The sequence below is a fragment of the Aeromicrobium sp. 10G20-16 genome (genome assembly GCF_055809665.1).
In genome coordinates, this window is record NZ_CM147919.1 from 1,632,781 (window position 1) to 1,688,873 (window position 56,093).

A 56,093-nucleotide genomic window follows, 5' to 3' on the forward strand; every position below is an offset into this window, starting at 1 on the left:
GGCGACGACCACGACCTGATGGACCGCGGCACCCAGCTGAGCCTGTTCGAGGACCGCGAGGAGCACGTCATCGAGACGGCAGCGCGCCGGCTGCGCCGTGCGGCCGGCAAGGACGACCAGGCCGCGTTCGAGATCTTCAACGCCGCGCAGGACCACGTCATCCGGTGCGGTCGCGTGCACATCCAGCGCGTCGTGCTCGAGGCCTTCACCGCCGGCATCGCGCGGTGCGAGGACCCCGAGGCGCAGGACCTGCTGCGCGACGTCTGCTCGCTGTACGCGCTCACCGAGATCGAGAGCGACCTCGCCTGGTTCATGGGCCACAACCGCATCTCGGATGCCCGCGCGAAGACCGTCACCACACTCGTGAACGAGCTGCTGGACAAGCTGCGCCCCCACACCCTGACGTTGATCGAGGGCTTCGGGGTGCCCGAGGAGACCCTCGGTGCGGAGATGCTGCTGACCGAGGGGCAGTAGCCGGCCGCTGACCGGTCGCTATCGTCGGGCGGGTGATCGCACTACCGACGTTCGACCAGGTGTCCGAGATTCCAGCCGTCCGCGAGGGCGAGGTCGAGACCTCGTTCATCGACGAGAACGGGCACATGAACATCGGCGACTACTTCCGCCTGACGTCGCACTCGCTGTGGGAGGACACCCGGGCGGCCGGCGTGGGCGACGACTACATCGGCGAGCGCGGCCTGAGCCTGTTCACCGTCGAGCAGCACATCCGGTACCTCGGCGAGATGCGCCTCGGCGAGCCCTTCACCGTGCACAACCGCTTCCTCGCCCGGTCCTCCAAGGTGGTGCACGCCATGGCGTTCCTGCTCGACCAGGACAAGCGTCGCCTCGCGTGCACGATGGAGGTCAGCTGGATCCACGTCGACATGGCATCGCGTCGGTCGGCCCCCATCCCCGACGACGTCGCCGCGGGCATCGACGAGCTGATCGCGCGCAGCGAGGCCTACGGCTGGCCGGCCCCGGTCACCGGCGTCATGGGCATGCGCGACTGACCGAGCAGCCCGTTCGCCAGGGAGCGCAGCGACCGTGAGGGCGCAGCCCGAGGCGAACCACACGTCCGCGCTCGCGAACAGGGGCTGTTCGCCAGGGAGCGCAGCGACCGTGAGGGCGCAGCCCGAGGCGAACCACACGTCCCGGCTCGAGCGAGCCCGCAACCTCACCACGCCTCGGTCGCTTCGCTCCCTCACGCTCCTCGCAGAGCTCGTCACTGGCGAGCAGGGGCTGTTCGCCAGGGAGCGCAGCGGCCGTGAGGGCGAAGCCCGAGGCGGACCACACGCCCGAGCTCGAGCGAGCCCGCAACCTCACCACGCCTCGGTCGCTCGTTCCTCGCTCCCTCACGTTCCTCGCAGAGCTCGTCACTGGCGAGCAGGGGCTGTTCGCCAGGGAGCGCAGCGACCGTGAGGGCGCAGCCCGAGGCGAACCACACGCCCGAGCTCGAGCGAGCCCGCAACCTCACCACGCCTCGCCGGCGGGCCGCTTCGCCGCGGCGAGCTCACGCTTCGCCGGCGCGCCTGAACGCTCGCGCGCGGGCGCGCTCGGTTCAGGCGAAGTCGCCGGCGGTGCGGCGCATCTGGCGCAGCATCTCGTAGGTGGTGGCCTGCTGGTCGTCGGTCAACCCGTCGATCGCAAAATCGATGCCCATGAGCGCGTCGGTGGCCGCCTTGACCACTGCGGCTCCGGTGTCGGTGAGCTCGGCGAAGGTGCGGCGACGGTCGTCCGGATCGGCGACTCGGCGCACCAGTCCCTGATCCTCCAGGCGATCGATGGCGTTCGTCACCGAGGTCGGGTGGACCATGAGTCGCTCCCCGATCCGCGACAGCGGCAAGCGGCCCTCCCGGCTGAACGAGATCAGCTGCAGCACCTCGTAGCGAGCGAACGTGATGCCGTGTGGTTTCAGAGCTGCGTCGAGGCGTCCGATGACCAGCTGCTGCACCCGCATGATCGAGGTCGCCAGCCGCATCGGACCAGCCGGTCCGATCTTCGACTCCCAGATCTCACCGGCCAGCTCGATGGGGTCCATCGCGAGCCGGACAGGGTCGATCGCGTCGGCGGACATGGTCCGAGGATATCGCTCTTGGCATTTAGTAGGAAGCCCGACTATTGTGTGTCCTATGAACGATCTGCACGTGCCCACCCACCCCATCCGCCTCGTCACCGCCTCGGCGCTCTTCGACGGCCACGACGCATCGATCAACATCATGCGGCGGATCTTCCAGAGCCAGGGCGCCGAGGTCATCCACCTCGGGCACAACCGGTCGGTCCAGGAAGTGGTTGATGCCGCACTCGACGAGGACGTGCAGGGCATCGCCGTCTCCTCGTACCAGGGCGGGCACGTGGAGTACTTCGAGTACCTCGTGGAGTCGTTGCGCGCCCAGGGCGCCGGGCACATCCAGGTCGTCGGAGGCGGTGGCGGCGTCATCGTCCCGGACGAGATCGCCCGACTGCGCGACTCCGGCGTCACCATCTTCTCACCCGAGGACGGCCAACGACTCGGACTCGTCGGCATGATCAACTCCGTCGTCGCCGACTGCGACATCGACCTCACCGCCGTCCGGGGGCTCGACCTCGACGGCGTCCTGGCGGGCGACCGTTCCGCCGTCGCACGCGCCATCACCGTCGCCGAGGCTGGATCCCTCGGTGATGCTGATCGCGAGCGCCTCCAGGCGGCGGCCGACGACCACGCCGCACCTGTCCTCGGCATCACCGGCACGGGCGGGTCGGGCAAGTCCTCGCTGACCGACGAGCTGGTGCGCCGGTTCCGCGTCGACCAGCAGGACAAGCTGCGCATCGCGGTGATCGCGGTCGACCCCACCCGTCGCAAGGGCGGCGGCGCCCTCCTGGGCGACCGCATCCGCATGAACTCGCTCGCCACCGACTTCGGCGGCGGCCACCAGACCTACTTCCGGTCGCTGGCCACGCGAGGCGCCCACGAGCTGCCGGACGCGCTCGGCGACGTGATCCGCGTCGTCAAGGCGGCCGGCTTCGACCTGGTGATCGTCGAGACCCCGGGCATCGGGCAGGGCGACGCCGCGATCGTCCCGTTCGTCGACACCTCCATGTACGTGATGACGCCCGAGTTCGGCGCCGCGTCGCAGCTGGAGAAGATCGACATGCTCGACTTCGCCGACACCGTCGCCATCAACAAGTTCGAGCGCCGCGGCGCCAAGGACGCGATGCGCGACGTCGGGCGGCAGATGGTGCGCAACCGCGAGGCGTTCGGCAAGCAGCCCGAGGACATGCCCATCTTCGGCACGTCGGCCGCCACCTTCAACGACGACGGCGTCACCGCGCTGTACCAGCACCTGCGCGGCTCGCTGGCCGGGCTCGGGCTCGCCGTGGCCGAGGGCGTGCTGCCCCCCGTGGACGTCCGGCACTCCAGCGGCACCGCGAAGGTGCTGCCCACCGACCGCGTCCGCTACCTGACCGAGATCTCCGAGACCGTCCGTGGCTTCCACGCCGAGACCGAGCAGCTGGCCGAGGCCGCCGACCGCGCCCAGCGTCTCGAGCTGGTCGCCGCCGAGCTTCCCTGCGGACGGGCGCTCCGACGTCGACGAGCTCCTCACCGAGGCCCGCAAGGCCCTGCCGCACGAGGTCAGCGACCAGATCGAGGCATGGCCGTCAGTCGTGGAGTCGTACTCCGGCGACGAGCAGGTGGTGACGGTGCGCGATCGCGAGATCCACACGACGCTGACCCGCGAGTCGCTGTCCGGCAACAAGATTCCCCGCGTCTCCCTGCCGCGCTACACCCACCACGGCGACCTCGTCCGGTTCTGGCGCCGCGAGAACCTGCCCGGCCACTTCCCGTACACGGCCGGCGTGTTCTCGTTCAAGCGCGACGGCGAGGACCCGGCACGCATGTTCGCCGGCGAGGGCGACCCGTTCCGCACCAACCGCCGGTTCAAGCTGCTCAGCGAGGACGGCGACGCCACCCGGCTGTCCACGGCCTTCGACTCCGTGACGCTGTACGGACGCGACCCCGACCTGCGGCCCGACGTCTACGGCAAGGTCGGCACCTCCGGCGTCTCGGTCGCCACCCTCGACGACATGAAGGTGCTGTACGACGGGTTCGACCTGGTCTCCCCCGGCACGTCGGTCTCGATGACCATCAACGGGCCGGCGCCGACCGTGCTCGCGTTCTTCCTCAACACCGCCATCGACCAGCAGGTCGACCGGTTCCGGGAGACCGAGGGACGCGAGCCCACCGCCGACGAGCACGCTGACCTGCGGTCCTACGCCCTGAAGAACGTCCGCGGCACGGTCCAGGCTGACATCCTCAAGGAGGACCAGGGCCAGAACACCTGCCTGTTCTCGACCGAGTTCAGCCTCAAGATGATGGGCGACATCCAGCAGTACTTCATCGACGAGGGCGTCCGGAACTTCTACTCGGTGTCGATCTCGGGCTATCACATCGCCGAGGCCGGGGCGAACCCCATCAGCCAGCTGGCCTTCACGTTGGCCAACGGGTTCACCTACGTCGAGTCCTACCTCGCACGTGGCATGGACATCGACGACTTCGCACCCAACTTGTCGTTCTTCTTCTCCAACGGCATGGACCCCGAGTACTCCGTCCTCGGGCGGGTCGCCCGGCGCATCTGGGCCATCGCGATGAAGGAGAAGTACGGCGCCAACGACCGCTCGCAGAAGCTGAAGTACCACGTGCAGACGTCCGGGCGGTCGCTGCACGCGCAGGAGATGGACTTCAACGACATCCGCACCACGCTGCAGGCGCTGATCGCCATCTACGACAACGCCAACAGCCTGCACACCAACGCCTACGACGAGGCCGTCACGACGCCGTCGACCGAGTCGGTGCGGCGGGCGCTTGCCATCCAGCTGATCATCAACCGCGAGTGGGGCCTCGCGATGAACGAGAACCCGTTGCAGGGATCGTTCATCATCGACGAGCTGACGGACCTGGTCGAGAAGGCCGTGCTGGCCGAGTTCGACGCCATCAACGAGCGCGGCGGGGTCCTCGGCGCCATGGAGACCGGCTACCAGCGCGGCCGCATCCAGGACGAGTCGATGCTGTACGAGCACCGCAAGCACGACGGCTCGCTGCCGATCATCGGCGTCAACACGTTCCGGCGCCCCGAGGTCGAGGGCGAGCAGGAGCACAGCGTCGAGCTGGCCCGCGCCACCGAGGAGGAGAAGAAGTCTCAGCTCGACCGCGTGCACCAGTTCCAGCAGACCCATCGCAGCGAGGCCGAGGAGGCTCTGGCACGGCTGAAGGAGGCCGCGATCGGCGGCGAGAACGTCTTCGCCGTGCTGATGGACGCCGCACGCGTCTGCTCCCTGCAGCAGGTCACCGAGGCCTTCTTCGAGGTCGGCGGGCAGTACCGCCGCAACGTGTGAGGCAATTCAGCACCGCCGCAACGTGTGAGGCAATCCAGCACCGCCGCAACGTGTGAGGCAGTTCCCGCTGAGGGCGATAGCGTCGTGAGTGTGCTGCGTGACGACCTGGGAACCGCCGTGCCCGTGCCACGGCCTGCGCGGCGCGTGGTGTCGCTCGTCCCCTCGCTGACCGAGGCGATCGCGGCGACCCGGCCCGAGGCGCTGGTGGGCGCGACCGACTGGTGCACGCACCCCGGCGACCTCGCCGTGACCCGCGTCCGCGGCACCAAGAACCCCGATCGCGCAGCCATCGCGGCGCTCGAGCCCGACCTGGTCATCTGCAACCAGGAGGAGAACCGCGAGCTGGACGTCGATCGTCTGCGCGCCGCCGGGGTGCCGGTGTGGGTCACGGTGATCGAGACCCTGGACCAGGCGTTCGCCGCCATGCGGCGGGTGTTCGACGAGGCGCTCGGCTGGGGCGTGCCGGACTGGCTGGAACAGGCCGAAGCCGCGTGGGCCGAACCTCTGCCCGCCCGGGGATCGGTCGCGGTGCCGATCTGGCGAGATCCGTGGATGGTCGTCGGCCCCGACACCTTCACCACGGACCTGCTGGCCCGACTCGGCTGGTCCAACCACTTCGACCACGGCGAAGCCCGCTACCCGCACGTCGAGATCGGCGAGATCGACACGACCGAGGTGGACCTGGTGCTCCTGCCCGACGAGCCCTACGTGTTCACTGCCGCCGACGGACCCGAGGCCTTCACGACCGCCCGCACCGAGCTGGTCTCCGGCCGCCTGCTCACTTGGTACGGACCGTCGCTGCTCGAGGCGCGCACCACCCTCGCCGAGATCCGCTGACGAGTCACGCAGGTCCCGTGACGAGTCACTCGCTCCCGGTGACGAGTCACTCTCGACCGGTGAGGAGTCACCCACGTGACTCCTCGGTGCCCCTACGTGACTCGTCAGCGGTTCTGGGTGACTCGTCAGGGGTCAGGGGGTGAGGACGAGCTTGCCGCGGACGGTGCCGTCGGCCATCGCCGCGAAGGCGTCGCGGGCGTCGGCGAGAGCGAACGTGCGGTCGACCACCGGACGCACCCCGGTGGTCTCGCAGAAGGCGATCAGGTCGGCGAAGTCCTCGCGTGAACCCATCGTGGAACCCTGGATGCGCAGGTAGTTCATGAACACGCGCGGCACCTCGGTCGGCGCGGAGTAGCCGGACGTGCCGCCCGAGACGACCATGACACCGTGCTTGCGCAGGCTCTTGAGCGAGTGCGCCCACGTGGCCTCGCCGACGGTCTCCATCACGGCGTCGACCTTGTCCGGAAGTCGCGCACCGGGCTCGAACGCCTGGTCGGCACCGAGGTCGACGGCCCACGCCCGCTTCTCCTCGCTGCGGCTGGTGACCCACACCCGCACGCCGGCGGCGCGGCCGAGCAGGATCGCGGCCGTGGCCACTCCCCCGGCTGCGCCCTGCACCAGCACGGTCTGGCCGGGCGTCACGCCTCCTGCGCGGAACATCATCCGGAAGGCCGTGAGCCACGCCGTGGGCAGGCACGCCGCCTGCACGTGGTCGAACCCGGCCGGCAGCGGCAACAGGTTCTGCGGCGGGACCCACACGTGCTCGGCCATGGTGCCCGGGTGCAGCTCGGAGAACAACGACATGCGCGGATCGTGCAGCTCGGGCCCGCGCCAGTCGGGATGGTTGACGACGGCATGGACGACGACGTCGTTGCCGTGCTCGTCGACCCCTGCGGCGTCGCACCCCAGGATCATCGGGAGCCGGTCACCGGGCATCGCCACGCCCTCGAGGGTGAAAAGGTCGTGGCGGTTCAGGGACGACGCACGCACGTCGACCCGCACCCAGCCCTCGGGCGCCGCCGCGGGCTCGACGTCCTCGACGCACAGCGCCGAGACCGGGTCATCGGGCGAGAACTCCCGGACGAACGCGGCCAGCATCAGCGGCTCAGGACTGCTTGATGCCGTCGTGGCCCTGAGTGGCCGCGGCGACGGCCGACTTGCGGGCGGCGGCCTTCTTGGCGGCCTTGCGCGGCGTGGTCGACGCCACCATCTTGGGGTCGTTGGCGGCGATGGGAGGCGTCTCGCCCACGATCGCGTTGTGGCTGCCCCACACCAGGTACTTGGCGGTGAGGTTGATCAAGGTGGCGAAGCGGTTGCGGTTGCCGAGCAGGGTCGCAATGTGCAGACCGACCCAGATGATCCACGCCGGGAAGCCCTTCAGGCGCGGCATGAACTTGATCTCCGCGATCGCCGACGACCGACCGATCGTGGCCATCGTGCCCTTGTCGCTGTACTTGAAGGGCTTGACCTTGTCGCGCTTGCCCTTGAGCTCGGCGGCGATGACCTTGGCGACGTGCTTGCCGCCCTGGATGGCCGGCTGCGCCAGCTGGGGCAGCGGGTTGTCGGGGTTGACCGACACGTCGCCGATGGCGAAGACGTTGGTCAGCCCGCGCACCTGCCAGTGCTCGTCGGTCTCGATGCGGCCGCCACGCCCCTGCGGGACGTTCCAGTCGGCCACGACCGGGTGGGCGGTGATGCCCGAGGCCCACACCACGATGCCGGCGGGCAGGAACTCCTGCTCTCCGTCGACCTCGACCAGCACCCCGTCCTCGCGGACCTCCTTGACCGCGGTGCCGAGCCGCAGGTCGACGTCGCGCTTCTCCAACGACTTCTTGGCGTAGTCACGCAGCTTGGGATGGAACGGCCCGAGCACGTGCGGCATCATCTCGACGAGCGTGATGTGCACGCGGTTGCGGTCCAGCTCCGGGTAGGTGATGGGCATGTCGTTGTTGCGCAGCTCGGCGAACGCGCCTGCGGTCTCGACGCCGGTGGCGCCGCCGCCGACCACGATGATGCGCAGGTCGCGGTCCTGCCCGTTGACCGCGGCGTTCTCGAGGTTGGCGAACATCTTGTCGCGCACCGCGAGCGCCTGCGAGCGGCGGTACAGCGGCATCGAGAACTCGGGCGCACCCGGGATGCCGAAGAAGTTGGCGGTGACGCCCACGCCGATGACGAGGTGGTCGTACTTGACCGAGTTGCCGCCGTCGAGGTGGATGACCTGGGCGTCGTGGTCCATCGAGGTGACGGTGCCCTTGAGGAAGCGCACGTTGTCCTGCTTGGCGCGGATGGCGCGCAAGAACCAGGTGATGTCGCCGGGGTTCAGGCTGGCGGTCGCGACCTGGTAGAGCAGGGGGTTGAACGTGTTGTACGTGTGGCGGTCGATCAGGGTGATGTCGACGTCGGCGCGCTTGAGCTTGCGGACGGCGGCGATACCGCCGAAGCCGCCGCCCACGACGACGACGTGCGGACGGATCAGACCGGTGGCTGCGCTGGTGGACATGCCTCTCAGCGTAGTCGCGTGACGGCCCCCACACCGAACTGCCTCATCCCCGAGTGGGAGTCACCCATGCCCTCGACTCTGCCCGGCGCAGCAGCACGAACACCCATCCGGCGGCGCCGGCCCACGGCAGACCCACGAGCGTGAACACGCCCATCAGGACGGTGACGCCCGACAGCACGGTGAGCACGAAGTGGCCCGCGCCGTGGCGCTTCCACAGCAGCCAGGTGGCACCGAGAGCGACGACGCTCAGGGCCAGGGTGGTCGCGCACAGTGCAGCCGCCAGACGGGCCGAGTCGACGATCTCGGCCTCGGAGCTTCCTGACATCGACCGCAGCGGCGAGTCGAGCTGGGCCTGGATGAGCGCGTCGCGCGCCAGCAGGTACACCGCGAGGTAGATCAGGCTGCCTGCTGCCGCCAGACCGCTGGCGATCGACGCGACGAGAGTGATCGTGCGCACCGTCGACGGCGGGCCCGGCCGGCTCGTGGCAGGTGGGCCGGACGGCGCGGCCGACACCGCTGCGGGAGGCGGACCGCTGGCGAAGGGATCGGGCGCGGTCTGCGGCTGGACGTCCGCCGGCGCCGCCGGGGCGACGGGTGGGGCCAGGCCGTTGGCCGCGGCGAACCACGCACGGGCCTCGCGATTCCACAGCTGCATGACCGCGACCACGGCGAACGCCGCAGGCAACAGCCCGATCAAGCCACCCGTGGCGATGAACACGAGCGCCACCACGCCGGCGACGACGGTCAGCATCACGCGCGACTGCAGGTGCCCCCGAGCCGCGTACACGGCGAACACCACACCCCCGATCAGCGGGACGACCAGCACCATCAACGCGATGCGCAGCGCGTCGATGACGCCCTGGACGGTCAGGCCGGCCGCCTCGACATCGGCACGCGGGATCGCGTCGGTGAGCCCCTGCTGGATGTCCTGGCTGCTCCACGAGGTGAGCCAGCCGATCACGTAGAACAGCAGCAGGGCACTGCTGGCCCCGACGAACAAGCAGGCCGACAGCACCTTCGGTGGACGAGGGGGCGCGGTGGTCACAGGACCATCTCATCATGGTGGCTCATCACGCTGGCTCACAGCGCCGCGCCCTCACGACCATCGGTCGTGCTGCGGTCAGACCGGCTCGACGGTGAGCTCCTCGAGATCGTCGGCACGATCGACCCGCACGGTCTGGCCGTCGCGGATCTCGCCGGCCAGCAGCGCCTTGGCGAGACGGTCGCCGATGGCCTGCTGCACCAGCCGGCGCAGCGGGCGGGCACCGTACAACGGGTCCCAGCCGGTCAGGGCGAGCCATTCCTTGGCGGCGTCGGTGACCTCGAGGGTGATGCGCCGGGCGGACAGACGCCGCTCGAGCGAGGTCAGCTGCAGATCGACGATGTGGGTGAGTGCATCGGTGTCGAGCGCGTCGAAGGTGACGATCTCGTCGAGTCGGTTCAGGAACTCGGGCTTGAACGACGCACGGACCACCTCCATCACCGCGGCGCGGCGCGCGGCGTCGTCCAGCGTCGTGTCGTTCAACGCCGCAGAGCCGAGGTTCGACGTGAGGATGATGATCGTGTTGCGGAAGTCGACCGTGCGTCCCTGTCCGTCGGTCAGGCGACCGTCGTCGAGCACCTGCAGCAGCACGTCGAACACCTCGGGGTGGGCCTTCTCGACCTCGTCGAGCAGCACCACCGAGTACGGGCGTCGTCGCACGGCCTCGGTCAGCTGGCCACCCTCGTCGTAGCCGACGTAGCCCGGAGGGGCACCGACGAGCCGGCTGACGCTGTGCTTCTCGCCGTACTCGCTCATGTCGATGCGGATGATGGCGCGCTCGTCGTCGAACAGGAACTCCGCCAGCGTCTTGGCCAGCTCGGTCTTGCCGACGCCGGTGGGACCGAGGAACAGGAACGATCCGGTGGGACGGTCCGGGTCGGCGATGCCGGCGCGGGAGCGGCGCACCGCGTCGGACACGGCCTGCACCGCAGCGCTCTGACCGATCAGGCGCTTGCCCAGCTCGTCCTCCATGCGCAGCAGCTTGCCGGTCTCGCCCTCCAGCAGGCGCCCGGTGGGAATGCCGGTCCAGGCCGCGACCACCTCGGCAATGTCGTCGGCCGTGACCTCCTCGGAGACCATCGGGTGGTCGACACCTCCCTTGGCCGCCCCCTCCTGTTCCTGCATGGCGTCGGCGAGCTGCTTCTCCATCGCCGGGATCTCGGCGTAGAGCAGCCGGCTCGAGGTCTCCAGATCACCCTCCCGCTGGGCGCGCTCGGCAACGCTGCGCGCCTCGTCGATGGCCTTGGTGATGTCGCCGACGGCGTTCAGCGACTGCTTCTCGGCCTCCCACCGCTGCTCGAGCGCGCGCAGGCTCTCCTGCTGGTCGGCCAGCTCCGAGCGCAGCGTGGCAAGTCGCTCGCGACTGGCGTCGTCGTCCTCGTGGGAGAGGTGCATCTCCTCCATGCGCAGTCGGTCGACCGATCGGCGCAGCTCGTCGACCTCGACGGGGCTGGAGTCGATCTCCATCCGCAGACGGCTGCCGGCCTCGTCGATGAGGTCGATCGCCTTGTCGGGCAGCTGGCGTCCGGGGATGTACCGGTCGGACAGCGTGGCCGCTGCGACCAGGGCGGCGTCGGAGATGCGCACGCCGTGGTGGGCGGAGTACTTCTCCTTCAGGCCGCGCAGGATCGCGATGGTGTCGGCGGGGCTCGGCTCGGCGACCAGCACCTGCTGGAAGCGGCGCTCCAGGGCCGGGTCGCTCTCGATGCGCTCGCGGTACTCGTCCAGCGTCGTGGCTCCGATCATCCGCAGCTCACCGCGCGCCAGCATGGGCTTGAGCATGTTGCCGGCGTCCATCGAGCTGTCACCCCCGGCGCCCGCTCCGACGACCGTGTGCAGCTCGTCGATGAAGGTGATCACCTGGCCGTCGGACTCCTTGATCTCGGCCAGCACGGCCTTCAGCCGCTCCTCGAACTCACCGCGGTACTTGGCGCCGGCGACCATCGCCGACAGGTCCAGGGAGATGAGGCGGCGCCCCTTGAGGGTCTCGGGAACGTCGCCGTCGACGATGCGCTGAGCGAGGCCCTCGACCACGGCGGTCTTGCCGACGCCGGGCTCGCCGATGAGCACCGGATTGTTCTTGGTGCGACGGCTCAGCACCTGCACCACTCGGCGGATCTCGCTGTCACGGCCGATGACGGGGTCGAGCTTGCCCTCACGCGCGACAGCGGTGAGGTCGACGCCGTACTTCTCCAGCGACTGGTAGGTGTCCTCCGCGTCCTGGCTGGTGACGCGGGCACTGCCGCGGACCGCCGAGAACGCGGCCTGCAGGGCCTCGGCGGTGGCGCCGAGGCGCTTGAGCAGCGCCGACACGCCAGACTCCACGGTGGCCAGGGCCACGACGAGGTGCTCGGTCGACACGAACTCGTCGCCGAGCTGGTTGGCCAGGTCCTGTGCACGCTGCAGGACCTGGGCGCTGGATCGCGACAACCCCGGACTCTGCACGCTCGAACCGGTGGCGGAGGGCAGCGCCTCCACCAGGGCCTTCGTCTCCACGGCGACCTGGGCTGCGTCGACACCGGCCGCCTGCAGCAGCGGCGCGGCCGTCCCGCCCTGCTGGGTCAGCAGGGCCGTCATGAGGTGGGCCGGCTCGACCGACGGGTTGCCGGCCGCGACGGCGCTCGACGCGGCAGAGCTGAGGGCCTGCTGGCTGCGGGTGGTGAACGACGAGAGATCCATGAACGTGCTCCTGTGCTGGGTGGGTCCTACCTCTACCTCAACCACGGCAGAGTTGAGTCCATTCCTATCAAGTCGAACTGATTCAGGCTGACGTCGCAGCAGTTCGACCATGGCTCGATCGGACCCGGCGCAACGTCCCGGGACTGCCACAGCTTGTCCCCTTGCGATATGTTCATGACGCGTGCAATTTTCCACCAACGCCAGAGGGTTCCCCGTGTCGCGCGACGACTTCATCGAGATCGAGCTGATCAGGGGCTCGGGCCGATGGGTTCGCGTGCGCCGACGCCGGGGGTGGATCCACCGACTGCGCGAGTGGCGCAGCAATCGCTGATGCAGGCTCAGTAGCCGCTGAAGTAGTCCGTGCGCACGCGCTTGGCGCGCTTGGCCAGGCCCGTTCGCACCGCGTTGACCATCACCGGCGGGCCCGACACGTAGGCGCGTCGCTCGGCGAGGTCAGGCACCGCCTCCGCCACCACGGTGGCCGAGAGCACCGGCGCCTCCACCCAGGTCCAGGTCGGCGGCAGGGAGCTCGGCGCGGTCGGCGACACCAGCACGACCCGATGCTCGGCCAGCTCGTCCGCGAACGGGACGTCGTGGCCCGACGGCACTCCGTACACCAGCACGGCATCGCGATCAGGCTGGTGGCGCAGCTGGCTCAGGAACGGGGTGACCCCGATGCCACCGGCGACCAGCACGACCGGGACGGTGGGGTCCTTCGGCAGCACGAAGTCACCGCTGACTCCGGTGGACTGGACCGTCGCGCCCACGGGCAGGTGCGCCATCGCCTGCTTGAACGACGACGCCGGCTCGGGCACCCGCAGCGAGAAGGCCATCGTGCCGTCGGCCGCGGGGGGCGAGCTGATGCTGAAGACGCGGCGCGACCCGCGGGTGTCGGTGCCTGAGTGGGGCAGGTGCAGCTCGGCGTACTGGCCCGGCTCGAAGCGGTGCGGCCGAGCCGACCGGAACACCAGCTCGTGCGTGTCGGCACCCCGCAGCCGGCGCTCGACCAGCTCGAGCCGCAGTCCGCTGCGACGAGCGAATGCGAAGGCGACGAGGTTGCCGCTCAGCAGCGCCGCCACCTGCCACTGGTCGCCGATGCCGAACAGCGGAGGCGTCTCGGTGACGGTCAGGATGGCCAGCGGGTAGGCGTAGACGACTGCAGCGACGACCGCGACGACCAGCTGCTGATGGCGGCGCGGAGGAAGCGTCAGGGGCTCGCTGAGCATGAAGCCGGCGAGGAAGACGAACGGCGACGTCTCGATCGCCGTGCGTGCGGCGTCCCCCCAGCCCTGCCCGAAGTGGTGCAGGCCCAGCATCACCAGCGGCAGCGCGACCACGATGAACACCAGCCCGAGGTCGAGCCGCCGGGTCCGGTACAGCACCAGGAACGCGGCGACCACCACCCACGGCAGCAGGTCGGCCGACGCGATCCACCACGAGGCGCCGATCCGGTCGACCGGATCGATCGAGAGCACCGCCTGGAGCAGGTAGACGCCGAACGCTCCGGCGGCCGCCGGGTTGAACACGTGTCGGCCCCGCCAGGCCAGCGCGAACTTCGACAGGGACGCCAGCACCGCGGCGGCCGCCAGCCAGCCGAGCTTCGACGGACCGGTCTGGGGGATGAACAGGAAGTACAGCAGGAGCGCCGTGATGACCGAGGACTCCAGGTGGGGCCGCACCTTCCACACCCGGGCCAGCACCCACGTGCTGACGACGGTCGCCACCAGCAGCACCGCCAGGGACACGACCTGGCCGCCGAACGAGAACAGCCCCTCGCCCAGCGAACCGACGCCGGCGTAGAGCATCGAGATGGCCACGAGCACCGCGAGCGAGAGCGTGACGAGGCGATACATCGTCACCTGCCCGAGCCGACGATCCAGCAGATTGGTGATGGGGGTCATGCGAACACCTCTCCGGGAAAGCTCGGCGACCACAGGACGCGGCCGTCGGCGTGCATGCGGACGAACTCGTGGTCAAAGCGTCCCATCAACGCGGCCGGATCGGCGAAGAAGTGTGCCGTCGCCAGGGCGTCGGCCCGCATGCACGACTGCGGCACCACGACCCACGTCGCGATCACGTCGTGGGTGGGGCGGCCGGTGCGGCCGTCCAGCACGTGGTGCAGCTGGTCGCCCCACTGACGCCGGTTGGTCGCCGACCCGCAGAGCGCGTCCTGCGGGCCGAGCTCTGCCACCCCGATGGCGCGTGTCGGGTCGCCGGGGTGCTCCAGCCCGACGCGCAGAGGTGCGCTTGCACCGTGGTAGATGTCGCCGCCGGCATCGACCGTGAACTGGCGGGTGTGCGCCTCCACGACCGCCGAGACGAGGTCGACCAGCAGACCCTTGCCCATCGCGCCGACGTCCAGCAGGGCCGGCGAGCCCATGGTGAGAACCGGTGGGCGCCACTGCAGGGACGACCAGGGAGGCACGGCGGCGAGATCCTGGCGCGGGGTGAGCGAGTAGGCCGCGTCGTAGCCGAGATCGGCGAGCGTCTGACCGATGAGGGGGTTGACCGCGCCCGCCGTGACCTCGTGCAGCTGGGCGTACAGCGTGAGCATGGCGTCGGCCTCGGCGGGCAGCGTCCACGACCCGGCCGCGCGGGACATCTGCGCCACGACCGAGTCCTCCCGGAACCGGGACCAGACCGCGTCGAAACGCTCGATCGTGGCACCCACCTGGGCGCGGACCTCATCGGGAAGTGGCGCAGCGGTGTCGACCTGCCACCGGGTGCCGATCGCGTCGAACGACCACGCGTGACCCGGGACGTCAGGCACGGGCCTCAGGCCTGGGCGTCCTGGCGGATCTTGTCGAGCGCCTCGTTGAAGCCGCCGCTGGTCAGCGACGATCCGGAGACCTTCGACACCTCGATCTCACCGAGCTTCTTGCCGACGACCTCGCCGGCGATGCCGGAGATGAACTGCTTCTGGTAGGCCAGCGAGGTGCCGGTGGCACCGGGCTTGACCTCGACGGCGGTGACCACGTTGGCGGCCACCGTCATCGTGACGTCGACCGAGGACTGTCCGCCCGGATTGGCGTAGGAGCCGGACGCCTCGTAGGTGCCGTCGGCGTAGGTGGCGTTCGGGTCCGCCGCCGGCGCGTCGGTGGAGGTGCCCGCACCGGTGTCGGAGGCACCGGAGACCGACTCGGTCGGCCCCCCGCACGCGGCCGTGAGCAGCAGGACGGTGGTGGCGGCCGTGGCCGCGAAGGTCGATCGGACGGTGGGGAGTCGCATCAGGGGCTCCTGGAGATGGGCGGTTGAACCTTCAACGGTACCAACGTGCGCGCCGTGCGATCAGTTCCCCACCATCGGCTGTCAGAGCTGGTGCAGGGCCAGTGTCGCAGCATGGAACCCCGACATGCCGTGCACGCCCGCTCCCGGGGGTGTCGACGCCGAGCACAGGTACAGGCCCGGACCCATGGCGTAGGGGTGCGGAGACATGCGCGGGCGCATCAGCAGCTGCCAGGGCGTGTTGGCCCCGCCGCCGATGTCGCCGCCGACGTAGTTGGGGTTGTACGCCTCCCACTGCGCCGGCGAGGTCGTGTGCTGCCCCACGATGCGGTCGCGCACGCCGGGGGCGAACCGCTCGATCTGTCCGATGACCGCCTCGGTCGCGTCACCGGTGTAACCGGCCGGCACGTGGGCGTACGCCCAGACCGGGTGGACGTCGCCGACCGAGCGTCCGGGATCGGCGACGTACTGCTGGGCGGCGAGCACGAACGGGCGGTCCGGCATCTGACCTCGGGCCACCTGCTTCTCGGCGGCGGCGATCTGCTCGATGGTGCCGCCCAGGTGCAGCGTGCCGGCGCGGTGGCACCACTCGTTGGTCCACGGCACGCCTCCCTCGACGGCCAGGTCGACCTTGAAGACGCCCGGTCCGGACTTCCACGAGCGCAGGGCCCGACTGATCCGTGACGGCACCCGGTCACCGGCGATGTCGGCGGCCGAGCCCGGGGCGGTGTCGAACATGACGATGTCGGCATCCGGGAGATCGGTGACCCGGTGGCCTGTCTCGATGCGACCGCCGTGGGCGGCCAGCTCGGCGGCCATGGCGCGGCTGATCGCGGCCGAACCGCCCTTAGCCGCGGGCCAGCCGTACCCATGGCTGGTGACGCCGAACGTGACTCCGAGGCCACCGGTGGTCGGGCTGGCCAACGGGCGGATGGCGTGCGCCGCGAGCCCCGCGAACAGCCCCCGAGCCTCGTCGGTCTTCCACCGGTGGGCGATGACCGTGGCCGGGAGCAGCGCCCGCAGCCCGAACCGGGCCAGCTGCACGGGGTGGCGCGGCACGTGCAGGATCGGCCCGAGCAGCTCGGACATCAGGTCGTCGGCGTGCTCGGTCATCGACTCGAACAGGCGCCGCCACGCGGGCCCGTCGACGCCGAGGTGCTCCACCGTGCGGTCGAGATCGTGGAACAGCACGCCCGCCCGGCCACCGTCGAGCGGGTGGGCGGCGTCGACCTCGGGGTAGAGCCACTCCAGACCGTGCCGCTCGAGATCGAGGGACCGCAGGAACGGCGAGGCCACCCCCATCGGATGGATCGCCGAGCAGACGTCGTGCACCAGTCCGGGCAGCGTCAGCTCGGCCGACCGCGTGCCGCCGCCGATCTCGTCGGCCGCCTCGAGCACGGTGACGTCGACGCCGGCGCGCGCCAGCACGATTGCCGCCGCCAGCCCGTTGGGACCTGATCCGACGACGACTGCAGTGTGGGGCACCTGTTCAGGCTAGGGGTTCGGCCGACGCGTGCACGCGCACCGGCACGTTGACGGCCCACGGCTGACGGCTGGTCATCTCCGAGACGTCGACCTCACCGCGCTCGATCTCGCCGGTGGCGGCGTCGACGATGCGGTACTGCTGCACCGGAGTCATGAGCGGCTGCGACTCCATCATCACGACCCGCAGCTGCCCGGGCTCGAACTGGCAGTGCGCCTGGATGGCGGCGAGCAGTCGTTCGTCGTGCAGGTGGCCGTCGGCGAAGTTCCACCCGATCGCCGAGCCGCACAGCAGCTCGCCGTCGATGACGAAGCGGTCCTCGTGGTCCGCTGCGGCGTGCGGATAGAGCGTGGCCATCGCGCGACCGTGGGGATGCAGGCTGCGCCAGGCGAACATCTTGCCGAACATCAGGTCGACCGCGTCGGCGTCGTACAGCTTGGCCAGCTGGCGGTGCGGCAGCTGTGCGGCCTTGGGCACCCGGTCGGCGTAGGTCTGCTCGGCCTCGGGCGTGAACAGCCACACCGAGGTGGGCCAGTTGCCGGCGTAGTAGCGCATGGCCGGCAGGAACGAGACGTGCCGGGGGCGCAGGTTGCCGTAGACGACCACGGCCGCAACGGCCACGAACACCAGAGCCACAAGCCACGGGTACTGGGTGTCGGCGATGCCGACCCCGGCGTACTCGCCGAACAGGTACACGGCGCCGAACATCATCACGATGTTCCACTCCAGCGGCACACCCAGCGGGATGGCGCTGAGGATGTGCAGGTGGAACAGCACCATGAAGACGACCGCGACCTGGGTGACGATGCCGCCGGTGGACAGCAGCAGGATCAGCGGCACGGAGTACTCCACGACGGTGCCGCCGTGGGCCATCAGCGTGGCGAGGCCGGACGGTCGCACGTCGTCGTCGAGGTTGCGCCACAGACGCTTCTTGATCGCCTTGGGGTACAGCGGTGCGTTGCTGATCATGGTGGCGACCACGAATGGGAAGTGCTGGTTCAGCTTGGACGTGGCGGCGCCCCACCACAACGCGATCATGATCAGCTTCGCTGCCACGATCATGTCCACGAACGGGAACAGCAGCACGATGCCGGTGACCCAGTAGTGCTCGGACCGAGCCGCCAGGAAGATGGTCTTGTCGCGCAGGCCGAGCACGGGCAGGATCACCAGGATCGGCACGAACCGACTGGGCTCGATCATGCTCATGCCACCGCTCAGGCGGTCGGCCGGCGAGATCAGCACCCACACGGCCGCTGCGAGCACCGCGACGTACAGCAGGACGTCGACGATCGTGCGGGTGTGGCCCCGGGTGCCGGGAACACGGTCGGGCCACGGTGGCAGCCGGATGGTGCCGGGACGCAGCCAGTACAGGAAGGCGCCGATCGGTGGGAGGAACCGGAAGGTCAGGGGCCCGAAGCCGCAGCCGAACCCGAGCACCTCGAACAGCAGCGTCCAGATGATGACCTTCTGGAAGACCACCGGCTCGGTCCACCAGTCGCGCCACTCACCGATCGTGCCGATGCCGGGCGTGGCGGCGATGAACGCCATGGCGCCCAGCACGTAGAGCGCCATCTTGATCGCGTACAGCGCGTAGATGCCCTGCGGCGTGCCGAATCCGAAGACGGTCCAGTGGTGCGACAGGGCACGCGTGCGATCGACCCGCGGCTGCGCGCGCCACGCATCGATGTCGAGGTCGGGCAGAGTGGGAGAGATCAGGCCCATGACGCTCCTTGAGGTCAGTGTCGACCTGACCCTAGCGGCACGGTGTGACCTTCACCACGCCAAACGGCAGGGGCGTCGTTTCCGGTTCGCCGCGCCGTGGAGCGGGCCCCTAGGCTTGGGCCGCACCGAAAGATCCAGGAGAGTCCATGAGCAGGCAGTTGCGGGTCGCCGTGATCGGCGCCGGTCCGGCGGGCATCTACGCGTCCGACATCCTCACCAAGGCCGAGCTGCCTGCACCGTTCGACTCCGTCAGCGTGGACATCCTCGATCGTGACCCCACGCCGTTCGGCCTGATCCGCTACGGCGTCGCGCCCGACCACCCGCGCATCAAGGAGATCATCAAGGCGCTCCATCGGGTGATGAACCACGAGGACATCCGCTTCCTCGGCAACATCGACTACGGCACCGACCTCAAGCTCGACGACCTTCGCCTGTTCTACGACGCGGTCATCTTCGCCACGGGCGCGCGGCGCGACCGCGACCTCGACATCCCCGGCATCGATCTCGACGGCTCGTTCGGTGGCGCCGACTTCGTCGCCTGGTACGACGGTCACCCCGACGTGCCCCGCGACTGGCCGTTCGATCCACGCGCCGAGAGCGTGGCCGTGCTCGGCGTCGGCAACGTGGGCCTCGACGTCGCCCGCATGCTGGCCAAGACGGCCGACGAGCTGCTGGTCACCGAGATCCCCGACAACGTCCACGCGAGCCTGTCGAGGAACGCCACCACCGACGTGCACGTGTTCGCGCGTCGCGGACCGGCGCAGGTCAAGTTCACGCCCATGGAGCTGCGCGAGCTGAGCCACTCCCCCAACATCGACGTCATCGTGCACCCCGAGGGCTTCGAGCTCGACGAGGGCTCGATGGACGCGATCCGCGCGTCCAAGAGCCAAAAGCTCGTGGTCGACGTGCTGCAGAACTACCTGGCCAAGGAGCCCTCGGGCGCCGCCCACCGCATCCACATCCACTTCTGCCAGAGCCCCGTGGAGGTGCTGGGCGAGGACGGCAAGGTCGTCGGCCTGCGCACCGAGGTCACCGAGCTGGACGGCACGGGCAACGTGCGCGGCACCGGCGAGATGGTCGACTGGCCCGTGCAGGCCGTCTACCGCGCCATCGGCTACTACTCCGACAACCTCTCCGGTCTGCCGTTCGACCAGGTGCACGGCGTCGTTCCCAACGACGGCGGTCGGGTCATCGAGATCGACGGGTCACCGCTGCCCGGCGCCTACGTCACCGGCTGGATCAAGCGCGGCCCGGTGGGCCTGATCGGTCACACCAAGTCCGACGCCGCCGAGACGATCCGACTGCTCATGGAGGACCTGGACGACCTCGTCGCGCCGCCGCAGCCCGAGCGCGAGGCGATCACGACGTTCCTGGAGACCGAGGGCGTGGAGTACACGACCTGGGCAGGCTGGGAGAAGCTCAACGAGCACGAGCTGTCGCTCGGCGCGAACCACAGCCACGAGCGCGAGCGCGTGAAGGTCGTGCCGCGCGAGGACATGGTCGCGATCGCCCGCGCCTGACCGCACACCCGTTCGCCAAAGAGCGAAGCAAGGCGAACCACGCGCCCAGCCTCGACCAAGCCCGTTCGCCAAGGAGGCCGCCCGCGGCCGACTGTGAGCGAAGCGAGGCGAACCACACGTCCAGGCTCGAGCGAGCACACAACCTCACCACGCCTCGGTCGCTCGTTCCTCGCTCCCGGGCCCTAGCGAGCTGGCGAGCGTGAGGCGCGCCAGCGCCGAAGGGCACGTTCCTCGCAGAGCTCGTCACTGGCGAGCAGGGCTGTTCGCCAGGGAGCGTAGCGACCGTGAGGCCGCAGACCGAGGCGAACCACGGCGCTACTTGGTGCGGATGACCTGCACGTGGCACTGGTCGCCGGCAGCGGGGATCTTGGTGATCTCGAACCGCACGGAGCCGCCGGGCGCGACGTTCTCGACGCGCTTGGTCCGGACGGAGCGGAACTCGCCGTCGAGCGGGCCGACGTACACCGACACCTGGTACGTCGCCGCCTTCTTCTCGGAGTTGGACAGGAAGCCTGCGGCGACCCACTGCTTCTTCTTGCCGAGCTCGCACCGGAACGACGACAGGGCCTCCGGCGCCGGTTCGCCTGACGGCTCGACGGCCTCGGGAGTGGGCGAGGACGTGGGCGCTGCCGGCGTCGCGCTCGCAGACGGGGTGTCCGAGGGGGTCGGTTTCGCGGCGGGGCTTGAGCCACCACCGCATCCGGCCAGGGTGAGGGTCGCCACGACGAGGGTCGTCGATGCCGCCGTCCACCTCATGGGGTCATCCCACCACGCACGAACGGGCCTTCGCGGCCCGACACTCCCGCAGATCAGCCAGCGGTGCCGTCGTCGTCGAGCAGGGCCCGTCGCACCCGGCCCACCACCTCGTCGACGGGCCGCACCGAGTGAACCACCACGACCGACGTCGCGCCGTCGACGCGCGAGGACGCCTGCTCGATGACGACCGCCATGGCGCGGTCGAGGTCTGCCTCGGGGTCGGTCAGGTCGCCGCGGAGCCATCCGCGCAGGACGTGGTTGTGGGCGGTGACGACGGCGGAGGCCATCAGCTCCGCGCGCAGGGACCCGTCCGGCTCATCGGGCCACCGACTCATCAGCGCGTCGGCGAACAGGCGCTGGTACTGACGCAGGCCGGCCATCTCCCGGTCGCGCAGCGTCGGCACCGAGGTGATCAGCCTGTACCGCCGCAGTGCGCGATCTCCCTCGGCCACGTAGTGCCGCAGGACGATGCGGGCCGCTTCAACCACGGCGATGTCACGGGTCGCCGGAGCGGCTGCCGCCAACCGGGCGGCGATCCGTTCCAGCAGGTCGTCGTGCGCCGGGAAGATGACTGCTTCCTTGGACCCGTAGTGCCGGAAGAACGTGGTGCGGCCGACCCCGGCGCGTGCGGCGATGTCGTCGACGGTCGTGGCGTCGAAGCCCTGCTCGTCGAACAGCTCGAAGGCGGCGACGACCAGGCGCTCGCGGGCGCTCGGCTGTGGGGTCGGCATGGCCGCAACATACGTGGGAGTACGATGTACCGCAAGGACGGTACTCAGTACCAACCATCAGCCAGAGGACGCGCATGAGCGAGAACGACCACGGCCCGCAGGACGACGCGGCGCACGGAATTGCGCAGGTCGGAGTGATCGGCGGCGGCCTGATGGGCTCCGGCATCATCGAGGTCGCGGCGCGCGCAGGTCTGGACGTCATCGGCATCGAGGTGACCGACGACGCCGCCCGGGCCGCCCGGGAGCGCGTCGAGGGCTCGCTGCGCCGCGCCGAGTCGCGCGGCAAGATCGAGTCGGCCGAGGTCGCCGCCGTGCTGGACCGCATCCGGTTCGAGACCGACCTCGAGACGCTCGCCGACCGCGACCTGGTGATCGAGGCCGCCAGCGAGGACGAGAAGGTCAAGCTCGACCTGTTCGCCCGTGTCGGCCAGATCCTCACCAAGGACGACGCGATCCTCGCCTCCAACACGTCCTCGATCCCGATCGTGAAGCTCGGTGCGGTCTCCGGACGGGCCGACCGCGTCATGGGCGTGCACTTCTTCAACCCGGCACCGGTGATGCAGCTGGTCGAGCTGATCCCCTCGCTGACGACCTCGCCGGACACGCTCGACCGCATGCGCGGCTGGATCGAGCAGTCGCTCGCCAAGAAGCCGATCGACGCCACCGATCGCGCCGGCTTCGTCGTCAACTCCCTGCTCGTGCCGTACCTGCTCAGCGCCATCCGGATGTACGAGGCCGGCTACGCGTCGGCCGCCGACATCGACCGCGGCATGGTGCTGGGCTGCGGCCACCCCATGGGCCCGCTCGCGCTCAGCGACCTGATCGGGCTCGACACCATCAAGGCCATCGGCAAGTCGATGTACGACGAGTTCAAGGAACCGCTCTACTCGCCGCCGCCGCTGCTCGACCGCATGGTCGACGCCGGACTGCTGGGCAAGAAGTCCGGTCACGGCTTCTACCCCTACGAAGGGAACTGATCATGACCACCGCACCGGGAACCGACATGTTCGTGCTCTCCGAGGAGCACCAGGCCATCCGCGAGGCGGTGCGCGCCGTCGCGGAGGACAAGATCGCTCCGTACGCCGCCGACGTCGACGCGCAGGCGCGCTATCCCGAGGAGGCCGCGGCCGCACTACTGGCGTCGGACTTCCATGCGCCGCACGTGCCCGAGGAGTACGGCGGAGCCGGCGCCGACGCACTCGCCACCGTGCTGGTCATCGAGGAGATAGCTCGCGTGTGCGTCTCGTCGTCCCTGATCCCTGCGGTCAACAAGCTGGGCTCGCTGCCGCTGATGATCGGCGGCGGCGAGCAGATCAAGAAGAACTACCTGACCAAGCTGGCCAGCGGCGAGGGTGGCTTCTCGTACTGCCTGTCCGAGCCCGACGCCGGCAGCGACGCGGCCAACCAGACGACCAAGGCCGTCCGCGACGGCGACGACTGGGTGCTCAACGGCGTCAAGCGCTGGATCAGCAACGCCGGCGTCTCCGAGTTCTACACCGTGCTCGCGCAGACCGATCCCGCCAAGCGCACCAAGGGCATCACCGCGTTCGTCGTCGAGAAGGACGACGAGGGCGTCTCGTTCGGCGCACCCGAGAAGAAGCTCGGCATCAAGGGCTCGCCGACCCGTGAGGTCTACCTCGACAACGTGCGGATCCCCGGCGACCGCATCATCGGCGAGGTCGGCGAGGGCTTCTCGATCGCCATGAAGACCCTCGACCACACCCGGGTGACCATCGCGGCGCAGGCCGTCGGCGTGGCCCAGGGCGCGCTGGACTACGCACTCGGCTACATCCAGGAGCGCCAGCAGTTCGGTCACCCGATCAGTGACTTCCAGGGCCTGCAGTTCATGGTCGCCGACATGGGCATGAAGATCGAGGCAGCCCGCCAGCTCACCTACGCGGCCGCGGGTCGCTCCGAGCGCGGCGACTCCGACCTCACGTTCTTCGGGGCGGCGGCCAAGGCGTTCGCGTCCGACACCGCCATGTCGGTCACCACCGACGCAGTTCAGCTGCTCGGCGGATACGGCTTCACCGCCGACTACCCGCTCGAGCGCATGATGCGCGACGCCAAGATCACCCAGATCTACGAGGGCACCAACCAGGTGCAGCGCGTCGTGATGGCCAAGCAGCTGCTCGCCGGGGTGCAGAGCTCGCTCTGAGCGACCCCGGCCCACACCACTCCCCCATCCACGCACCTACGCGAAGGAGCACACCCGTGCCCCTCATCAACATCGACGTCGTCCGCGGCCGCGACGAGGCCGCCACCCGCGTCCTGCTCGACGCCATCCACTCCGCCATGGTCGAGGCCTTCGGCGTCCCGGTCACGGACCGCTACCAGGTGCTCACCCAGCACGACGAGCACGAGCTGGTCGTCGAGGACACCGGTCTCGGGTTCCCCCGCAGCCGCGACCTCGTGGTCCTGCGGCTCACCAGCAGCGCTCGGACCGACGCCGCCAAGCAGGAGTTCTACCGACTGCTGGCCACCTACCTCGAGGAGCGTGCCGGCGTGTCACCCGATGACGTCGTCGTCTCGATCGTCGAGAACGGTCCGGCCGACTGGTCGTTCGGCGGCGGCGTCGCCCAGTTCGTGACCGGCGACCTCTGAGTCAGTCGGTGGTGCGCTTGCCGAGGCCCTGCTCCTCGGTGAGCTTGAGGAACAGGGCGTCGGCCTCGGCGCACAGGACGTCGCCGTGGCGCAGCTCGCCCTTGACGAAGATCTTGCGGCCCTCGATGCGGTCGATCCAGCCGGTGGCGTGCAGCTCGGTGTCGATCGGCGTGAGCGCCCGGTAGTCGGTGTGCAGGTAGGCGGTGCGGGTGATCCGCTTGGCCGCGATCGAGGCGAGGATCCCCAGCACCTCGTCGAACAACAGCGTCACGGCACCGCCGTGCACGGCCATGCCGCCGCCCATGAACCAGCGACCGAACCTCACCGCTCCCTCGACCCGGCCACCGCCGGCGGACTCGATGACCAGCTCCGGCAGCATCGCGTGGCCGCGGACCGGCAGCTGCGGCACGCGACCGTTGGCCTGCTCGATCTCCTCGCCGGCGAGCGGAGCCAGCTTCTCTCGCCAGGCGTGCACGTCGGCGGTCAGGGAGTCGACGGTCGTCCGGTCGAAGCGCACCGAGGCGACGTCGTCGTGCAGCCCGCGCAGCTCCGCGACCATACGCCCCCACGCGGCCGCGTCGTCGTCGTCGAGACCGGCACTGAACAGCGACTCCCAGCTCATCGCAGCACCGTAGCCGGTCGGCCCCCTGCGACAATCGCGGCATGGAGCGAGCACTCGACGCGGTCGGCTGGCCGGTGAGCACCCAACGGCTCACGTTGCGCCCGATGGAGGGCGCGGACCTGCCGACGGTCTTCGGCTACCGGAGCCTGCCCGCGGTCGCCGAGTGGATCGGCGGCGTCGTCGACGATCTCGACGACTTCACCCAGCGGTTCCTCGACCCGACGTCCGGCACCGAGCAGCTCACCGTCGAGCACGACGGGATCGTCATCGGCGACCTGATGCTCGACGTCGAGGACGCGTGGGGCCAGCGCGAGGTGGCCGAGCAGGCGAAGCGCAGCCAGGGCCTGCTCGGCTGGACGTTCCACCCCGACCACCACGGCCACGGGTACGCCACCGAGGCCGTGGCCGAGCTGCTCCGCATCTGCTTCGAGGACCTCGGGCTGCGCCGGGTGAGGGCGGAGTGCTTCGCCGCCAACGAGGCGTCGTGGCGACTGATGGAGCGACTCGGCATGCGCCGGGAGACCCACGCGGTCGCCGACTCGCTGCACCGCGAACACGGCTGGGTCGACGGCCTGGGCTACGCGATGCTGGCCGAGGAGTGGCGCGCTCGCTGAGCCACGCTCGGCTCAGATCGCGGGATCGCGCTCGAACCAGGTGAGCACGGGCACGGCGGCGAGCATCGCGGGGAGGTCGGCGATCTTGCCGGCGCCGGCACGGAACTCACGGTAGGCGGCGTCGTGCTCCATCGACTCCCAGGTCTCGTACGCGACCCAGTGGCACTCGTCCCTGACGTCGACCAGGACCTCGACGCCCAGGCATCCGGCGAACTCACGGGTCCGCACCAGCTCCTTCGCGAAGAGGTCGCGGGCTGCCGCGACCGAGTCGGGGGTGAATCGCATGTCAAGCATCGCCACGACGGTCATGTTCCGGAGGCTACCGGTCGGCGGCGACGCGAGGGACGGGATCGGCGACTCCGCATCCGCTCACGGGGAGCCTGTAACGTCGACCCATGAGATCGAAGGTGGTCCGGCGGCTCACGATCGAGGTGGTCGGGTGGACCCTGGTCCTCGCCGGCATCGCGATGCTGCTGCTGCCCGGCCCCGGCCTGCTCGGGTTGTTCGCCGGACTCGCGGTGCTCTCGCAGCAGTACGAGTGGGCCGAGCGGCGACTCCAGCCGGTCAAGACCGCCGCCTACAAGTCGGCCGCGGACAGCGTGCAGACCTGGCCGCGCATCCTGGCCAGCTGTGCGGGTGCTGCCCTGATCGCCGCCGTCGGCGTGGTGTGGATCGTCGGACCCGCTGCTCCTGGTTGGTGGCCGGTGCGCGACTCGTGGTGGTTGTTCGGCGGCTGGGCCACCGGGGCGACCATGATCGCGTCGAGCCTGATCGCCTTCGCCGTCATCATCTACAGCGTGCGGATGTTCCGCGGCGTCGACGACCCCGAGGCCGTCGCCGAGGCCGCGTCCTACGACCACCACGACGACGACTGACTCAGCAGGTCGCGAGACGCTCGATCCTGCGCAGAGCGATCGCGCACACCGCCAGGTAGCCCGGTGCCCACCACGGCACCCCGAAGGTCACCTCGCACCCGTCGTCGGTGCCGACCACCCGATGATCGGTGGCGCGCACCCCGGCGACCGACCACGACCACGCTCGACCGTCGTCGAACGACGTGATCTCGAACGGCAAGGACGGCCCGAGGGCCCTGCGCACCGTGCCGCGCGCGCCGAGCCGGAGTTCGCCGGTGTCCATGCGAGCGCTGGCGACGCTCGGCCCCCAGCGCGGCCACGCGGCCACGTCGGTCAGCAGGTGCCACACCACGTCGGGCGGCGCGGCGATCGAGCGCGAGACCGACGGCATGGCACGACGGTAGCGGCGCGCTGCTGCTACTGCTCGGCGATCCGCTTGATCGCGGCCAGGGTCGTGGGGATGCCGTCGTGTGCCGCGCGTGCGCGGTTCTCGATCTGGGTCTCGGCGTCGTCGCCGTACGTGGCGGCGAAGTACGCGAGGCCGGGCTCGAGGAACTCCCAGTGCTCGGTCAGGGTCGTCCCCTCGCCGTCGGGCTCGAGCCGGTAGCCCCAGCGCACGAAGCCCTTGCCGACCTCCCACGCGAAGGCGCGGCCCGGATCTGCGGCGACGACCGTGGAGGTCGTGGTCCAGGTGCGCCCGGGCACCTCGTTGGTGCCGGTGAAGCGAGCGCCGACCTCGGCGGTCGCCCCGTCCTCCCACTCGCACCCGATGCAGACCGGACTCCACTCGCCGGTGCGGGTGACGTCGCTGACCAGGTCGTAGACCTCGGCCGGGGTGCGATCGACGTGGATGCTGTCCTCGTGCTTCAGCGGCAGGTCGCTCATGCCTCGACGGTACTGGCGCCCCCGCGGGTCCCAACCGTCGGCCAACCGGGTGCAGGATAGGGATGAGTGACTCGTGCCACACTTCTGCCGTCGCGCACCTCGGAGGTTCCCGTGTTCTTTCCCCTCACCGTCAACGACTTCCTCGACCGGGCCGTGACGGTCTATCCCGACCGCGTGGCCGTCATCGACGAGCCGGAGCAGCCCGCGGACTCGTGGGGCGAGATCACCTACGCCGAGCTGGGGCGGCGCGCACGCCGCCAGGCCGCCACCCTCGACGACCTGGGCGTCGCCGTCGGCGGGCGGGTGGCGATCGTGTCGCACAACGCGGCGCGGATGCTGTGCTCGTTCTATGGCGTCTCCGGTTGGGGACGGGTGCTGGTGCCGGTGAACTTCCGCCTCAGTGTCCCCGAGATCCGCTACATCATCGAGCACTCGGGGGCCGAGGTGATGATGGTCGATCCCGCGCTCGAGCACCTGGTCGACGAGATCGACTGCCGGCACTCCTTCGTGCTCGGACGCGACGACGACAAGATCTGGGGCTCCAGCACCGAGCCGCGGCCGTGGGAGGCCGACGCGGTCGAGAAGGAGAACGCCACCGCCACGATCAACTACACGTCGGGCACCACCGCGCGCCCCAAGGGCGTGCAGCTGACCCACCGCAACAACTGGCTGAACGCGGCGATGTTCGGGTGGCAGGCGTCGGTCGACGACCGCGACGTGTACCTGCACACCCTCCCGATGTTCCACGCCAACGGCTGGGGTCACCCGTTCACCGCCACCGCCGTGGGCGCCACCCACGTGGTGATCCGCCAGATCGACGGCGCCGAGATCCTCAGGCGCGTCGAACGGCACGGCGTCACCTACCTGTGCGCCGCACCGGCCGTCGTCACCGCGGTGCTCGACGGTGCGAAGGACTGGGAGGGCGAGATCCCGGGCCGCGACCGGGTGCGCATCATCGTGGCTGGCGCGCCCCCGCCCACCCGCACCATCGAGCGCGTGCGTGAGGAGCTGGGCTGGGAGTTCATCCAGATCTACGGCCTGACCGAGACCGCTCCCCTGCTCACCATGAGCCGCATGCGGGCGGAGTGGGACGACCTCGACCCCAGCGAGCAGGCGCGCAACCTGGGCCGCGCCGGAGCACCCGCGGTGGGCGTGCGCATCTCGGTGGACGACTCCGGCGAGGTGCTCGCGCAGAGCAACCACAACCTCGCGTCGTACTGGGACAACCCCGAGGCCACGGCCGAGGCGCAGGCGGGCAACTGGTTCCACACCGGCGACGGCGGCACGTTCGAGGACGGCTACCTCACCATCGCCGACCGCAAGAAGGACGTCATCATCACCGGCGGCGAGAACGTCTCGTCGATCGAGGTCGAGGACGCCCTCAGCTCTCACCCCGCCGTGCGGGAGGTCGCCGTCATCGGCATCCCCGACGAGAAGTGGGGCGAGCTGGTGACAGCGCTGGTCGTGCTCGAGGAGGGACAGACCGCGACCCAGGAGGAGCTGATCGCGCACTGCCGCGAGCACCTCGCAGGCTACAAGTGCCCCAAGCGCGTCGAGCTGCGAGACGAGCTGACCCGCACCGCGACCGGCAAGCTGCAGAAGTTCAAGCTGCGCGAGGAGTTCTGGGCCGGCCGCGATCGCCAGGTCAACTGAGTCAGTCCCCCGGAAGCAGAAGGGCCCGGCGCGACCAGTGAGGGTCGCGCCGGGCCCGTCCTTCGGGCGGCGTCCGCTACGGGCGGATGCTGATGATGTCGCCGGCGGGGACGAACTTCTTGTCCGCCGCCACCCACTTGATCGGCTTGAAGCCGTCGATGCCGGTCAGCAGGTCCGGCTGGCTGTACCACTTGATGCCGTTGATCAGCATCGGCGAGGCGTAGTCCTGGTCGCGGGCCGCCTCCATGACGCTGAGGCGGGTCAGCTCACCGGAGGCCTGAGCCTGCTTGAGCGTGTTGACCACCAGGTCGGCCTGGGTCCAGCCCGAGACGGCCACGGCGTTGCCCTGGACGTCGGCCGGCACCTTCGCGGCGTCCATCTGCTTCTTGTACTCCAGGACGCCGGGGTCGTTGGCGAGGTCCTCGGCGTTCGGGTCCTTGCCGAACGCACCGAGCTCGACGCCGTCTGCCGCGGCGCCGGCGGCGATGTACTCCACCGCGTTGACGCAGTTGCTGGGCTTGAGCACGAGCTCGGGCTGGTAGCCGATGCGGCCACGCGCGGAGTCGAACGCGGCGCAGGTGCCGGTGACGCCACCGTGGTAGATGACCTCGATGCCCTTGGACTTCATCTCCGTGGCTGCTGCCACCGGGTCGGCGTCCGAGACGACGACGTCGATGGGCAGACCCGCTTCCTTGGCAGCTGCCTGAAACGCATCGCCCTGCACCTTGCCGGACGCGGTCGGGTTCTCGGCGACGCCGACCTTCACGCCATCGGGGTAGCGCTTCTGGATCAGGCTGACGAGGAACTTGGCCTCGTTCGAGGCCAGCGGCAGGATCGTGGTCGTCCAGGGGAAGTCCTTGACGCTGGAGAACTCGGCGGTCGACGAGCTCGGGTAGAGCATCGGCACGCAGGCCGCGTTCTGGTCGTCGACCATGGCGCTGAGCGGACCGGTGCCGAAGGTGGCGAGGGCGTCGACCTTGTCGTTCTGGATGAACTCGACGCCGTTGGCCTTGGCCTTGTCCGGTGCGAACGCGTCGTCCTTGTAGTTGACCTTGATCTGGATGCCCTTGACCTCGTCGGCGGCGTTGGCCGCGGCGATCCGGGCGTTGTAGCCCGACGTCGCCAGCTCGACCGCACCGGCGACCGGTCCGGACAGCGGGGCGCTGTAGCCGATGTCGAAGGTGCCGGTGATCGGCGCCGTGACCGACGCGGGATCCTCGCAGTCGTCGACGTTGATGCTGAACTTCGAGGCGTCCGACGATGCGTCCGACGAGTCGCCCGAGGTCGAGCCGCCGCCACAGGCGGACAGCGTCAGGGCTGCCGCGATGCCGAGCGGGATGGTGGCCCGGCCCAGGCGGGAGAGTGATGAGATCTTCATGTCAGGCCTTTCTGAGTGTTCGTTGAGATGTGGTCTGGTGTGAACAGGTGGTGATGCGCACGTTCCCCCGCGATGCGCCGACCAAGATCAGTCGGTGGCTCCCTCCTTCGCTCGACGCGGGGCGGCCGGCACGAGCACGAAGAACCGGCGTGCGAGCTTGGCGATGCCTCCGACGACGCCGGCAGGCGCCACGAAGATGACCGCGATCAGGGCGATGGCGAACAGCACGGCTGCGCCCTGACCTTGACCGAGAGATGAGGTGTAGTAAGGGAGGAACACCACGGCGGCGGCGCCGACGAGCGGGCCCATGCGCGTGGCCTCGCCGCCGATGACCAGGCCGATCAGCAACGTGATGCCGGCCAGCAGGGTGAACGAGCCCTCGGCGAAGAGGCTGCCGATGTACATCGCGAACAAGCTGCCGCCGACGCCGGTGATCGCGCCGGAGACGCCGAACGCGGTGGTCTTCATGATGGCGATGTTGACGCCCGAGGCCGAGGCCGCGATCTCGTTCTCGCGGACCGCGATCATGGCCATTCCGTAGCGGCCCTTGACCAGGTTGTGGATCACCCACATCACGATCAGCAGGATGACGACGCTGAGCCAGTACAGCCACTGGGTGCGCTCCCCGAGCGTGAAGCCGGACCACTCCGGCGGGCGCAGCATCGTGCGGCGGATCGTCATGCCCTCCGAACCACCGGTCAGGCTCTCGAACTGTCCGATGATCTCGGGGAAGGCGACGCCGAACGCCAGTGTCACCATCGCGAGGTAGAGCCCACGGATGCGCAGGGCCGGCAGACCGACGAGGAAGCCGACCACCAGGCACAGCACCAGCGCGGCCGGGATGGTGGCCAGCGGGGCCCAGTCGTACTTCACGACGAGGACGCCGGTCGTGTAGGCGCCGAGACCGAAGAACGCCGAGTGTCCGACCGACAGCAGGCCGACGTAGCCGGTGGCCACGTTGAGGCCGGCGATCGCGATGGCGAAGATCGCCACGCGGGTCAGCTGGCCCTGCTCGAAGATGCCCAGCGTGCCGCCCCACAGGATGACGGCGAGGGCCGCGAGCGCGGCCACGCCCAGCATCACCAGGTGCGGACGCGAGCCACGCTCGATGACGGCGGGGCGACGCCCCTCGGCCGTCGGCGTCTCCGGCTCCTGCACGTCGGCGGGGGTGGGATCGAGGTCGGTGCTCACACGCGCTCCAGTCGTCGGGTGCCGAACAGGCCAGCGGGCCTGATGGTCAGCACGATCACAATGAGGATGAGGGCGGTGGTCAGCGACATGCCGCCCTCGATGAAGCTCACGTAGCCATTGATCAACGACAGGCCGACGCCCAGGACGAGACCGCCCACGACGGCGCCCTTGATGCTGTCGAGTCCGCCGAGCAGGGCTGCCGCCGCGGCGAAGATCAGGATGTGGAACATGCTCGCGAGGTTGAGCTGCCCGGGCGGGACGACGGGGATCAGGATGACGCCGGCGAAGGAGCCGATCGCGGCCGACAGGCCCCAGCTGAGGGTGAGGATGCGCCCGACCTTGATGCCGCACAGGGCGGCCGACTCCGGGCTGGTCGCCACGGCCCGCATCTGCAGGCCGACGCTGGTCCGGTTGAACAGCAGCGACAGGCCGGCGACCACCGCGATCATCGAGGCGACCACGAGGATCGAGTCGTAGTGCAACCGGGCCCCCATCACCGAGATGTAGTCGTTCTCGCCCTCGGGGAACACCGCCGGGAAGACCTTGTCGTCGGATCCCCAGATCCAGCCGTCGAGTCCGTTCAGCCCGGTGAAGAGGCCGAGGCCGATGATCAAGATGGCCGTCTCGTCCCGCTTGCGCACCGGGCGCACGAGGAACCTCTCGGCCAGCGCGCCCATGACGAAGCCGAGCACGATGGTGGGCACCAGGGCGAACCAGATGCCGACGCCCTGCTCGGTCAGCCACCACGCGAAGTAGGTGGTGAAGAGGGCGAACTCGCCCTGGGCGAAGTTGATCGTGGTGGAGCTGCGGAAGACCACCACGAGCGCCAGGGCGATCAAGACGTAGATCGATCCGTCGGTGATGCCCGAGAAGAGCCGGGCCAGCAAGATGTCCATCGAAGTCCGTCCTAGTAACCCAAGTAGGCTTTGCGAATGTCGTTGCTCTCGCGGAAGGACTCCGCGGAGCCGCTGGCCGCGACCGATCCGACCTCGAGCAGGTAGACCCGCGAGGCGATCGCCAGGGCCAGCTCGGCGTTCTGCTCCACCAGCAGCAGGGCGGTGCCGGAGTCGGCGCTGACCTCGCGGAGGGTGTCGAACAGGTCCTGCACGATGATCGGCGCGAGGCCGAGGCTGATCTCGTCGCACAGCAGCAGGCGCGGGCGGCTCATGAGAGCTCGTGCGATGGCCAGCATCTGCTGCTCGCCGCCGGACAGGGTTCCGGCGATCTGGTCGCTGCGCTCGGAGAGGCGGGGGAAGATCGAGTACCAGCGGTCGATCTCGGCGTCGACCTGGCTGCGGTCGGCCAACCCCGTGGCGCCGACACGCAGGTTGTCACGCACCGTGAGCGCGGTCAGGGTGCCGCGCCCTTGCGGCACCAGGCTGACACCGCGCGCCAGCATCTGGTCGGGCCGCGGGTTGCGCACGACGTCGCCGTCGACGAGCAGGTCGCCGGTGTGCGGGATCAGACCGGACACGGCGCTCATCAGGGTGGTCTTTCCGGCGCCGTTGGCACCGAGCACCACGACGACCTCGCCCGCGCCGACCGTCAGGTCGATGTCGTGGAGGATGTTGATCTGGCCGTAGCCGGCGCGCATGCCGCGCACCTCCAGCAGTGGCGTGCTCATGCGGTCCTTCCCAGGTAGGCGGCGGCGACGGCGGGATCCTGCTGGACCTCGCTGGCGGTTCCGTCGGCGATGACGCGGCCGAAGTCCATCGCCACCACGTGGTCGCAGATGCCCATGACCAGCCCCATGTGGTGCTCGACGAGCAGGGCGCTGAAGCCGAAGTCCTTCTTGAGCCCGACGATCAGCTGACCGAGCTCGTTGACCTCGGCGTGGGTCAGTCCACCGGCGGGCTCGTCCAGCAGCACCAGCGACGGCTTGCTGATCAGGGCCCGGGCCAGCTCGACGCGCTTGAGCGTCCCGAACGGCAGGCCGGCGGCCGGCTGCGCCGCGACGTCGAGCAGGTCGAGGCGTTCGAGCAGCTCCCAGGCCTGACCCTCGATGCGCCGGCGCGCGGCACGCGTGGTCGGCCAGCCGAGCAGCGACGGCACCAGCTTGGGGGTGCTGACGCTGTGCGCACCGACGATGGTGTTGTCGAGCACCGACAGCGTCGGGAACAGTGCGAGGTTCTGGAAGGTGCGCACGATGCCCTGGCGCACGATCTGGTGCCGGCTGAGCGTCAGCAGGTCCTTGCCCTCGAAGCGGATCGAGCCACCGGCGGGCTGGTAGATGCGGGTGACGGCGTTGAACAGCGAGGTCTTGCCCGCACCGTTGGGGCCGATCAGCCCGCAGATCTCGTCGTTCTCCACGGTGAATCCGACGCTGTCCAGAGCGGTCACGCCGCCGAACCTCATCACCAGGTCGGAGATCTCCAGCATGTGTTGCGCCTCACTCTCGGGGTGGCGTCCCTGCTTGTCGAACGTGACGCCCATCACTATAGTTAGCAACGTGGCTAAAGTTATACCCCATCAGGGCGACCAGGGTCAACGGACTCGCAGACGCCGAGATCAGACCCGCCCTGCCGTCCTCCGTGGCGCTGCCGAGCACGCCGTGACACGGCGCATTCATGACGCGCTGTGGCGAATCTGGCCGGATACTGGAACGCGATGACTCTCGAAGCGCAGGTGGACGACGAGCCCGGAGCGGGCGTCGTCACGCACCTCGAAGCCGGCGGCCCCAACGCCATCGCCATGTCCTACGGGTTGCTCGCCGACGAGTGGTCGCTGTGGATCATCCGTCAGGCCCTGCGGGGCGCGAAGTACTACACCGACTGGGTGCACCGGGGGCCGATCCCGGGGTCGGCGCTCACCTCGCGACTGACGTCTCTGGTCGACGGCGGGGTGCTGGCCAAGATCCAGTACAGCGACCGGCCCGTACGCCACGAGTACCGACTGACGCAGCGCGGACGCCAGGTGTGGCCCATCCTCATCGCGATGTGGTCGTGGGAGCTGCGCTGGGTCGAGGACGACGACGTCGAGCTGCCCCGCATGCGACACACCGACTGCGGCCAGTTCTTCGAGCCGCAGTTCACCTGCATCGCGTGCGACGAGCCGGCCACCTGGGAGAACCTGGCCGCGGCGGCCGGCCCCAGCGGCGCGTGGTCGCGCAACATGCCCACCAACGGTCGTCGTCAGCGCTCGCGCGGCGACAAGCGACCCGACGAGGTCGTCAACGAGACGATGGAGCTGATCGGCAACCGCTGGTCGATGTCGATCATTGGAGCGGTCCTGCAGGGCATGACGCGGTTCAGCGACATCCAGCGTCAGCTGTCGGCCTCACCCACCGTGGTCGCGGACCGCCTTCGCGTGTTCAGCGAGCTGGGGGTGGTCTCGCAGGAGCCGACGCGTGACCGACCCGACCGGATGGAGTACCGCCTCACGGCCAAGGGCAAGGCGTTCCTCCCCGTCGCGCTGTCGATGATCGAGTGGGGGCAGCGCTGGTTCGCCGCTCCCGAGGGCCCGGCGCTGCTGCTCACCCACACCACGTGCGGATCGGCGCTGACCTCGAGGCTCCTGTGCAGCGAGTGCCGCCAGCCGCTGCGAGGGTCGACGATCGAGACGGTGCAGTCCGGCCGCGCTCCGTCAGCCGAGCGACTGTTCTAGCCGACCGTCATCCCGAGTCCCACGGCACCGGCGACGTCGTCGTCGCGGCCGACGATCGCGACCTCGCGTCGGGCGAGCTCGAGGTTGCAGGTGTTGCAGGTGAACCGCGGCTGCAGCGTGGCTCCGCACGACGAGTGCACGAGCGTGAGCCCCGACTGCCCGTCGTCGGACAGCCACCGGGTCGCCCAGTCGTTGATCATCGTGGTGACCGAGAAGAAGTCCAGGCCCTTCGGCGTCAGCCGGTACTCCTGGCGCCGCGCCCCGGTGCTGACCGACTCGCGCGACAGCATCTGGGTGTCGACGAACAGGTTGAGTCGGTCGGTCAGGGTGACCGGCGAGACCTCGAGCCGCGCCTGGAACTCGCCGAACCGCCGACTGCCCATCAGTGCGTCGGACAGGATCAGGGTCGACCAGCGGTCGCCCAGCACGCCGGCCGCGTCGATGGGGCTCGACATCGCCGGAGACCTGCGGGAGCGGCGACTCACCACGTCCTTCAGCAGGCGGTCGTCGATCGTGCCCCGCACGTCGCGGGCGGACAACCCGATCGCCCCGCAGTGCCCGCACCCGAAGACCGGACTGGTGAGCGCGCCGCACGTGGTGTGGCGCAGACGGGTGCCGGCATCACGGTGCTGAGGACCGGCCCAGGTGCGGTCCCAGATCCACATCGCGATCATGACGCGCCACAGGTCGAGGCCGGCGTCGGTCAGCAGGTACTCCTTGCGCGGCGGCTTGCTCTGGTACTCGCGGGTGCGGCACACCCCGTCCTCGACGAGTCCGCGCAGCCGGCGCGAGAGCACCGGGTCCGAGATCGCCAGGTCCTCGCGCAGGTCCTGGAAGCGGCGGTTGCCGCGAAAGATCGACAGCACGATGCGCACGGACCACATGTCGCCGGTGAGCACGAGGGCACGACCCAGCGGCGAGGCCGTGCCGCCGGTGTCGATCGGCGCGGGGCCCTGCTCACTCATGCGCACCTCCCGGATCGCCGCGTCGTCGACTTGCCACGATGAACCGACCGCTGGAGCAACAGAGGCGGCCGACCATCGCCTGCTCCACTCTAGGACAACCAGCGTCGGCGCGAGGGCATCCGCGCCACACCCTTGACCGGTCACTGTTGACCATGTAGTAATGGCTGTACGCCACACATCGGAGGAGTGCCATGTCCAGGGACCGGTCCGCATCGCAGGATCTGTACGTGCTGGGCGGCGCCCAGACCGACTTCGCCCGCAACTGGGGTTCAGAGGGCCTCGGCCTGATCGACATGCTCCGCGAGGTGCTGCCGCCCACGTTCGCCGACGCCCAGGTCGAGCCGTCCGAGGTCGAGGTCGTCCACGTGGGCAACCTCGCCGGCGAGCTCTTCGCCGGCCAGGCCCAGCTCGGCGGGCTGGTCGCCGCGGCCGAACCCGGCCTGGTCGGACTGCCGTCCACGCGCCACGAAGCCGCGTGCGCCTCCGGAAGCACTGCGCTCGTCGCAGCCGGCGCGGACATCGCCTCCGGGCGGTACGACGTGGCCCTGGTGGTCGGCATCGAGCTGATGCGCAACGTGTCGGCCAAGCAGGCCGCCGACCACCTCGGCACCGCCGCCTGGGCCGGACGCGAAGCGCTCGACGCCGAGTACGCCTGGCCGGCGCTGTTCGCCGAGGTCGCCGAGGAGTACGACGCGCGGTACGGCCTCGACCACGCCGTGCTCGGCCGCTTCGCCGAGATCGCCTTCGCCAACGGCGCCCGCAACCCGCTGGCCCAGACCCGCGGCTGGAGCTTCCCCGACGGGTCGTTCGACGAGAACGACGAGGTGAACCCGCTGGTCGAGGGCCGCCTGCGCAAGACCGACTGCGGCCGCATCACCGACGGAGCGGCCGCTGTCGTCGTCGCCGGTCCGGCCTACGCCGCCGAGTGGGCAGCCGCCCGCGGACTCGAGCTGCACGACCTGGCGCGCATCAGCGGCTTCGGCCACCGCACCGACACGCTGCTGCTGGCCGACAAGCTGGCGGCCTCACGCGGCACCGAGCACCTCTTCCCCCACCTGCACGGCGCAATCGCCGACGCCATGCGGCGCGCCGACGTCACCGGCATCGACGCGGTCGACGTGGTGGAGATGCACGACTGCTTCAGCATCACCGGCCTGGTCACGCTCGAGCACCTCGGTCTGGTCGACGGCGGCAAGGGTGGCGAGGCCGTCCTCGACGGCACCATCGAGCCGGGTGGCCGGCTGCCGGTCAACCCCGGCGGCGGACTGCTCTCGTCCGGCCACCCCGTCGGCGCCACCGGCGTGCGCATGGTGCTCGACGCCACGCGGCAGGTGACCGGCACCGCTGGCCCACTGCAGGTCGAGGGCGCGCGGCGCGTGCTCACCGTCAATGTCGGCGGGTCGTTCACGACTGCCGTGTCCTTCGTCGTCGAGTCCGGCCCCACCCCGGCCTGACCGTCCCCCACCTCACCCAGGAGCATCCATGGACCTCGACGTCGTCGGACGCATGCTGTCGACCCTGCCCGCGGACGACGACCACCCGTACCGCACGGGTCCGTGGCAGCCGCAGACCACCGAGTGGAAGGCCGACGACCTCGACGTCGTGCAGGGCGAGATCCCCACCGACCTCGACGGCGTCTACCTGCGCAACACCGAGAACCCGCTGCACCCGGCGATCAAGAACTACCACCCCTTCGACGGTGACGGCATGGTGCACGTGGTCGGGTTCCGCGACGGCACCGCGTTCTACCGCAACCGGTTCGTCCGCACCGACGGGTTCACCGTGGAGCAGGACGCGCAGAAGAGCCTGTGGGCCGGCCTGGCCGAACGGCCGAGCCTGTCGCTGATGGACCACGGCTGGGGCGCCCGCACCATGATGAAGGACGCGTCGAGCACCGACGTCGTGGTGCACGCCGGTGTCGCCAAGACCAGCTTCTACCAGTGCGGCGACCTGTACCGCCTCGATCCGCTCACCGCGGAGACGCTGGGCAAGGACACGTGGAACGGCAGGTTCCCGTTCGACTGGGGGGTCTCGGCGCACCCCAAGATCGACGAATCCAACGGCGAGATGCTGTTCTTCAACTACAGCACCGAGGCGCCGTACATGAACTACGGCGTGGTCGACAAGAACGACGAGCTCGTGCACTACACGCCCATCGAGCTGCCCGGCCCACGCCTGCCGCACGACATGGCCTTCACCGAGAACTACGCCATCCTCAACGACTGCCCCCTGTTCTGGGACCCCGAGGGACTCGAGCAGGGCGCCTACGCCGCACGGTTCCACCCCGACATGCCGATGCGCCTCGGCGTCATCCCCCGCCGGGGCGGCCCCGGGGACATCCGGTGGTTCGACTGCGAGGCCACGTTCGTCCTGCACTGGGTCAACGCGTTCGAGGACGGCGACGAGATCGTGGTCGACGGCTTCTTCGAGGACGACCCGTCCCCGGCCGACAACGGCATGGGCGACAAGTGGCAGCGAGCGTTTCGCTTCCTGGCCAACGACCGGATGCAGCCGCACCTGCACCGGTGGCGCCTCAACATGGTCACCGGCGAGGTCAAGGAGCAGCAGCTCAGCGACACCATCACCGAGTTCGGGATGATGAACGGCACGCACGCCGGGCACGAGTACCGGTACGCCTACGCCGCCACGAGCAAGCCCGCGTGGTTCCTGTTCGACGGCCTGGTCAAGCACGACACCTGGACCGGCACCGAGCAGCGCTTCATGTACGCCGACGGCGTGTACGGCAGCGAGTCGGCCATGGCCCCGCGGGTCGGCAGCACCGCCGAGGACGACGGCTACCTCATCACGCTGACCACCGACATGAACGCGGACGCGTCGTTCTGCCTGGTCTTCGACGCCGCCGACATCACCGCCGGCCCGGTGTGCACGTTGCGCCTGCCCGAGCGCATCTCCAGCGGCACCCACTCCACCTGGGCCCCCGGCGACGACCTCCCCACCTGGGCCACCGCCGACGACCCCGCCACCTCCGTCGGCCTGTGACTCCCCACCAACCCCGCTCGCCAAGGAGGCCGCCCGGGCCCTCCCACCCGGTCGCCAGTGACGAGCTCTGCGAGGAACGTGAGGGAGCGAGGAACGAGCGACCGAGGCGACAGCACGCCGAACAATCGTCGTTCGCCTCGCTCCGCTCACGGTCGCTCCGCTCCCTGGCGAACAGCCCCTGCTCGCCAAGAAGACCGCCCGCGACCTCCCACCCGCTCGCCAGTGACGAGCTCCGCGAGGAACGTGAGGGAGCGAGGAACGAGCGACCGAGGCGAAGCCTGCCGAACAGCCCCCGCTCGCCAAGGAGGCCGCTTGCGGCCGACTGTGAGGGAGCGCCAGCGACCGAGGCGAGACCACCGCACGCCGAACAACCGTCGTTCGCCTCGCTCCGCTCACGGTCGCTCCGCTCCCTGGCGAACAGCCCCCGCTCGCCAAGAAGACCGCCCGCGACCTCCCACCCGCTCGCCAGTGACGAGCTCTGCGAGGAACGTGAGGGAGCGAGGAACGAGCGACCGAGGCGAAACCTGGTGAACGGAAGCTGACGTGAACCTCTCACCCCGCGCGCACGCCACCGTCACGCCCGACAAGGCGGCGGTCATCATCGCCGAGACCGGCGAGACCCTGACCTATCGCGACCTCGAGGACCGCTCGCGCCGGCTCGCCGAGGTGCTGCGGGCAGCCGGGCTGCGTCCCGGCGACCACCTGGCCGTCGTGATCGGCAACCACCTGCGGTACTTCGAGATCTACTGGGCGGCGATGCGGTCGGGCCTGTACTTCACACCGGTCAACACCTACCTGACCGGCGCCGAGGCGCACTACGTGGTGCAGAACTGCGGCGCCAAGGTCGTGGTGGTCGAGTCGCACCTGACCGACCTGGCCCGCGCGCTGGACGACGACCAGCTCGACCTGCAGCTGCGGCTCAGCCTCGACGGCGAGCTCGACGGATTCACCGACTACGACACCGCGCTGCGCGACCTGCCCTCCGAGCCGCTCGACGACGAGCCGCTCGGCTCGCACATGCTGTACAGCTCGGGAAGCACCGGCAAGCCCAAGGCGATCGTGCGCGACCTGCCCGGCGTCACGGTGGACGAGGGCAACGCGGCGCTGGCCACGTGGCTCGCGAACGCGTTCGACGTCTCGGCCGACACCATCTGTCTGAGCCCGGCGCCGCTGTACCACGCGGCACCGCTGTCGCTGTGTGCCGGACTCAGCGCGATGGGCGCCACCATCGTGGTGATGGAGCACTTCGAGGCAGCGGCCTCGCTCGACGCGATCGCCCGGTACCGGCCGACCCACGCGCTCATGGTGCCAACCATGTTTGTGCGGCTGCTGCGCCTCGACGACGCGGTCAAGCAGTCGGCCGACGTCTCGTCGCTGCGGTATGTCATCCACGGCGCCAGCCCGTGCCCCGAGTCGGTCAAGCGCCAGATGATCCAGTGGTGGGGGCCGGTGCTGCACGAGTACTACGCGGGCAGCGAGGACAACGGGTCCACGCTGGTCGACTCCGAGCAGTGGCTCGCGCACCCGGGGACGGTCGGGCGCGCGAGTCCTGGGGTGACCGTGCACGTGTGCGACCTCGACGGTCATGACGTGCCGCCCGGGGTCGACGGGGTGGTCTACTTCGAGACCGAGGGCGCCCGGACCACCTTCGAGTACCGCGACGAGCCGGGCAAGACGGCCGCCACCCGTCACCCGCTGCACCCCGCGTGGACGACGCTCGGCGACATGGGCCACCTCGACGACGAGGGCTACCTGTACCTGACCGACCGCACGGACTACATGATCATCTCCGGCGGCGTGAACATCTCGCCGCAGGAGATCGAGGACGTCCTGATCGAGCACCCCGACGTGCTCGACGTCGCGGTGTTCGGGATCCCTGACGAGGAGTTCGGTGAGCAGGTCAAGGCGGTGGTGCAGCTGGCCGAGCCGCCTGCTGGCGACACCAGCGCCATCTCGGCCGAGCTGCGCGAGTTCGTGCGCGGGCGTCTGGCCCGCCACAAGGTGCCGCGCACCGTCGACGTCATCGACCAGATGCCGCGCTCCCCCGCAGGCAAGCTCTACAAGCGCCAGCTCCAGCAGCGCTACGTGGCCTCGACGGTTGACGGGGCCTGAGGGAGCACCACCGACCGAGGCGACAGCAAGCCGGTCAGCTGTCGTTCGCCTCGCGGAGCGGGCCCTAGCGAAGCGTGAGCGAAGCGAAGGGCACGGTCGCTCCGCTCCCTGGCGAACAGGCCCGCTCGCCAAGGAGGCCGCTTGCGGCCGACTGTGAGGGAGCGTCAGCGACCGAGGCGAGACCACCGCAAGCCCGCCGGCTGTCGTTCGCCTCGCGAAGCGGGCCCTAGCGAAGCGTGAGCGAAGCGAAGGGCACGGTCGCTCCGCTCCCTGGCGAACAGGCCCGCTCGCCAAGGAGGCCGCATGCGGCCGACTGTGAGGGAGCGAGGAACGAGCGACCGAGGCGAGACCACCGCAAGCCCGTCGGCTGTCGTTCGCCTCGGGCTCCGCCCTCACGGTCGCTCCGCTCCCTGGCCAACAGGCCGTTCGCCGACTAGCGGCCGGTGAAGACGGCGGGGCGCTTTTCGAGGAAGGCGGCGACGCCTTCCTTGTGGTCGTCGGACAGCTGGCACTCGGTCATCGCGGCCACGTGGTCGACGAGGTGCTGCTCGCGCGGTTTGGCCGACGAGGTGTTGAGCAGGCGCTTGACCCGCTCGATCGCGAACGGCGAGCCGCTCGACACGCTGGCCGCGAGCGACCGTGCGGCGTCCATCAGCTGCTCGGGCTCGACCACGTCGAGCACGAAGTCGATGCGCTGGGCCTCGGCCGCGTCGATGAAGTCGCCGGAGAACACCAGCCGCTTGGCCATCTGCAGACCGACCAGCTGAGGCAGCAGCCAGGTGCCGGCGCCGGTGTCGGGCACCAGCCCGCGCTGCACGAAGATCCAGGAGAACCGCGCCCGGGTGGACGCGATGCGGAAGTCGCACTGGGTGGCCAGCTCGACGCCGAGGCCGGCGGCCGGGCCGTCGATGGCGGCGATGACCGGCTTGGAACAGTCAGTGAGGAACCAGTGCTGGCCGTCGGTGTGCTGGCTGCGGTCCTCGACCGTGGTGCCGGGCTTCACCTCGTGCAGCTCGGTGAGGTCGGTGCCGGCGCAGAACTGGCCGGGCACGCCGGTGAGCACGATCGCACCCACCTCCGGATCGTCGGACGCCTCGAGCACGTGGGCCCGGATCGCCGCGAGCATCGAGTAGCTGAGCGCGTTGCGCTTCTCGGGGCGGTCGATGGTGATGACGGCGACCCGGTCGGCCACCTCGTACGTGACGAACTCGCTCATGCGGCACCAGCCACGAAGCGGAAGTCGACGCCGGCCAGCTTCACCACGTCGCCGACGCGCGCCGGATCGGTGGCGACCACGTCGACGGCCACCAGGCCGCGTGCGCCGTCGACCGACGGCACGAACCGCAGCGTCGTGTCCTGCAGCGTGAGCGTGGTCGGGTCGGTGAGGGGCAGGTCCAGCACGGTCGACCACGTCTGCGCCATGGCCTCGGGGTCGGGCACCGCGAGATCGGAGCCGACGATGTCGCGAGCCACGTCGGTGCACGACGCCTCGAAGATGCGGGGTGCGAAGTGCCACGAGTCGGGGTCGGACATCTGGTCGAGCTCGGCGAGCGTACCCAGCGACTTGGGGTGCCACTGCGAGATCTCGTTGCCCTCGAACGGCTCGGCGAGCACCGGCTCGATGCCGAGGTCGGCGGCCCGGGCGATGGCCGCCTTCAGGTCGGCCACCTGCACCACGATCATGTAGCCGACTGCGCCCTTGCTCGCGACGAGGCGGCCGTGCGCCGAGTCCGCCGTGGTGGGCGCGACGATCTCAAGGAACGTGTCGCGGAACGAGCAGACCTCGTGCACGAAGCCGAGCTCGGCCATCGACTCGGGGTCGCGGGTGCCGGAGGTGAAGCCGAAGGTCTCGCGCGCCTCGGCGATCGCCTCGTCGAGGTCGGGCACGAGCACGACCACCTGGCGGATGGTGGGGACGCGGGTCATCAGGCCTCCTGGGGCACGGGGTCGGCGAGCCGTGTGCGCAGCTCGCGCTTGAGGATCTTGCCGATCGGGTTGCGGGGCAGGGCGTCGACGATCTCGAGGCGCTCGGGCCACTTGAACTTCGCGACGCCCTCGTCGGACAGGCGCGCGATGATCGCGTCGAGGGTCGGCGGGTCGGCCGGATCGCGCGGCACGACGAACAGGCAGACCCGCTCGCCGAGGCGCTGGTCGGGCATCGCCACCGCTGCGACCTCGGTGACCTTCTCGTCGCCGATGACCAGGCCCTCCAGCTCGGCCGCGGAGATCTTGAACCCACCGCGGATGATCAGGTCCTTCGCGCGGTCGACGTGGGTGAGGTAGTTGGTGTCGTCGGCACTGATCTCGAAGACGTCGCCGGTGCAGAACCAGCCGTCGTCGTCGAAGCCGTGGCGCCCACGGTTCCAGTAGCCGGCGAAGATCGTCGGGCCCTTGAGCCGTAGCTCGCCGGGTCGCCCCGGCTCGGTGATCTCGCTGCCGTCGGCCAGGTCGACCAACCGCCCCTGCATGGCGTGGGCGACGTCGACCCGGTACGGCGTCTCGGGCCGCCCGTAGCGCGGGAAGAACCGGCCGCGGTCGGACGGCTCGGGCACGGTCTCGGGGTCCGAGAACAGCACGCCGCCCTCGTTGGAGCCGAACAGGTTGAGCACCTCGACGCCGTGGTCGGCCTCCCACCGCTTGATCATCCAGCCCGACAGCGGTGCGGAGCCGGAGCCCACGGCGCGCAGCGAGGACAGGTCGCGACGGTTGAAGGTGGCCTCGTCCGAGACCAGGGTGTCGAGCACCATCGGCGGGGCGCACGTGTAGGTGACCTGCTCGTCCTCGACCTGGCCGATGAACACGTCGAGGTCGAACGGCTGGTGCTGTGCCAGCGTGGTGCCGAGCTCCAGCCACGGCAGGAACATGCCGGCCAGGCCTCCGCCGTTGACCATCGGGAACGGGTTCAGCAGGACGTCGTCGCGGGTGAGGCGCGGAGCCTGCGAGCAGGCCTGCGTCAGCACCTCCCAGTCGCCGTAGGCGCGCGGCACGCCCTTAGGCACGCCCTCGGTGCCGGACGTCCACACCAGCGTGACGCAGTCGTTGGCGACGAGGTCCAGGTCGTCGAGGTAGGCCGCCAGCTCGGGCGAGTCCTGGTCGGCTGCGGCCATGGCGTCGTCGATTCCCTCGACACCCTCGGCGTCGCCGGGGCCGAGTGCCAGCACCGACCGCAGCGTGGGAACGTCTGCGGTGAGCGCGGCGACGTCGGCGGCCATGTCGCGGCCCATCGCATGGTGTGCGGTGACGAAGACCTGCAGCCCGGCGGCCGAACCCATGCCGGCAAGCTCGTGGCGGCGGTACTGCACCGGGAACGGGCTGACGATCGCGCCGAGTCGCGCGGCGGCCAGCAGCGCCACCGGCAGCTCGACGCAGTTGGGCAGCTGCACGCCGACGATGACGTCGCGCCGGACGCCGTGCTCGAACAGCACCCGCGACAGCCGGTCGACCTGGTCGCCGACCTCGGCCCAGGTCCACCGCCGCGGCTCCCCGTGGATGAATGACGATCGATTGGGCGGATCGAGCAACGAGGGCTTCTCGGGCCACGTGGTGCGGTGCTCGGTCAGCAGGTCGGTCCACGACCGTCCTGACCACCAGCCGTCGCGACGCATCTGCGCCGCGGTCTCCTCCGGGAACAGCCGCATGCTCGGTGGCCTCCTTGCGCCGTGACTGCCGATGAGCGGATTCACCCTCGACGTTCGTCATCGTAGATCAACGACACGATAACTACTAGATAGCAAGTGACTAGTCATTTGCTCGATTACACGTCATGATGGATCGAATATCGATCTGGACCAGTCGTCTGATTGACTCCCTTCAACAGCGATAGTGTCTAGGCGGACAGAGAGGAACGGCCTCGTGGGCGATGCAGACCCCGTCCTCGTCGACGTCGATGACGGCATCGCGGTCGTCACACTGAACCGTCCCGAGCGCAAGAACGCGTGGACCGTCGGCATGCAGGCCGGCTACTACGAGGCGCTCGAGACCGTCACCGCCGACGCGCAGGTGCGGGCCATCGTGGTCACCGGCGCGGGCGAGGCGTTCTGCCCGGGCGCCGACACCGCGGCCCTGACCACCTACACCGAGACCGGCACCACCAACCCGCTCGCGGCCGAGATCGAGCAGCCCGAGTGGTTCCCGAGCCTGGTGCCCAAGCCGATGGTCGCGGCCGTCGTCGGACCGTGCGCCGGCATCGGCCTGGTGCAGGCGCTGATGTGCGACATCCGCGTCGCGGCCCCCACCGCGCGCTTCTCCACCGCCTTTGCCCGCCGCGGCCTGCCGGCCATGCACGGCGGCGAGTGGCTGCTGCAGCGGATCGCCGGCGCGGCAGTGGCGCACGAGCTGTTGCTCACCGGGCGCACCTTCGACGGCACGGAGGCGGCCCGCCTCGGTGTCGTCACCGAGACCGCCGACCACCCGCTCGAGCGCGCGCGAGAGATCGCCGCGGACCTCGCGGCCCACTGTTCCCCCACGTCGATGGCACACATCAAGCGCCAGCTCTGGACCACCGCCGACCGCACCCTGGCCGAGTCGGTCGAGTCCGTCGACGCCGTGATCGACGACTTCCTGTCCTCGCCCGACGTGGCCGAGGGCGTCTCGAGCTTCGTCGAGCGCCGCGCCCCCCAGTTCGCCGGACTCGCCACCCGAGTCACCGACCCCGACCGAGAGACGACATGAGCACCCCTCTGCCCACCCCGTTGCGCCTACCCGTCGTGGCCGCCCCGATGTTCCTGATCTCGGGCACCGACCTGGTCATCGCCGCGTGCACGTCCGGTGTCGTCGGCGCGTTCCCCGCACCCAACTGCCGCACGCTCGACGAGCTCGACAGCTGGATGGGCACCATCAACGACACCCTGGACAACGCGCGCGAGCAGTCCGACACCGTGGCGCCATGGGCGCTGAATCTGGTCACCCACAGCACCAACACCCGCCTGGCCGACGACCTCAAGCTGGTCGCGGAGCACCAGCCGCCCATCGTCATCACGGCCCTCGGCTCGCCCGCGCCGGTCATGGAGACGGTCAAGGGCTACGGCGGCATCGTGATCGCCGACGTGGTCAACCTCAAGCTGGCCCGCAAGGCCACGGCCCTCGGAGTCGACGGCCTCGCCTGCGTGTCCACCGGCGCCGGCGGGCACACCGGTCACCTGTCGCCGTTCGCGTTCGTGTCGGGAGTGCGCGAGTTCTTCGACGGCCTGGTCACCATCGGCGGCGGCATCAGCGACGGCCAGGGCGTGGCCGGCGCGATCGCCGCGGGCGCCGACCTGGTCTACATGGGCACGCGCTTCCTGCCGACCACCGAGAGCATGGCCCCCGAGGCGTACAAGCAGATGGTGGTCGACCACGGCACCGACGACATCGTCGTCAGCTCCGGCGTCACCGGCACCGACGCCTCGTGGCTGCGGCCCAGCCTGATCGCCAACGGCATGGATCCCGACGAGCTCGCGGCCCCCACCGCGCGCAACTACGACTCCACCGCAGGCGGCCACAAGCGCTGGAAGGACATCTGGGCCGCTGGCCAAGGCCTGCAGACCATCCACGCGATCGAGCCCGTCGCCGACGTCGTCGATCGCCTGGAGACCGAGTACCGCGCAGCCGCCCAACGCTTCTCCGGGCTCACTCTCTCCTCGGTCTGAGTCGTGACCGTGCGTGAGGTGCGGCTGGACCGGATCCCCGGTTCCCGGATCGTGCCCGCGGACCTTCGCCTCGTCGACCGCTCGCCGGAGCCGCTCGGTCCCGGGGAGGTGCGGGTGCGCACCCGCATGATCGGCCTCAACGCCGGGCTGAAGCACCGCCTCGGCACCGGACGCTCGACCGCGCTGGGGCCGGGCCTCGGCGTCGGGGACGTGCCGCGCAGCGATGTCGTCGCAGTGGTCACGGAGTCCGACGACCCGCGGGTGTCGGTCGGAGACGACGTCGTCGGGCTGCTGCCGTGGGCCGAGGAGAACGTGGTCGCGGCCGACCTGGTTCGGGTGACCGATCAGGACGATCCCGTGCGGCACCTGACCCTGCTCGGGCACGTGGGACTGACCGCACACGTCGCGCTCTTCACGATGGGACGCCTCGCTTCGGGCGAGACGGTCTGGATCTCCGCCGCGGCCGGGGGCGTGGGCTCGTGCGCCGTGCAGCTCGCCCTCGCGTGCGGCGCCACCGTGGTGGCGAGCGCCAGTGGCGAGGATCGCCTCGCACACCTGCGGGGTCTCGGAGTCGACCGCGTGGTGGACCGTCGCCGGGACCTGGAGCCGCAGCTGCGCGAGGTGGCGCCCGACGGTCTCGACGTCTACGCCGACTCGGTCGGCGGTGACCACGTGCGTGTGGCGTTGCCGCTCATGCGCGAGCAGGGCCGGATCGTGGCGGTCGGTCGCGTCGGCAGCCTCGAGCACGAACCCGTGCTGCCCGACACGTCGCTGCTGATCTCCCGCCGGCTGACGCTGGCCGGGTTCTCGGTCACCGACCACGAGGACCAGCGGCCTGCCCTCGAGCAGCGAGTCGCAGCGATCGAGCTGGCCCAGCACCGGCGTCTCACACCCGCGGTCACCATCAGCCACGGCCTGGAGTCCGTGCCCGACGCAATCTGCGACCTGCTGGCCGGTCGCACCCTCGGGCGCGGGATCGTCGACCTCGAACTCCCGACCCAGAACGCCCGACCCAAGAGCACCGACCTGCCCAGCAGCCCCCCAGGAGAACCATGACCGACTACGACTACGAGAACCTCGTCTGCACCGTCACCGACCAGGTCGCGACGGTCGAGCTGAACCGGCCCGAGCAGATGAACGCCATCACGACGCCGATGGTGCACGAGCTGATCGACGTGTTCACCCGCACCAATGACGACCCCGACGTGCGGGTGGTGGTGGTCACCGGCCGCGGCCGCGCCTACTGCGCCGGCGCCGACGTGTCGGGCGGGGCCAAGTCGCTCGACGCCGAGGACCGCGGCTGGGGCGACGACGTCGACTCCTACCGCGACACCGGCGGGCTGATCGCGCTGGCGGAGTTCCGCTCGACCAAGCCGATCATCGGTGCGGTCAACGGGGTCGCGGCTGGTCTCGGCGCGACCATGCTGCTGCCGATGGACATGGTGCTGGCCGCTGAGTCGGCGCGATTCGCGTTCGTGTTCGCGCGGCGCGGGATCGTGCCCGAGGCGGCATCGACCTGGTTCCTGCCGCGCAAGGTGGGGGTGGCCACGGCTGCCGAGTGGATGATGACCGGGCGCAAGGTCTCGGCCGCCGAGGCCAAGGAGGCCGGGCTGGTGCGCAGCGTGCATCCCGACGACGAGCTGCTGCCCGCGGCCTACGAGCTGGCGCGCGAGATCGTCGACAACACGGCTCCGGTGGCGGTCGGCATGATCCGTCAGATGCTGTGGCAGTTCGTCGGGTCGCCGCACCCGATGGACGCCCATCGCGTGGACTCCAAGCTGAACTTCGAGCTCGGCGGAACCGCCGACGTCGTCGAAGGGATCAGCTCCTTCCTCGAGAAGCGGCCGCCCCAGTTCCCGGGCCGCCTCCCCCAAGACGCCCCCAGCACCTACCCCTGGTGGACCGACCCCGAGTTCTAGCCGCTCGCCCCACTCCCCTGCTCGCCAGTGACGAGTTCTGCGAGGAACGTGAGGGAGCGAGGAACGAGCGACCGAGGCGTGACCACCGCAAGCCGTTCGGCTGTGGTTCGCCTCGGGCTTCGCCCTCACGGTCGCTGCGCTCCCTGGCGAACAGACCCCGCTCGCCAAGGAGGCCACCGCACCCTGTGGAAGAACCGTTGGACACCAACCGCCCACGGCGAAGACCCTCGCCCATGGGCTTCATGTACATCCTGCTGTGCTCGGACGGCACCTACTACACCGGCAGCACGCGCGACCTGCACCACCGCCTCGGCCAGCATGAGCGAGGAGAAGGAGCCGAGTACACGAGGCGGCGCAAGCCCGTGACCCTCGTCTACTACGAAGAGTTCGAACGGATCGACGACGCGTTCCTGCGCGAGAAGAAGATCCAGGGCTGGACCCACGGGCGCAAGCGCACGCTCGTCCGCGAAGGCCCCGGCGTCCGCCCGCTGCTCGCCAGCGACGAAGGAGCGTGAGGAATCCTGACACCTGTGGTTCGCCTCGGGCTCCGCCCTCACGGTCGCTGCGCTCCCTGGCGAACAGACCCCGCTCGCCAAGGAGGCCCAACCACCGCGAGCCAGCCAGCCGACGTTAGCCCCGCGCCGCTGCCCTGCTCGCCAGTGACGAGCTTGCGAGGAACGTGAGGGAGCGAGGAACGAGCGACCGAGGCGAAACCGAGCCCGACAGCTTGGTTCGCCTCGGGCTTCGCCCTCACGGTCGCTCCGCTCCCTGGCGAACAACCCCGCTCGCCAAGGAGGCCGCCTGCGGCCGACTGCGCCCTTCGCTCCGCTCACGCTTCGCTAGGGCCCGGGAGCGCCAGCGACCGAGGCGAGACCACCGCAAGCCAGTCAGCCGACGGTAGCCTCGCACCGATCCCCTGCTCGCCAGTGACGAGCTCTGCGAGGAACGTGAGGGAGCGTCAGCGACCGAGGCGAGACCGAGCCGGACAGCTGTGGTTCGCCTCGGGCTCCGCCCTCACGGTCGCTCCGCTCCCTGGCGAACGGCGCCTAGTGGCCGAAGTCGGTGGTGGAGTCCATGCCCATGCCGGCGAGCAACGTGGGGCGGTCGTAGTACTCGAGCCACTCGGTGACCTTGCCGCCGTCCATGCGGAGGATGCCGACGACGGGGACCTCGGCGTGGTGGCCGTCGTAGTCGAAGTCGTCGACGCGCTCGCAGAACACACGGCCGTCGATGATGCCGAGGGCCTTGATGTGCAGCTTGAGCCGCTCGGCCTTGGCGCCGAGGATCGTCATGCGCTCGTTGATCGCGTCGCGTCCGACCACCGGCTCCTGCATGACGCTGTGCAGCACGCCGTCGTCGGCGAACAGGTCGACGACCTTGTCCCAGTCGAGCGCGTCCCACGCGGCGAACATCTCGTGGGCGAGGTCGATCTTCTCGGTGTCGGTCATGCTCATGCGTGCTGCCCTTCGGTTGAGGCGAGCCGCACCTCGCGCTTGAGGATCTTGCCGACCGGGTTGCGCGGCATCTCGTCGCGCACCTCCAGGCGTTCGGGGAGCTTGAACGAAGCGATCTTCTTGCCGCGCAGGAACTCGACCAGCTCCTCGAGCGTCAGGCTGGCGTCGGGCGCCAGGGTGACGATGGCCGCGATGCGCTCGCCGAGCACCTCGTCGGGGTCGCCGATGACGGCCACGTCCACCACGGCGGGGTGGTCGCCGATGAGGCCCTCGAGCTCGACCGGGGCGATGTTCATGCCGCCGCGGATGATCAGGTCCTTCGCGCGGTCGAGGTAGTGCAGGTACTGGTTCTTGTCGCCGGCGATTTCGAACAGGTCGCCGGTCTTGAGCCAACCGCGCTCGTCGAACGGGCTGGGCCGCTGGTCGCCGTGCAGGTAGCCGGAGAACACCGAGGGGCCGGTGATGTGCAGCTCGCCGCTGCGGCCGGGCTCGTCGATGTCCTCGCCGGTGACGGGGTCGACGAGTCGCACCTGCATCCATTCGGAGATCCGGCCCTCCCACGTGACGCCGGGGGTGCCGTAGCGGGGGAAGAACTGGGCGCGCTTGTCCGGGTCGGGAAAGTCGACGGTGCCGGACAGCAGGCCGATGCCCTCGTTGGAGCCGAAGAAGTTGATGACGCCGATGCCGAACTTCTCCTGCCAGCCGCGCACCATGACCGGTTGCAGGGGCACCGATCCGGAGCCCAGGCGGGTGAGGCTGGACAGATCGGTCATGGCGAGCAGGTCCTCGTTGTGCAGCAGCGTCCACAGCAGGGCCGGCGGCGCGACGGTGTAGGTGACCTTCTCGTCGGCGATCTGGCGCAGGAACGTGGGCAGGTCGAACGGGTGGTGCTGCACCAGCACCGAGCCGGTGCGCAGCCACGGCAGGAACATGCCGTTGATGCCGGCCATGTTGACCATGGGGAACGGGTTGAGCAGCACGTCGTCGTGGGTGATGCCCGGCAGCTCGACGGTGGCCCACGCGACTGCGATCCAGTCGTAGTGGCAGCGCGGCACGCCCTTGGGCTCGCTCTCGGTGCCCGACGTCCAGCAGATGGTGAGGCAGTCGTTGGGGTCGTTGGGGTCGTCGGCCATCTGGGCGGCGACGCGCTCGCGCTGCTGGTCGGTGGCCGGTGTGGGCGCGAGGTGCAGGACGCCGTCGGGCAGTCCGCCGGCGACCTCCTCGTCGGGGCCGAAGGCGATGAGGTGCTGCAGCGAGGGCAGCTGCGCGCGGGCCTCGTGCACGTCGGTGACGGGCGAGCGGCCGCCGAACCTGGGCACGGTGATGAAGGCGGCGAACTCGGCCTGGTTGGCCATGCCGACGATCTCGCGCTCGCGGTACTGCATGGGCAGCGGGGAGATGACGATGCCGACCATCCAGGCGGCGACGTAGACCTCGACCAGCTCGATGGTGTTGGGGATCTGCACGCCGAGCACGTCGCCGCGGCGCAGGCCCAGGTCGAGCAGGCGGTCGGCGAGCGCGACCGACTCGGCGTCGACCTCGTTCCAGGTGAGGCGGCGCGGACCGCTGCCGGTGAGGGCCTCGCGGTTGGCGGGGTCGACGACGGCGAGCTCGTCGCCGCGCGTGGCCACCTGGTGGGCGAACAGCTGGTCGACGGTCTCGTCGGTCCACCAGCCCTTCGACGTGTAGTCCTCGACCTTGTCGGCCGGATGCAGGCCTCGCGCGATCGTCATGTGTGCTCCACCTCGTGACACTTCAGTTAACAGTGTGATACACATTACTACAGTAAGCAGAGCGAGTCGTCAACGCTCGCATCCCGGGTCATTTACCTCGATCGGAGCACAGCATGAGTCAGCTGAAGGGAGCCCGCGTGGAGGGCTCCGTCGTCGTCGTCACGGGGGCCAACCGTGGCATCGGACTGGCCTTCGTGCGCGAGTCGCTGGCCGGCGGTGCCGCCAAGGTCTACGCCGGTGTGCGCGACACCGGCAGCGTCACCGACGAGCTGCGCGCGACCGGCGCGGAGATCGTGCAGCTGGAGGTCACCAGCGCCGACGACATCGCCGCCGCGGCCGCCCACTGCACCGACGCGACCGTGCTGATCAACAACGCCGGCCTGCACGAGAACGACCGCCTGGTGAAGTGCGAGGACCCCGACGCGGCCCGCCGCGAGATGGAGGTCAACTACTTCGCGCCGCTGGCCACCACCCGCGCCTTCGCACCGGTCATCGCCGCCAATGCCGAGAAGAACGGGACCAGCGGCTCCATCGTCAACGTGCTGTCGGTCGCGGCCATCGCGCCGACGGCCTTCATGGGCGGCTACTCCCCCAGCAAGGCCGCCGCGCTCTACCTCGGTGGCATCACCCGCGCCGAGCTCGGGCCGGACAACATCACCTGCACCTCGCTGATCGTCGGCTCGGTCGACACCCGCATGGCGTCGCACGTGGACGGCAAGAAGGAGGACCCTGCTGACATCGCGAAGGCAGGACTGCGCGCGATGCAGCGCGGCGAGTGGACCTGCGACACCGACCGCATGGCCTTCGAGTCGCGCGCCCGCATGGCGCTCGACCCGGTGCGCTACGAGACCGGCCTCGGCAAGCTGCTGTTCATGTCCGAGCTGAGCACCAAGGCATGAGCGCGCCCATTCGAGTGGCCCAGTGGGCGACCGGCGCCGTCGGCAAGACCATCCTGCGCGGCGTCATCGACCGCCCCGACCTGGAGCTGGTGGGCCTGTACGTCTACGGCGACAAGAAGGTGGGCCGCGACGCCGGCGACATCGCGCGCCGCGACACCACCGGCGTGATCGCCACCCGCGACATCGACGAGCTGATCGCCACGAAGCCGCAGGTGGTCATGCACGCGCCGCGCCTGCAGGTGCCGTACGAGAAGCACGACGCCGACCTGCTGAAGATGCTGCGCGCCGGCATCAACGTCATCACCACTGCCGGCCAGCACTTCCCCCGCGCGCACGGCTCCGAGCGCGAGCAGATGTTCCTCGATGCCTGCCACGAGGGCGACAGCACGCTGTTCGGCATCGGCGTCAGCCCCGGCATCATCGGCGAGCGCCTCGCCCTGGGCCTGACCGGCGCCAGCATGGAGCTGGACCGCATCACCATCGACGAGGTGCTCGACGCCCGCAAGATGCCCGACCCGGACTTCGCGTTCACGGTCATGGGCATGGGATCGGATCCTGCCGAGCTCGACGGTTCCGGCCCGCTGCCGACGCTGTACGCGTCGCTGTACCTGGAGACCATCGCGTTCATGTGCGAGCGCATGGGCGTGACGTACGACGAGGTCAAGCCCGACCACGTGGTGCTGCCGGCCACCCGCGACCTCGAGGTCGCCGCCGGGCACATCGCCGAGGGCACGGTGGGCAGCACCGAGTGGCGCTGGCACGCGATGGTGGACGGCAAGCCGTTCTTGACCCTCGCGATCATCTGGACGATGGAGCCGGACCGCCCCGAGTACGCCGGGCGCGACGAGTGGACCATCCACTTCTACGGCAAGCCCGAGATGGTCGTGACCCTCAACATGGTCGAGCCGAACGAGCCGGGCAGCCGCACCACCGCCGGTCAGTACGTGACCGCCGGTCCCGCGCTGCGCGCCATCCGCTCGGTGGTCGACGCCCCCGCGGGCATCTTCGAGCCGCCGGTGTTCGCGCCGTTCCAGATGGAGTCCTGATGGCCACGACAGCCTCCCAGCAGGTGGGTCAGGTGCTGGTGCCGACGCCGCCGGAGTACCGCGACCCCGAGTACGCGCTGCACCCCGACGGCACCCGGGTCGAGCGGCTCGAGGACATCCTGCGCAAGCGCGCCGCCGCCACCCCCGACCTGCCGGCGATCATCGAGCCGTCGGGCACCACGAGCTTCGCCGAGCTGGACCAGATGGCCAGCCGGGTGGCCAACGCGCTGATCCGCGACGGCGTGCAGCCGGGCGACCGGGTGGCGTACGTGGGTGAGAACGCGCCGTCGTTCCTCGCCGTGCTGTACGGCGCGTCCAAGATGGGCGGCATCCCGACCGCGCTGAACTTCCGCCTGGCGGTGGCCGAGGTCGAGTACATCCTCGGCAACGGCGAGCCCGCCGTGGTCGTGCTGGGTCGCGGGCAGGAGCGCCTGGCCGCTGCGGCCGCCGCCTTCGACAGCGTGCGCACGGTCGTCACGGTCGACGGCGACGAGCACAGCACCGCGTGGGACGCGTGGCTCGACGGCGTCAGCGACGAGGACCCCGGCTACGCCCGCGGCCTCGACGACACGGCGCTGATGTTCTACACGTCGGGCACCACCGGGCGCCCCAAGGGCATCGAGCTGACCGGCCCCAACATCGGCAAGGCGATCGCGGCCATGCACTACGTGCTGGAGCTGGACACCGACTCGATCGCGCTGGCGCCGGTGCCGTTCTTCCACGTGTCGGGCCTGGGCCTGGCGATGGTGAGCAACGTCAACGGGGCGGCGCTGCTGCTGCGCAACCCGGAGTCGCCGGCGCACCTCGCGCAGATCCTGCAGGAGGACAAGGTCACGCACGCCGTGGCGGTGCCGACTGTGATCCAGTTCCTCATCGCGACGCCGGAGGCGAAGGCCGCCGACTGGTCGCACCTGAAGTACATGATCTACGGCGCCGCACCCATGCCGGTGCCGGTGCTGCGCGAGGCCACGGCGCTGCTGGGCTGCAAGTTCCTGCAGAGCTACGGGCTGACCGAGTCGACCGGCGGCGTCACGATGCTGACGCCTGAGGACCACCGCATCGACACCGACACCACGCACCGCCTGCGCTCGGTAGGCCGCCCGATGCCCAACATCCCCGTGCGCATCGTCGACCCTGCGACCGGCGAGGACCTGCCGTTCGGCGAGCGCGGCGAGGTGTGGATCGGCGGCGCCCACGTCATGAAGCGCTACTGGCGCAACCCCGAGGCGACCGAGGCCACCATCACCGACGACGGCTGGCTGCGCTCCGGCGACGGCGGCTCATTGGACGCCGACGGCTACCTGTACCTGCACGACCGCATCAAGGACATGATCGTGTCCGGCGGCGAGAACGTGTACCCCGCCGAGATCGAGAGCGTCCTGCTCGAGCACCCCGCAGTCGCCCAGGCCGCCGTCATCGGCGTGCCGTCCGACAAGTGGGGCGAGTCCCCGTACGCCGTGGTCGTCAAGGCCCCCGACGCCGAGGTCACCGAGGCCGACCTGATCGCCTTCACCCGCGACCAGATGGCCCACTACAAGTGCCCGGTCGGGGTCGCGTTCGTCGATGCGTTGCCTCTGAACGCCAGTGGCAAGCTGCTGAAGACGGAGTTGCGGTCCCGTTTCTCGTAGCGCTACTTGCGGTGGAATGACGCGGTCTGGGAGGGCGCTGGCGCCTCGAGCGGCAGGGCTTCCGCCTGCGTCCTTTGCGAGCCGTCACGCGAGGCTGTGCCCCAGCTCCGGGACGAGCTCGAAGTCCCACACCCACTCCGCAGCGTCGGTTACAGCGACCTTGCCGGCCACCGGAACGGCGAAGGGCCCCGGGTCACCAGCGGACCCCAGGGCAGTCGCGATTTTTCGCCCGGTCTCCTCGATGGCGGAGGCGTCGGTACCTTCGGCCGGGGTGACGATGCTGGCGCGCCGGGCCGTGCGGTCGTGGACGACCCACAGGAGGTCTGTTCCGTCGACCACGAGGAGCGTCCTTGCGCGTGCGGGGTCGGGCGCCTCGAGCGGCTGGCCTTCGTGCTCGCGGGCCAACATCGTCCAGACCTCACGCCACCGGTTGAACCTTTCATG

51 protein-coding genes and 1 pseudogene (2 of these 52 only partly in view) are annotated in these 56,093 nt (G+C 69.9%); 24 read left to right on the forward strand and 28 right to left on the reverse strand.

The features are described from left to right. Together AC0L5F_RS08230 and AC0L5F_RS08235 are read left to right on the forward strand one after the other, a co-directional pair. Positions 1–474 carry the end of an acyl-CoA dehydrogenase family protein gene (locus AC0L5F_RS08230; protein WP_473312832.1) on the forward strand. Its footprint begins 1,437 nt before the window's first position, so 474 of the gene's 1,911 nt are visible here — the last part of the coding sequence; its start codon lies beyond the left edge, outside the window; the stop codon is at positions 472–474. A 32-nt stretch (positions 475–506) separates the two neighbouring features. Further along, entirely contained in the window at positions 507–1,007 is a 501-nt protein-coding gene (locus AC0L5F_RS08235; protein ID WP_473312833.1) for a thioesterase family protein, read from the forward strand. 548 nt (positions 1,008–1,555) lie between these two features. Here the strand turns inward: AC0L5F_RS08235 and AC0L5F_RS08240 are convergent. Next, positions 1,556–2,071 carry a MarR family winged helix-turn-helix transcriptional regulator gene (locus AC0L5F_RS08240; RefSeq protein WP_473312834.1) on the reverse strand — a complete coding sequence of 172 codons (516 nt, stop codon included), beginning with the start codon at positions 2,069–2,071 and terminating at the stop codon, positions 1,556–1,558. A 55-nt stretch (positions 2,072–2,126) separates the two neighbouring features. Here AC0L5F_RS08240 and icmF point away from each other — a divergent pair. Continuing rightward, positions 2,127–5,367: pseudogene (gene icmF / locus AC0L5F_RS08245) on the forward strand (fused isobutyryl-CoA mutase/GTPase IcmF). A gap of 93 nt (positions 5,368–5,460) precedes the next feature. Then, the gene (locus tag AC0L5F_RS08250; RefSeq protein WP_473316170.1) at positions 5,461–6,204 is read left to right on the forward strand and encodes a helical backbone metal receptor; all 744 of its coding nucleotides are present in this window, start codon (positions 5,461–5,463) and stop codon (positions 6,202–6,204) included. 132 nt (positions 6,205–6,336) lie between these two features. On the opposite strand, the gene AC0L5F_RS08255 is transcribed toward AC0L5F_RS08250, so the two are convergent. From AC0L5F_RS08255 to clpB, 4 genes are all read right to left on the reverse strand, one after another. Next, positions 6,337–7,302: a quinone oxidoreductase family protein gene (locus AC0L5F_RS08255; protein ID WP_473312835.1), complete on the reverse strand. Its 966-nt coding sequence runs from the start codon at positions 7,300–7,302 to the stop codon at positions 6,337–6,339. A gap of 7 nt (positions 7,303–7,309) precedes the next feature. Next, positions 7,310–8,704 (reverse strand): NAD(P)/FAD-dependent oxidoreductase, encoded by a 1,395-nt coding sequence (locus tag AC0L5F_RS08260; RefSeq protein WP_473312836.1) that lies wholly within the window; start codon positions 8,702–8,704, stop codon positions 7,310–7,312. A 43-nt stretch (positions 8,705–8,747) separates the two neighbouring features. Next, the gene (locus tag AC0L5F_RS08265) at positions 8,748–9,749 is read right to left on the reverse strand and encodes a hypothetical protein (RefSeq protein ID WP_473312838.1); all 1,002 of its coding nucleotides are present in this window, start codon (positions 9,747–9,749) and stop codon (positions 8,748–8,750) included. Between the two features lie 75 nt (positions 9,750–9,824). Then, a complete protein-coding gene (gene clpB / locus AC0L5F_RS08270) occupies positions 9,825–12,425 on the reverse strand; it encodes an ATP-dependent chaperone ClpB (RefSeq protein WP_473312839.1) in 2,601 nt (866 codons plus the stop codon). Positions 12,426–12,606: 181 nt separating this feature from the next. Here clpB and AC0L5F_RS08275 point away from each other — a divergent pair, with 181 nt between their 5' ends. Continuing rightward, positions 12,607–12,756, forward strand: a complete 150-nt coding sequence (locus AC0L5F_RS08275) for a hypothetical protein (RefSeq protein ID WP_473312840.1) — start codon at positions 12,607–12,609, stop codon at positions 12,754–12,756. A gap of 7 nt (positions 12,757–12,763) precedes the next feature. On the opposite strand, the gene AC0L5F_RS08280 is transcribed toward AC0L5F_RS08275, so the two are convergent. The 5 genes from AC0L5F_RS08280 to AC0L5F_RS08300 form a co-directional block, all read right to left on the reverse strand. After that, positions 12,764–14,326, reverse strand: a complete 1,563-nt coding sequence (locus AC0L5F_RS08280; RefSeq protein WP_473312841.1) for an FAD-dependent oxidoreductase — start codon at positions 14,324–14,326, stop codon at positions 12,764–12,766. After that, positions 14,323–15,195 (reverse strand): FAD:protein FMN transferase, encoded by an 873-nt coding sequence (locus AC0L5F_RS08285; RefSeq protein ID WP_473312842.1) that lies wholly within the window; start codon positions 15,193–15,195, stop codon positions 14,323–14,325. Before AC0L5F_RS08285 ends, AC0L5F_RS08280 begins: the two co-directional genes overlap by 4 nt. A gap of 5 nt (positions 15,196–15,200) precedes the next feature. Next, positions 15,201–15,653: an FMN-binding protein gene (locus tag AC0L5F_RS08290; RefSeq protein ID WP_473312843.1), complete on the reverse strand. Its 453-nt coding sequence runs from the start codon at positions 15,651–15,653 to the stop codon at positions 15,201–15,203. Between the two features lie 81 nt (positions 15,654–15,734). Continuing rightward, a complete protein-coding gene (locus AC0L5F_RS08295) occupies positions 15,735–17,135 on the reverse strand; it encodes a phytoene desaturase family protein (RefSeq protein ID WP_473312844.1) in 1,401 nt (466 codons plus the stop codon). Positions 17,136–17,139: 4 nt separating this feature from the next. Further along, positions 17,140–18,855, reverse strand: a complete 1,716-nt coding sequence (locus AC0L5F_RS08300) for a DUF3556 domain-containing protein (RefSeq protein ID WP_473312845.1) — start codon at positions 18,853–18,855, stop codon at positions 17,140–17,142. Between the two features lie 146 nt (positions 18,856–19,001). On the opposite strand from AC0L5F_RS08300, the gene AC0L5F_RS08305 reads away from it, so the two are divergent. After that, positions 19,002–20,375: an FAD-dependent oxidoreductase gene (locus AC0L5F_RS08305; protein WP_473312846.1), complete on the forward strand. Its 1,374-nt coding sequence runs from the start codon at positions 19,002–19,004 to the stop codon at positions 20,373–20,375. 315 nt (positions 20,376–20,690) lie between these two features. Here the strand turns inward: AC0L5F_RS08305 and AC0L5F_RS08310 are convergent, their stop codons facing one another. Together AC0L5F_RS08310 and AC0L5F_RS08315 are read right to left on the reverse strand one after the other, a co-directional pair. Beyond that, complete coding sequence (locus AC0L5F_RS08310) at positions 20,691–21,131, reverse strand: hypothetical protein (protein ID WP_473312847.1); 441 nt, start codon at positions 21,129–21,131, stop codon at positions 20,691–20,693. 53 nt (positions 21,132–21,184) lie between these two features. Further along, on the reverse strand, positions 21,185–21,862 hold the full coding sequence (locus tag AC0L5F_RS08315) for a TetR family transcriptional regulator (protein ID WP_473312848.1): 678 nt from the start codon (positions 21,860–21,862) through the stop codon (positions 21,185–21,187). A 74-nt stretch (positions 21,863–21,936) separates the two neighbouring features. On the opposite strand from AC0L5F_RS08315, the gene AC0L5F_RS08320 reads away from it, so the two are divergent. From AC0L5F_RS08320 to AC0L5F_RS08330, 3 genes are read left to right on the forward strand one after another with little or no spacing between them, the layout of a single operon-like run. Next, positions 21,937–22,839, forward strand: a complete 903-nt coding sequence (locus tag AC0L5F_RS08320) for a 3-hydroxybutyryl-CoA dehydrogenase (protein ID WP_473312849.1) — start codon at positions 21,937–21,939, stop codon at positions 22,837–22,839. Between the two features lie 2 nt (positions 22,840–22,841). After that, entirely contained in the window at positions 22,842–24,020 is a 1,179-nt protein-coding gene (locus AC0L5F_RS08325; protein ID WP_473312850.1) for an acyl-CoA dehydrogenase family protein, read from the forward strand. Between the two features lie 56 nt (positions 24,021–24,076). Continuing rightward, positions 24,077–24,466, forward strand: coding sequence for a tautomerase family protein (locus AC0L5F_RS08330; protein WP_473312851.1), 390 nt, complete (start codon positions 24,077–24,079; stop codon positions 24,464–24,466). A 1-nt stretch (position 24,467) separates the two neighbouring features. On the opposite strand, the gene AC0L5F_RS08335 is transcribed toward AC0L5F_RS08330, so the two are convergent. Then, positions 24,468–25,088 carry a PaaI family thioesterase gene (locus AC0L5F_RS08335; protein WP_473312852.1) on the reverse strand — a complete coding sequence of 207 codons (621 nt, stop codon included), beginning with the start codon at positions 25,086–25,088 and terminating at the stop codon, positions 24,468–24,470. A gap of 41 nt (positions 25,089–25,129) precedes the next feature. Between AC0L5F_RS08335 and AC0L5F_RS08340 the strand changes: the two genes are divergently transcribed. Then, a complete protein-coding gene (locus tag AC0L5F_RS08340; protein ID WP_473312853.1) occupies positions 25,130–25,702 on the forward strand; it encodes a GNAT family N-acetyltransferase in 573 nt (190 codons plus the stop codon). A 12-nt stretch (positions 25,703–25,714) separates the two neighbouring features. Here the strand turns inward: AC0L5F_RS08340 and AC0L5F_RS08345 are convergent, their stop codons facing one another. Beyond that, positions 25,715–26,011: a putative quinol monooxygenase gene (locus tag AC0L5F_RS08345; RefSeq protein WP_473312854.1), complete on the reverse strand. Its 297-nt coding sequence runs from the start codon at positions 26,009–26,011 to the stop codon at positions 25,715–25,717. Positions 26,012–26,097: 86 nt separating this feature from the next. Between AC0L5F_RS08345 and AC0L5F_RS08350 the strand changes: the two genes are divergently transcribed. Continuing rightward, positions 26,098–26,577, forward strand: a complete 480-nt coding sequence (locus tag AC0L5F_RS08350) for a PGPGW domain-containing protein (protein ID WP_473312855.1) — start codon at positions 26,098–26,100, stop codon at positions 26,575–26,577. A 1-nt stretch (position 26,578) separates the two neighbouring features. Here AC0L5F_RS08350 and AC0L5F_RS08355 read toward each other — a convergent pair whose 3' ends face one another. Both AC0L5F_RS08355 and AC0L5F_RS08360 read right to left on the reverse strand, forming a co-directional pair. Continuing rightward, the gene (locus AC0L5F_RS08355) at positions 26,579–26,947 is read right to left on the reverse strand and encodes an SRPBCC family protein (protein WP_473312856.1); all 369 of its coding nucleotides are present in this window, start codon (positions 26,945–26,947) and stop codon (positions 26,579–26,581) included. Between the two features lie 26 nt (positions 26,948–26,973). Further along, positions 26,974–27,441, reverse strand: coding sequence for an SRPBCC family protein (locus tag AC0L5F_RS08360; protein WP_473312857.1), 468 nt, complete (start codon positions 27,439–27,441; stop codon positions 26,974–26,976). 111 nt (positions 27,442–27,552) lie between these two features. Between AC0L5F_RS08360 and AC0L5F_RS08365 the strand changes: the two genes are divergently transcribed. Then, positions 27,553–29,094: an AMP-binding protein gene (locus AC0L5F_RS08365; RefSeq protein ID WP_473312858.1), complete on the forward strand. Its 1,542-nt coding sequence runs from the start codon at positions 27,553–27,555 to the stop codon at positions 29,092–29,094. 76 nt (positions 29,095–29,170) lie between these two features. On the opposite strand, the gene AC0L5F_RS08370 is transcribed toward AC0L5F_RS08365, so the two are convergent. The 5 genes from AC0L5F_RS08370 to AC0L5F_RS08390 all read right to left on the reverse strand — a co-directional run bounded on the left by AC0L5F_RS08370 (position 29,171) and on the right by AC0L5F_RS08390 (position 34,042). Next, positions 29,171–30,472: an ABC transporter substrate-binding protein gene (locus AC0L5F_RS08370; RefSeq protein ID WP_473312860.1), complete on the reverse strand. Its 1,302-nt coding sequence runs from the start codon at positions 30,470–30,472 to the stop codon at positions 29,171–29,173. Positions 30,473–30,559: 87 nt separating this feature from the next. Continuing rightward, positions 30,560–31,663, reverse strand: a complete 1,104-nt coding sequence (locus AC0L5F_RS08375; RefSeq protein ID WP_473312861.1) for a branched-chain amino acid ABC transporter permease — start codon at positions 31,661–31,663, stop codon at positions 30,560–30,562. Next, a complete protein-coding gene (locus AC0L5F_RS08380; protein WP_473312862.1) occupies positions 31,660–32,559 on the reverse strand; it encodes a branched-chain amino acid ABC transporter permease in 900 nt (299 codons plus the stop codon). Before AC0L5F_RS08380 ends, AC0L5F_RS08375 begins: the two co-directional genes overlap by 4 nt. An 11-nt stretch (positions 32,560–32,570) precedes the next feature. Next, entirely contained in the window at positions 32,571–33,287 is a 717-nt protein-coding gene (locus AC0L5F_RS08385) for an ABC transporter ATP-binding protein (protein WP_473312863.1), read from the reverse strand. Then, a complete protein-coding gene (locus AC0L5F_RS08390; RefSeq protein WP_473312865.1) occupies positions 33,284–34,042 on the reverse strand; it encodes an ABC transporter ATP-binding protein in 759 nt (252 codons plus the stop codon). Before AC0L5F_RS08390 ends, AC0L5F_RS08385 begins: the two co-directional genes overlap by 4 nt. Before the next feature lie 228 nt (positions 34,043–34,270). Here AC0L5F_RS08390 and AC0L5F_RS08395 point away from each other — a divergent pair, with 228 nt between their 5' ends. Then, complete coding sequence (locus AC0L5F_RS08395) at positions 34,271–35,266, forward strand: winged helix-turn-helix transcriptional regulator (RefSeq protein ID WP_473312867.1); 996 nt, start codon at positions 34,271–34,273, stop codon at positions 35,264–35,266. Here AC0L5F_RS08395 and AC0L5F_RS08400 read toward each other — a convergent pair. Further along, positions 35,263–36,231: a winged helix-turn-helix transcriptional regulator gene (locus AC0L5F_RS08400; RefSeq protein ID WP_473312868.1), complete on the reverse strand. Its 969-nt coding sequence runs from the start codon at positions 36,229–36,231 to the stop codon at positions 35,263–35,265. The two genes, AC0L5F_RS08395 and AC0L5F_RS08400, sit on opposite strands and share 4 nt — an antisense overlap. Before the next feature lie 191 nt (positions 36,232–36,422). Between AC0L5F_RS08400 and AC0L5F_RS08405 the strand changes: the two genes are divergently transcribed. The 3 genes from AC0L5F_RS08405 to AC0L5F_RS08415 all read left to right on the forward strand — a co-directional run bounded on the left by AC0L5F_RS08405 (position 36,423) and on the right by AC0L5F_RS08415 (position 41,343). After that, a complete protein-coding gene (locus AC0L5F_RS08405; RefSeq protein WP_473312869.1) occupies positions 36,423–37,685 on the forward strand; it encodes an acetyl-CoA acetyltransferase in 1,263 nt (420 codons plus the stop codon). 28 nt (positions 37,686–37,713) lie between these two features. After that, positions 37,714–39,231, forward strand: a complete 1,518-nt coding sequence (locus AC0L5F_RS08410; RefSeq protein ID WP_473312871.1) for a carotenoid oxygenase family protein — start codon at positions 37,714–37,716, stop codon at positions 39,229–39,231. Positions 39,232–39,774: 543 nt separating this feature from the next. After that, complete coding sequence (locus tag AC0L5F_RS08415) at positions 39,775–41,343, forward strand: AMP-binding protein (protein WP_473312872.1); 1,569 nt, start codon at positions 39,775–39,777, stop codon at positions 41,341–41,343. 433 nt (positions 41,344–41,776) lie between these two features. Here the strand turns inward: AC0L5F_RS08415 and AC0L5F_RS08420 are convergent, their stop codons facing one another. The 3 genes from AC0L5F_RS08420 to AC0L5F_RS08430 are packed head-to-tail and all read right to left on the reverse strand — an operon-like array spanning position 41,777 to position 44,981. After that, positions 41,777–42,559, reverse strand: a complete 783-nt coding sequence (locus tag AC0L5F_RS08420) for an enoyl-CoA hydratase/isomerase family protein (RefSeq protein ID WP_473312873.1) — start codon at positions 42,557–42,559, stop codon at positions 41,777–41,779. Continuing rightward, positions 42,556–43,269, reverse strand: coding sequence for a VOC family protein (locus AC0L5F_RS08425; protein WP_473312874.1), 714 nt, complete (start codon positions 43,267–43,269; stop codon positions 42,556–42,558). Before AC0L5F_RS08425 ends, AC0L5F_RS08420 begins: the two co-directional genes overlap by 4 nt. Next, a complete protein-coding gene (locus AC0L5F_RS08430) occupies positions 43,269–44,981 on the reverse strand; it encodes a class I adenylate-forming enzyme family protein (protein WP_473312875.1) in 1,713 nt (570 codons plus the stop codon). Before AC0L5F_RS08430 ends, AC0L5F_RS08425 begins: the two co-directional genes overlap by 1 nt. Positions 44,982–45,195: 214 nt before the next feature. Between AC0L5F_RS08430 and AC0L5F_RS08435 the strand changes: the two genes are divergently transcribed. From AC0L5F_RS08435 to AC0L5F_RS08455, 5 genes are all read left to right on the forward strand, one after another. Further along, positions 45,196–46,014, forward strand: a complete 819-nt coding sequence (locus AC0L5F_RS08435) for an enoyl-CoA hydratase-related protein (RefSeq protein WP_473312876.1) — start codon at positions 45,196–45,198, stop codon at positions 46,012–46,014. Further along, positions 46,011–46,970, forward strand: coding sequence for an NAD(P)H-dependent flavin oxidoreductase (locus AC0L5F_RS08440; RefSeq protein ID WP_473312877.1), 960 nt, complete (start codon positions 46,011–46,013; stop codon positions 46,968–46,970). Before AC0L5F_RS08435 ends, AC0L5F_RS08440 begins: the two co-directional genes overlap by 4 nt. A 3-nt stretch (positions 46,971–46,973) precedes the next feature. Next, positions 46,974–48,026: a zinc-binding dehydrogenase gene (locus AC0L5F_RS08445; protein ID WP_473312878.1), complete on the forward strand. Its 1,053-nt coding sequence runs from the start codon at positions 46,974–46,976 to the stop codon at positions 48,024–48,026. Then, the gene (locus tag AC0L5F_RS08450; protein ID WP_473312879.1) at positions 48,023–48,889 is read left to right on the forward strand and encodes an enoyl-CoA hydratase-related protein; all 867 of its coding nucleotides are present in this window, start codon (positions 48,023–48,025) and stop codon (positions 48,887–48,889) included. The genes AC0L5F_RS08445 and AC0L5F_RS08450 overlap by 4 nt, the downstream gene beginning before the upstream one ends. Positions 48,890–49,122: 233 nt before the next feature. Further along, positions 49,123–49,404: a GIY-YIG nuclease family protein gene (locus AC0L5F_RS08455; protein WP_473312880.1), complete on the forward strand. Its 282-nt coding sequence runs from the start codon at positions 49,123–49,125 to the stop codon at positions 49,402–49,404. A 531-nt stretch (positions 49,405–49,935) separates the two neighbouring features. Here the strand turns inward: AC0L5F_RS08455 and AC0L5F_RS08460 are convergent. Both AC0L5F_RS08460 and AC0L5F_RS08465 read right to left on the reverse strand, forming a co-directional pair. Continuing rightward, a complete protein-coding gene (locus AC0L5F_RS08460; RefSeq protein WP_473312881.1) occupies positions 49,936–50,343 on the reverse strand; it encodes a nuclear transport factor 2 family protein in 408 nt (135 codons plus the stop codon). Beyond that, complete coding sequence (locus tag AC0L5F_RS08465; protein WP_473312882.1) at positions 50,340–52,076, reverse strand: class I adenylate-forming enzyme family protein; 1,737 nt, start codon at positions 52,074–52,076, stop codon at positions 50,340–50,342. Before AC0L5F_RS08465 ends, AC0L5F_RS08460 begins: the two co-directional genes overlap by 4 nt. A 113-nt stretch (positions 52,077–52,189) precedes the next feature. Here AC0L5F_RS08465 and AC0L5F_RS08470 point away from each other — a divergent pair, with 113 nt between their 5' ends. Genes AC0L5F_RS08470 through AC0L5F_RS08480 form a run of 3 tightly spaced genes read left to right on the forward strand, consistent with a single transcriptional unit; the run spans position 52,190 to position 55,649 of the window. After that, the gene (locus tag AC0L5F_RS08470; protein WP_473312883.1) at positions 52,190–52,975 is read left to right on the forward strand and encodes an SDR family oxidoreductase; all 786 of its coding nucleotides are present in this window, start codon (positions 52,190–52,192) and stop codon (positions 52,973–52,975) included. Further along, positions 52,972–54,021, forward strand: coding sequence for an NAD(P)H-dependent amine dehydrogenase family protein (locus AC0L5F_RS08475; RefSeq protein ID WP_473312884.1), 1,050 nt, complete (start codon positions 52,972–52,974; stop codon positions 54,019–54,021). Before AC0L5F_RS08470 ends, AC0L5F_RS08475 begins: the two co-directional genes overlap by 4 nt. Continuing rightward, positions 54,021–55,649: a long-chain-fatty-acid--CoA ligase gene (locus AC0L5F_RS08480; RefSeq protein ID WP_473312885.1), complete on the forward strand. Its 1,629-nt coding sequence runs from the start codon at positions 54,021–54,023 to the stop codon at positions 55,647–55,649. The genes AC0L5F_RS08475 and AC0L5F_RS08480 overlap by 1 nt, the downstream gene beginning before the upstream one ends. 84 nt (positions 55,650–55,733) lie before the next feature. Here AC0L5F_RS08480 and AC0L5F_RS08485 read toward each other — a convergent pair whose 3' ends face one another. Beyond that, a protein-coding gene (locus tag AC0L5F_RS08485) for a hypothetical protein (RefSeq protein WP_473312886.1) crosses the window boundary here: on the reverse strand, positions 55,734–56,093 show its final stretch. 1,209 nt of this gene lie beyond the right edge of the window; the window shows 360 of its 1,569 coding nt (coding positions 1,210–1,569); its start codon lies beyond the right edge, outside the window; its stop codon occupies positions 55,734–55,736.

What these genes read in the sequence shown, in the direction of transcription:
- AC0L5F_RS08240 (WP_473312834.1), bottom strand. Translation starts at nt 2,071, where the DNA reads ATGTCCGCCGACGCGATCGACCCTGTCCGGCTCGCGATGGACCCCATC.
- AC0L5F_RS08255 (WP_473312835.1), bottom strand. Translation starts at nt 7,302, where the DNA reads ATGCTGGCCGCGTTCGTCCGGGAGTTCTCGCCCGATGACCCGGTCTCG.
- AC0L5F_RS08260 (WP_473312836.1), bottom strand. Translation starts at nt 8,704, where the DNA reads ATGTCCACCAGCGCAGCCACCGGTCTGATCCGTCCGCACGTCGTCGTC.
- clpB (WP_473312839.1), bottom strand. Translation starts at nt 12,425, where the DNA reads ATGGATCTCTCGTCGTTCACCACCCGCAGCCAGCAGGCCCTCAGCTCT.
- AC0L5F_RS08280 (WP_473312841.1), bottom strand. Translation starts at nt 14,326, where the DNA reads ATGACCCCCATCACCAATCTGCTGGATCGTCGGCTCGGGCAGGTGACG.
- AC0L5F_RS08290 (WP_473312843.1), bottom strand. Translation starts at nt 15,653, where the DNA reads ATGCGACTCCCCACCGTCCGATCGACCTTCGCGGCCACGGCCGCCACC.
- AC0L5F_RS08300 (WP_473312845.1), bottom strand. Translation starts at nt 18,855, where the DNA reads ATGGGCCTGATCTCTCCCACTCTGCCCGACCTCGACATCGATGCGTGG.
- AC0L5F_RS08305 (WP_473312846.1), top strand. Translation starts at nt 19,002, where the DNA reads ATGAGCAGGCAGTTGCGGGTCGCCGTGATCGGCGCCGGTCCGGCGGGC.
- AC0L5F_RS08310 (WP_473312847.1), bottom strand. Translation starts at nt 21,131, where the DNA reads ATGAGGTGGACGGCGGCATCGACGACCCTCGTCGTGGCGACCCTCACC.
- AC0L5F_RS08315 (WP_473312848.1), bottom strand. Translation starts at nt 21,862, where the DNA reads ATGCCGACCCCACAGCCGAGCGCCCGCGAGCGCCTGGTCGTCGCCGCC.
- AC0L5F_RS08320 (WP_473312849.1), top strand. Translation starts at nt 21,937, where the DNA reads ATGAGCGAGAACGACCACGGCCCGCAGGACGACGCGGCGCACGGAATT.
- AC0L5F_RS08325 (WP_473312850.1), top strand. Translation starts at nt 22,842, where the DNA reads ATGACCACCGCACCGGGAACCGACATGTTCGTGCTCTCCGAGGAGCAC.
- AC0L5F_RS08335 (WP_473312852.1), bottom strand. Translation starts at nt 25,088, where the DNA reads ATGAGCTGGGAGTCGCTGTTCAGTGCCGGTCTCGACGACGACGACGCG.
- AC0L5F_RS08340 (WP_473312853.1), top strand. Translation starts at nt 25,130, where the DNA reads ATGGAGCGAGCACTCGACGCGGTCGGCTGGCCGGTGAGCACCCAACGG.
- AC0L5F_RS08345 (WP_473312854.1), bottom strand. Translation starts at nt 26,011, where the DNA reads ATGACCGTCGTGGCGATGCTTGACATGCGATTCACCCCCGACTCGGTC.
- AC0L5F_RS08350 (WP_473312855.1), top strand. Translation starts at nt 26,098, where the DNA reads ATGAGATCGAAGGTGGTCCGGCGGCTCACGATCGAGGTGGTCGGGTGG.
- AC0L5F_RS08355 (WP_473312856.1), bottom strand. Translation starts at nt 26,947, where the DNA reads ATGCCGTCGGTCTCGCGCTCGATCGCCGCGCCGCCCGACGTGGTGTGG.
- AC0L5F_RS08360 (WP_473312857.1), bottom strand. Translation starts at nt 27,441, where the DNA reads ATGAGCGACCTGCCGCTGAAGCACGAGGACAGCATCCACGTCGATCGC.
- AC0L5F_RS08370 (WP_473312860.1), bottom strand. Translation starts at nt 30,472, where the DNA reads ATGAAGATCTCATCACTCTCCCGCCTGGGCCGGGCCACCATCCCGCTC.
- AC0L5F_RS08380 (WP_473312862.1), bottom strand. Translation starts at nt 32,559, where the DNA reads ATGGACATCTTGCTGGCCCGGCTCTTCTCGGGCATCACCGACGGATCG.
- AC0L5F_RS08385 (WP_473312863.1), bottom strand. Translation starts at nt 33,287, where the DNA reads ATGAGCACGCCACTGCTGGAGGTGCGCGGCATGCGCGCCGGCTACGGC.
- AC0L5F_RS08390 (WP_473312865.1), bottom strand. Translation starts at nt 34,042, where the DNA reads ATGCTGGAGATCTCCGACCTGGTGATGAGGTTCGGCGGCGTGACCGCT.
- AC0L5F_RS08395 (WP_473312867.1), top strand. Translation starts at nt 34,271, where the DNA reads ATGACTCTCGAAGCGCAGGTGGACGACGAGCCCGGAGCGGGCGTCGTC.
- AC0L5F_RS08400 (WP_473312868.1), bottom strand. Translation starts at nt 36,231, where the DNA reads ATGAGTGAGCAGGGCCCCGCGCCGATCGACACCGGCGGCACGGCCTCG.
- AC0L5F_RS08405 (WP_473312869.1), top strand. Translation starts at nt 36,423, where the DNA reads ATGTCCAGGGACCGGTCCGCATCGCAGGATCTGTACGTGCTGGGCGGC.
- AC0L5F_RS08410 (WP_473312871.1), top strand. Translation starts at nt 37,714, where the DNA reads ATGGACCTCGACGTCGTCGGACGCATGCTGTCGACCCTGCCCGCGGAC.
- AC0L5F_RS08420 (WP_473312873.1), bottom strand. Translation starts at nt 42,559, where the DNA reads ATGAGCGAGTTCGTCACGTACGAGGTGGCCGACCGGGTCGCCGTCATC.
- AC0L5F_RS08425 (WP_473312874.1), bottom strand. Translation starts at nt 43,269, where the DNA reads ATGACCCGCGTCCCCACCATCCGCCAGGTGGTCGTGCTCGTGCCCGAC.
- AC0L5F_RS08430 (WP_473312875.1), bottom strand. Translation starts at nt 44,981, where the DNA reads ATGCGGCTGTTCCCGGAGGAGACCGCGGCGCAGATGCGTCGCGACGGC.
- AC0L5F_RS08440 (WP_473312877.1), top strand. Translation starts at nt 46,011, where the DNA reads ATGAGCACCCCTCTGCCCACCCCGTTGCGCCTACCCGTCGTGGCCGCC.
- AC0L5F_RS08450 (WP_473312879.1), top strand. Translation starts at nt 48,023, where the DNA reads ATGACCGACTACGACTACGAGAACCTCGTCTGCACCGTCACCGACCAG.
- AC0L5F_RS08455 (WP_473312880.1), top strand. Translation starts at nt 49,123, where the DNA reads ATGGGCTTCATGTACATCCTGCTGTGCTCGGACGGCACCTACTACACC.
- AC0L5F_RS08460 (WP_473312881.1), bottom strand. Translation starts at nt 50,343, where the DNA reads ATGAGCATGACCGACACCGAGAAGATCGACCTCGCCCACGAGATGTTC.
- AC0L5F_RS08465 (WP_473312882.1), bottom strand. Translation starts at nt 52,076, where the DNA reads ATGACGATCGCGCGAGGCCTGCATCCGGCCGACAAGGTCGAGGACTAC.
- AC0L5F_RS08470 (WP_473312883.1), top strand. Translation starts at nt 52,190, where the DNA reads ATGAGTCAGCTGAAGGGAGCCCGCGTGGAGGGCTCCGTCGTCGTCGTC.
- AC0L5F_RS08475 (WP_473312884.1), top strand. Translation starts at nt 52,972, where the DNA reads ATGAGCGCGCCCATTCGAGTGGCCCAGTGGGCGACCGGCGCCGTCGGC.
- AC0L5F_RS08480 (WP_473312885.1), top strand. Translation starts at nt 54,021, where the DNA reads ATGGCCACGACAGCCTCCCAGCAGGTGGGTCAGGTGCTGGTGCCGACG.